We start from the raw sequence: 53,211 nt of genomic DNA on the forward strand, positions 1-53,211 counted from the left end.
CCCTCCTGGTATGTCGAGGCCCTGAGCTACATCAAGGCCAACCACGGCATCTCCGGCGATCCCGGCGTCATCGCCAACAACTACATCGACTACGCCATCAACGCTCTCGTCTGATTTCCGCTAGCGGTTATCAACAGCGTTGCTGACGACTGAGTCGCACGTCTCACACCTCAAGGAGGCCTTCTGGCCTCCTTTTTTTCGTTCTGACTCCCACCATGTCGCCACGGCCATGATCGCCGCCGCCGAGCCCATCGAACCGGCCCCCTCCGCCGGAGCTCCGATCGACGAGGCCGAGGCGCTGCGGCGCCTGCGCCAGAACGAGGACCAATCGGCCCAGTACTACGCAGCCTGGTGGCTGGGGCGCATGCGCAGCCGCAATCCCGAAGCGATCACCCTGCTTTGCCAGGCCCTTGGCCAGCGGCAGCCACGCCAAGCCGAAGCGGGAGTCGAACACAATGCGGTGGCCCGTAACGCGGCGCGGGCCCTGGGCAAGCTGGGCCAAGCCGAGGCCATTCCCCACCTGCTGCAGGCCCTCGACGATCCGGACGATGGGCTGCGCGAAGCCGCAGCCCGCTCCCTGGGAGAGCTGCGTGCCATGGAGGCAGTGCCGGTTCTCTGCACCAGGCTCGCCAGCGGACCCGACGTGGCGGGCGCTCCACAGACGGCCAGCAGCCGTCTGCAGGAACCCTGCGAGGCAATGCTGGAGGCCCTCGGCGAAATCGGCCTGGCCGAACCCCGGCTGCTGGCCGTGATCGAGTCGTTCGTGGCCCACGAGCGCCCTCTCATCCGTAGCGCCGCTTGCCGGGCACTGTTGCAGCTCACCGACGACAGCCACTGGGGCCAGCAGTTGCTGGCTCTGCTGGAACATCCCCAGCTGCAGGTGCGCCGCGCCGCCCTGATGGATCTGGGCGCCGCCGGCTGGCGCCCCGCGCTGGAGCCGATTCGCCGCACTCTCGCGGAAAACAGCCTCAAGCTGATGGCCCTGCGTGGGCTGGTGGAGAATCCGGCAGGCCCTCACGCCACCCGCCTTGACGAGGAAACCACCGCCCTGCTGGCTGTGATGGACGAACTGCTCTGAACGCACCATGCTTTCCCCCAATCCCATGGCAGCCGAGCCCACCGAGCTGATCAGGGCCCTGCGTCAGGCCGACAGCCCCATGGGTCTGCTGCTGGCCACCCGGCAGCTCGCCGAGGCCTGCCACCCCGGCGCAGCCCCGAGCCTGGTGGAGGTGCTGGGCTTCAACAATCCAGGCGCCGCCGTGGCGGCCGTCGACGGCCTGATCGCCCTGGGGGAGCAGGCGGTGGAGCCGTTGCTGGCCAACCTCGATGACCACAACTACGGCGCCAGGGCCTGGGCCGTGCGTGCCCTGGCCGGGATCGGCGATGTGCGTGGCCTGGAGCTGCTGGAGAGCGCTCTGGCCTGCGATATAGGTCCGAGCGTGCGGCGAGCCGCGGCCCGTGGCCTCGGTCAACTCCGTCTCGATGCCCTCCCCCGGAGCGAGCAGACCCGCCTGCGACAGCGGTGCCTCGACGCCCTTCTGGCCGGTGGCGGCGATGGTGAATGGGTGGTCCGCTACGCCGTGGCAGTGGGACTGGAGCAACTGCTGCTCGGCATGGACAGGGCAGAGCCGGGGCATCGCTCCGGTCTCAAGGCCCTGCAGGAGCTGGCCGGCGAGCCCGGGGACGACACTCCGGTGGTGCGACTGCGGGCCGGACTGGCCCTGAGCCGCCTCGCTGGCGGGGCGGGGGGCTGATGGAGCGCTCCCGTCTGTTGTTCGTCTGCCTGGGCAATATCTGCCGCTCCCCCGCTGCAGAAGGGGTATTCCTGCACCACCTGCAGCTGCGGGGTCTTGAACACTCCTTCAGTGTCGATTCGGCCGGCACAGGCAACTGGCATGCCGGTCAGCCGGCCGATGCCCGCATGCGAGCCGCGGCTGCCGGGCGCGGCATCCACCTGCCCAGCCGTGCCCGCCAGATCGTGGTCGCCGATCTTGATCAGTTCGATCACATCCTCACCATGGATGACGACAACCTGGCGGCGGTCCAGGCCATGACCCGGGGCCGGAGATCCAGGGCCCAGGTCAGGCCGATCACCCAGCACTGCCGCTTGCACAGGGTCCGTGAGGTGCCGGATCCCTACTACGGCGGCGCCGATGGCTTCCAGGGGGTGCTGGACCTGCTCGAAGATGCCTGCACGGGCCTGCTCGACGACCTGCTGGCCACCGGCACACCCTCGAAGCCATCGGAACGATGAGCCGACGACAGGCTGGAAGCCCACAGGGGCAGGCGGCGCCACTCAGGCTGCTGCGCCAGTCTCCGGTGCTGGCCAGGCCTCCTCGGGAATGCGCTCCCTGAACAGATCCACCAGGGTCGTGATCACCTCCTCGATGGCCAAGCCATCGGTGATCAGCTCCACCGCATCCTCGGCCTGGAGCAGGGGGGCCACCTCCCGAGTGGAATCCTGACGGTCCCGCTCGGTGATCAGTGCCTCCAGCTCCTCCAGAGACGGCACGGCGAACCCCCGCTGCTCCAGATCCTGGGCCCGCCGACGAGCCCGCTCCGCCACCGTGGCGGTCAGGAACACCTTGAGATCCGCGTCGGGGAAGACGGCCGTGCCGATATCGCGGCCCTCCGCCACCAGCCGGCCACGGGCGCCCAGGGCCCGCTGCTGCTGGGTGAGCGCCTCGCGCACGCAGCCGTGGGCCGCCACCTGGGACACCTGGGCGGTGACATCGGGATGGCGGATCGCCTCGCTCACGTCGTGGCCGTTGACGCGCACCTGTTGATCGCCGCCGGCCTCGAGGTCGAGGCTGAGCTCCAGCCCTTCCAGCAGCGGCTCCACCTCCGCCGCCACAGCTGGATTGGCCCCATGGCGCAGCACCCACCAGGTCACAGCCCTGTACATGGCTCCGGTATCGAGGTAGATGAGGCCGAGGCGACGGGCCAGGTCCCGGGTGACCGTGCTCTTGCCAGCCCCGGCAGGGCCATCGATGGCGACGATCGGAGGACGCTTCATGAGTAGGAGGTGATCGATCAGGCGGCTGGGGCCACAGCGGACGGCGGCCGCCAGCAGCAGCGGACCCTGGGGTAGGGCGGAAGCAACCAGCGGGCGCAGCCGCCTGGCTTCAACCATCTCCACATACTCCACCGCCAGATCGGCCTGTTCCAGCTCGGCCTGAACCAACCGCTCCAGCCGGGCGGGATCACTCTCCCCGCTCTGCCAGGCCCGCCGCCCCAGGGCCAGGGCAGCGGGCAGAGCGGCCGCCTGGCCTCGCTCCGTCTTCGAGAGATAGCGGTTGCGGGAGCTGGCCGCCAGACCATCGCTCTCCCGCCAGGTGGCGCATCCCTGGACCCGCAGTGGCAGGCCCAGATCCGCCACGATCCGCCGCAGAATCACCAGCTGCTGCCAGTCCTTCTCGCCGAGCAGCAGGCGATCGGGTCGCACCAGGGCCAGAAGCCTGACCACCACCGTGGCCACCCCTTCAAAATGGCCTGCTCGGGTGCGTGCACAGAGCCCCTGGAGCAGAGCGGGTGGAGGCAGGACCCGGGTCAGCTCGGCGTCGCCGCCGGGGAACAGCTCCTCGACAGCCGGAGCGAACAGGGCCGTGGCCCCTGCCGCGGCAGCGAGCGTGCCATCAGCAAGGGGATCCCGCGGGTAGCGCTCGAAATCCTCCCCGGGGCCGAACTGGAGCGGATTGACGAAGACGCTCACCAGAACCCGCGGTGGCGGCCCCGAGGAGGAGAGGGAAGCTGAAGCCCGCTCAATCAGGCTGCGGTGGCCCTGATGCAGAGCGCCCATGGTGGGCACGAAGTGAAGGGGCGTGGCGCCCCGCTCAGCGGCGGGCCTACACCAGCGCCGCAACTCATCACAGGTGTGCAGCAACTGCATGGAAGCACCAAACGAAAGCCCACCCGGCAGATTGCCGGATGGGCACTCAAGGAGATGGGGTCAAGGTCCTCAGGCCTTACTGAACCACTTCCAGACGGACCTGAGCGATGCCACTGGACACCAGGCCCAGGTTCTGGGCGGCTCCATGGGCCAGGTCGATGATGCGGTTGCCGTGGAAAGGACCGCGGTCGTTGATGCGCACGATCGCGCTGCGGCCATTCCAGAGGTTGGTGACCTTCACTTTCGTGCCGAAGGGGAGGGTGCGGTGAGCCGCCGTCATGGTGCCTGGGCGGAAGACCTCCCCATTGGCGGTGCGGTTGCCGAAGAAACCAGGGCCGTACCAGCTGGCCTCACCGGTGCCGGCCAGCTTGAAGCGGCGAGGAGTGGGGGCCGGAGCAGTGGGGGTGGAAGGAGCCTCCAAGGCCGGAGTCCCACCGTCCTGCTGGCGAATGGCGACGGGCTGGGAAGGCTGAACTGACTCCGAAGACTCAGGAGCTGGTGCAAGAACGGCCGGTCTGGCCATGGCAATGCGGGAATCAGACTCCGTGCGAGCCGAATTGGCGAGCACAGGAAGGGCAACTCCGCTACCAGAAAGCAGGAGGGCAAGGGCCCCCAGGGGGAATGTGCGACGCATAACAGTCGAAACCCACCACGAGTAGGCAACGGTCTTCGAATTGAAGGGTCGTTACTTGATGAATCGCGCTGACGATTGGAAAAGCTGAAAGCGCGAAATCAGTGGCGGAATCCCTGAAGAAAAATCACGACCCCGGAAACTTACAGGAAGTCCGAGGAAGTGCGATGAGGAGTTTGGGCGCAGGAATTGATCAGAAATAGTCATCGACGCCGAAATCCCTGTCAGCAACAGTGCACAGAAGCAACTGAAGGATCGATATTGATCAGCGAAGCCAATCAGAGCCATCAGCAGGGCTGATCGAATCTTGTGACAATCGGACAGGCGGTCCAGGCCGGGGCGCTGGCATCGGAGGATCAACGGCGATGAGGATCAGCCCAGCAGGAGCAACGCCATGGATTACCGCACGGCCGGAGTGGATGTGGCCGCCGGCAGGGCCTTTGTCGAGCGGATCCGCTCCAGTGTCGAGAGCACCCGCCGGCCAGAGGTGCTTGGTGGTCTGGGGGGATTCGGTGGGCTGTGCCGTCTGCCCGAGGGGTTGCGGCGCCCACTGCTTGTTGCCGGCAGCGACGGGGTGGGGACCAAGCTGGAGCTGGCCCAGGCCTACGGGCGTCACCACGCCGTGGGCATCGATCTGGTGGCGATGTGCGTCAACGACGTGATCACCAGTGGAGCCGAACCCCTTTTCTTCCTGGATTACATCGCCACCGGCAAGCTCGCGCCCGAGGCCATGGCCCTGGTTGTGGAAGGGATCGCCGACGGCTGCCGCCAGAGCGGCTGCGCCCTGCTGGGGGGCGAGACGGCGGAAATGCCGGGCTTCTATGGCCCTGGGCGCTACGACCTGGCCGGCTTCTGCGTGGCCGTGGTGGAGGAGGACGAACTGATCGATGGCCGGCAGGTGCAACCTGGCGACCGGATCCTGGCGGTGGCCAGCAGTGGGGTCCACAGCAATGGTTTCAGCCTGGTGAGGCGGGTTCTCGCGAGTAGCGGCACCACAGAGAGCACTCGACTGGGGGGCGAGGACCGGCCGGTGATCGAGGCGCTGCTGGAGCCCACACGTCTCTACGGCTCCCTGGTGAAGGCCCTGCGCCAGCAAGCGGTTCCCCTCCATGCGATGGCCCATATCACCGGCGGTGGGTTACCAGAAAACCTGCCACGCTGCCTGCCGAGCGGAACCCACGGCCGGATCGAGGCCAGCAGCTGGGAGCGGCCAGCACTGTTCCGCTGGCTGCAGAACGAAGGCGAGGTGCCGGAAGCCGATCTGTGGAACACGTTCAACCTGGGGGTCGGCTTCTGCCTGGTGTTGCCGGAACCTGCCGTCTCCCGGGCACTGGAGGTGTGCACGCTGCTGGGACATCAGGCCTGGCCCCTTGGGGTGGTGGAGGCCGGAGCCCCCGGCGCGGAGTCCCTGGGGGGTTTGCCGTACTGAACGTCCCTTCCCCGCTGCTGGCAGATTGCAGCAGGTTTCGCCGACCTTGATCGCTGGCGGCGCATCCGGTAATTCATACGTCCTTAACCATGCACAGCTCCAGCACTCGCATCACCCGACGGCGCAGCTCAGCGGGTCCCGAGCCGGCGGCACCACCGCGGCGGCTGAGCACTCCTCCCCAGGGACGAAGCGTGAGTCGGCCCACTTATCTCACCCTGCGCGACCACGGCAAGGTGTTCGTGGCCGACCTGCCCCGGCTCTCCGAGGGACAGCTCTCGCGTGTGGCCTCGGAAGCTCAGGAGGTGCTGGAGAGTCTTAACCGGCGCCTGGAAGAGCTGGAACAGCTGCCCAGCCTCCAGCCAGCTGAGCAGGAGACTCAGATCAGGGCCAGTACCAAAAGGGGAGTCACCGAGCGCTTCCTGCATGCCATCGAGGACGAGCAGAGCGAGCGCCGCAACAACCCGGCACTGCGCGCTGCGGCAGGGGAGTCGCTGGCAAGAGCCTTCCTGGAAATCTCCCGCCACCGCCTGCCCGGGGCCACGTTCGATTCCCTGCTGCAAGAGGCTCTCAGCGCCTGCGACGAGCACAAGTCTGAAGGGGACAGCGGAGACACGACTTCCGGATCAAGCTCCGGGACAGGCTCCAGTCCGGGAGTGAAAACCAGGACCACTGCAGCCCTGAGTGGTGCAACGGCAGAGGTGGTGAGGATCCCCAGGCCTGGCGCCCTTCCAGTGGTGCTCTCCCCCGACCCCACCAGCACCTCTGCAGCGACGGAATCCGCCTGATCCTCCATCCCGTCTGAGTCTTCAGTGGCTGTTCAATCACTGAGGAAGGGGTTGGCCGGCATCCGCACAGGCAGGGCCAGGGCCTGCCGATCAAGGGCGAGGCGCTCCTGCTCATCCATCTGCCAGGCCAGTGCCGCCGCAGCCGCTTCAGCTTGCCAGGGGGTCCGCAGGCCGGGGATCGGCATGGCCCCGTGGGCCCGGCACCAGTTAAGGGCCACCTCGGACACCTTGGCGCCGTGTTCAGCCGCGATGTCCCGCATCAGGGCCAGCAGCGGCTCGATCCTCGGCCGAAGCCGCCGGAACAGCAGCCCCCGGGGGCCCCTGAGTGTGCCCTGGCCGGCGCCGGGCCGGTCACACAGCAGACCCAGGGCCAGGGGGCTGTAGGCGATCAGATCCACGCCCAACTCCCGGCAACAGGCCACCAGCTCCCCGCCGGTCACCGCCTCAGGGGCCAGGAGTGACGCCTGAACCTGAAGGCTGACCAGGCGCACCCCCCGCTCGGCCAGCCTCCGCTGCACCTCCCGCAGACGCCGGGGGCCCATGTTCGAGACCCCCAGGCTCCCCACCTCACCAGCAATCACGCCATCCGCCAGCCCCTCCAGCAGTGGCCACTCCTGCCAGGGGGCGTAGCGGGCGGTGCTCCAGTGCAACTGCACCCGATCGAGTCGGCCACCCAGCCGCTGGCGGGAGGCCTGGAGAGCTCGGTCGTAGCCCCGGCGGCCCAGGCGCCAGGGGAAGGGGGCCAGCTTGGTCGCCACACACAGATCGTTGCGGAGCTGGGGGGGGCAGGGCCTGCAGGAACCCACCCAGCAACTGCTCACTGCGACCGGTGAAGCGGCCGGTGCCATAGGAGTCGGCCGTATCGAAGAAGTGAAGACCCAGTGCAACGGCCCGTTTGAACGTGGCCTCCAGGGCGAGGTCATGAAGATCAGGCCGATAGCCCCAGAGGAACTGATTGCCCCAGGCCCAGGTGCCCACGCCGATCAAAACGGACTGCGCCATGGGGTCTCCGGGCTGCGAGCGACCTCGCCATGATCGGAGGATGACGTCTCCATCGACCCAGAGCCCGTGGGCACCGCCTGTGCCACGGTCAGCAGCAGTGGCGCAGCAGGCCCCGGAGCTGGAGCCAAGCGAACCGGTGCTCTGCAACCACTGCGGCCGCACTGCCCGTAATGGCATCCGCTGCCAGGGCTACTGCGTGGCCGATTCGGAGTACTGAGGTCCACTTCCTTACCCCGTGCGCTCCTGGGGCCAGGCGGTTCCACAATGGAATCCCTGAGCGTGGGTTCCCCTTGGCCGTCGGCACCACTCCCAACCCATCCAAAAGCCTCTTCTGTGTGAGGCCAGGCATTCGCCACGCAGGCCTGCTGCTGGCCGGGGCTCTGGTCAGCCTGCTGATCCCCGGACCAGGCCTGCGGGCGGGTGAACAGCAGCCCACCGACTTCGGGCGGGTGCAACGCGCCACCCGCAGCTGCGAGCGCAACCTCGCCGCGGCCAGCCCTGGCCCGTGCTCGGAGTTGCGCTTTGAGCAGAACCAGCAGGGACTGCTGAACATCCGCTTTGTTGGCATAGGCAGCGGCGAGATCGCCACCAACCTCGTCACCTTCGTGGGGGTGGTCAAGCAGGGCGGCGCGGGTCTGAGCTGCCGCGAAGGACGCTGCCGCCTGGAGGGCCCCCTCAGCACCGAGATCACCAGCGTGAGTGAACTGGGCTTCGACCAACGGGGGCTGCCCACCAGCCTGCCAAGCGCCTGGCCCGCCGATGGCACCTGCACGGTTGAGAAGCACGACGTGCGCTGCGAAGCCAGAGCACTCTCAGGCGAGCGTTGGACGGCCACAGCCGAGCTGTGAACGAGCCATCTGGCAGCCCACCGGCAGTAGGGAGATCAGAGGCGGCACCCAGATTCGAACTGGGGGTAAAGGATTTGCAATCCTCTGCCTTACCACTTGGCCATGCCGCCATTTCGGGGGCGGACCCCCTTGCTGCGGATCGTATCAGCCGTCCACGGCAGCCCCTGTTGCTGCTGCTCAGCAATGGCCATGGGGAAGATCTGATCGGTCTGCGCATCCTGCGGGCGCTGCACCAACGGCGGCCGGAATTGCAGCTGTGTGTGCTGCCGCTGGTGGGGGAAGGTGAGACCTTCCGGGAGGCGGAGCAGGACGGCTGGCTGCGGCGGGTGGGCCCCCGCCAGCCGATGCCCAGCGGGGGCTTCAGCAACCAGAGCCTTTCGGCGCTTTTGCGCGACCTGGGGGCAGGGCTACCTGGCCTCAGCTGGCGCCAGTGGCAACTCGTGCGTCGCTGGGGTGACAGCGGCGAGCCGATCCTGGCGGTAGGGGATCTGCTGCCCCTGCTGCTGGCCTGGGCCAGCGGCGCGCCCTACGGCTTCCTGGGCACACCCAAAAGCGATTACACCTGGAGGAGCGGACCCGGCCGCAACCCCTTCGCCGACCGCTACCACCGCTGCAAAGGCAGCGAATGGGATCCGTGGGAGTGGGCCCTGATGGCGGATCACCGCGCCCGGCTGGTGGCGGTGCGCGATGGCCTGACAGCCCGGGGACTGAGGCGCAGGGGGGTGGCGGCGCTGGCACCGGGTAACCCGATGATGGATCAGCTTGTTGGGTTGCCCCTGCCCGAGCCACTGAGACAGCGGAGACGAATCGTGCTGCTCTGCGGTAGCCGTCTGCCGGAAGCCCTTGCCAACGCCAGGCAGCTGCTGGCAAGCCTGGCCTGCCTACCTGCACGAGAGCCGCAGGTGGTGCTCTGCCCCACCGGCTCCCGCCCCAGCCGCCAGGATCTGGAGCCGATCCTGGCTGCCCATGGCTACCGCGAGGTTGCCCTGCCGCAGGGTTGCGGCGGCGCGGCGGCCTGGCAACTCCAGCAGCGGCTTCTGCTGCTGGGGCCGGGCTGCTTTGAGCGCTGGGCCCGCTGGGGGGAGGTGGGCCTGGCCACCGCCGGCACCGCCACCGAACAACTGGTGGGGCTTGGGGTGCCCGTGCTCTCGCTGCCAGGGCCGGGACCGCAGTTCAAGCTCGGTTTCGCGCGACGACAAAGCCGACTCCTGGGGGGGGCGGTGCGGCCCTGCGGATCAGCGCAGGAGCTGGCCGTCGAACTGGAGCGGCTGCTTGGGGATGCCCAGCTGCGCCAGCACCTCGGCGCCATCGGCAGGCGGCGAATGGGGGACGCGGGAGGCAGCGAGCGGCTGGCAGCCCTGGTGGACCGACAGCTGCTGGCCCAGCCCCAGGGATGATGGGGTCTCACCTCACCCAGGCGCGCCCCCGATGCCAGCACCGATCGACCGGGCCTACGCCACCGTCACCGGTCAGCTGGCCACCCTCCTGGGAGTGAGCATTGCAGCGGCCCGGCGCCGGGTCGACCAGCAGGCTGCCCGGGAAGGAACCCGCTCGCCAGACGAGCGCATCACCATCGCCGAGCGCATGATCCAGGAGGCCCAGGGAGGGGCCAGGGCCCAGGGTCAGCTGCTGGATGCGCTTCTGGTCGCCGAGGACGACGAAAGCGGCTTCATGGTTGAGGACTGAACTCCTTGTCCTTCAACGTGACGGGGAGGCATGCTCGAACACCGAGCCGAAGCGGCTGCGGTCGAGCTCGGCGAAAACCGGCAGGCAGGCGAAGCAACGGCGGGCCAGATCGAGGCGCTCCTCCCGTACAAGGATGGTGGCCAAGGCATGGCGAGCGGCCAGCAGATAGCGCACGTCGTTGGCCGCATACACCAGCTGGGCTTCGCCGAGGTCCTCGACCCGGCCCCAGTCGCTGCTTTGCGACTGCTTGTCGAGTTCCACCCCCACCAACTCCTGCACCACCTCCTTGAGCCCGTGGCGGGAGCTGTAGGTGCGGGCCAGACGGCTGGCCACCTTGGTGCAGAACACCGGCGCCACGGTGATGCCGAGGCCTTCCCCCAGGGCTGCCAGATCGAAGCGGGCGAAGTGAAACACCTTCTCGATCGCCTGACTCTCCATCAGCTCGCGCAGACGCGGCGCCTGCTGCTGGCCCCGGGCGATGCGGATGCAGCAGACGTTGTCGAGGTGGTCAGCGATCTGCACCAGGCAGAGGCGATCGCGTCCATGGACCAGCCCCATCGCCTCGGTGTCGACCGCAAGGGCCGGAGCCTGGGCCAGCAGGCTGAGCCATTCAGCGTCGAGATCCCCCTCGAAGACCGCAAAGCGATGGGGGGTTGAGGAAAGGGCAGAGGGCATGAGCGCGGGAGCAACCAACGCCATCGTGCCGAAAGGGGGAGAATGAATCGCTTCCGCCCTGGATCGCCCGCGTGCCATGCCCCTGTCCCCCGCCCTGGGCTCCACCCTGCTGCTCACTCTGCTGCTGGCCATCGGCCTGGTTTTCTTCCTGAGGGCCGCCAGCAAGGACCGCACCACGGTGGTCGACGTGCAGTCGCCGCGGCCGGCCCTGGAGGTGCTCGACGGCCTCAGCCAATGGCTGAAGCAGCGGGGTTGGCAGGCGGAAGCAGGGGACCCCGAGCGGCGGGTACTGCGCTTCCGGGGCCAGGTGGGAGCCAGTGGCACCCTGGCACTGCTGCTCTCCCTGCTGGGAACGGTCGGGGCGGCCTGCCTGGGCCTGGTACTGCGCCAGCTGCTGCCGGTGCTGGGCTGGTGGCCCCTGCTGCTGGCCCTGCTCGGCCCGCTGGCGGGCCTGATCTACCGGCGGAGAGCCGCCCGTCAGGAACTGGTGGAACTGCGCCTGATCAGCGACGATGACGCTCCCCTCAGCCAGCTGCGGCTGCGGGCACACCGAGACGAGCTGATCGCCCTGGAACTTGAACTGGGGCCCCTGCTGCAACTGGCCAGTGACGGCACCCTGCTGAGTTCCCCCATCTGAACAACCCCAGAACGATGCGTCAGCTTCACCCGGCCCATACCTCACGCCGCCGCTGGGCACGTCCAAGCCCCCCCAGATGGGCCTTGCTCGCCCTGGCCCTGGTGCTGGTGCTGGGCAGCGCCGCCAAAGCCCCGGCCATGTTCTCCATCGATCCGCTCACCGGCCCGCGCGCACCGCTGAACAAGGACTGGATCGGCCGTCGGTCGCTGGCGGCCGGAACCCCGATTTTGGTGATGGCCGGTCACGCTGATTCCCAGGGCATGGCCGGCGCCGGCACCAGCGGTGAAGCGGTGGATCGCTTCGGAGCCCAGCCGATGGTGCCCGGCATCCGGGATGAGCTCTACTGGAACTGGCTCACCGCCGAGCGGGTGGTGTCGCTGGGACGCAAGCGCGGCCTGCCGATCAGCCTCTACATACCTCCGGAGCGCAGCATCGCCGATGGAGAAGATCCCCGCACCAACTGGAGCGTGGGCAAGGAGCACGTTCGCCGGGGGGGCTACGCCATGGAGATTCACTATGACGCCTATGGACCCGACGGCTTTGGCTCTGGACTGATCCCACCGCTGCACCAGCTCCCCAGCCTGCTCGATGAAAGCCTGGCTGCCGCCTTCGGGGCCTTTCCCTTTCAGTTCCGGGGCGGACTGGGCGCGCCGCGCCGGGGTATCGCCATCCTTGAGATCGGCAAGTTGGAAAGTCCGCTTGAGACGGCACTGAGGGATCCCAGCAGCCGGGATGCAGCGCTCAACGCCATCGCCGAGCGGGTTGTGCTGGCCCTGGAGCAAGGTCTCAGCCCCCGCTCCAGAAGCCTGCCGACCACCTCCTGGGCCAATCCGGCAACCCGCCCCTGAGCAACGAAGGGTCCGAGAAGGAGGGGGCGTGGTTCAGTCGTAAGCACCCCTGGCCCGGCAGAGCTCCTCCAGCGCAGCATCACCGAACCAGTCCTGGGGCTTGGTGAACACCTCCGTGACCAGGGCTTCACGACTGCCAGGCTCAGGGCCGTAGCCGTATTCCCAGCGCACCAGCGGTGGCAGCGACATCAGGATGGATTCGGTGCGTCCGTTGGTCTGCAGGCCGAAAATCGTGCCGCGGTCAAACACCAGGTTGAACTCCACGTAGCGGCCACGGCGGTAAAGCTGGAATTGGCGTTCCCGCTCCCCGTAGGCGGTGCCATGGCGCTTCTCCACGATCGGCACGTAGCTGGGCAGGAAGGCGTTACCGCAGGCGCTCGCCAGCTGGAACAGCTGCTCCCAGCTGCGGGGCACCGCTCCTGTGGCAGCCGCCACGGCCGCGGCCGGGCCGCTGGGGTCCTGACCCTTGTACAGCACTCCGGAGGGATCCTGGTAGTCGTAGAAGATGCCTCCCACCCCCCGGGTTTCGCCGCGATGCTTCAGGAAGAAGTATTCATCGCACCAGGGCTTGAACACCGGATACAGCGTGGGATCGACGCTGTCACAGCCTGCCTTGAGGATGCGGTGGAAGTGACGGGCATCCGCCAGGAAGGGGTAGTAGGGGGTGAGGTCGGCCCCACCGCCGAACCACCAAACCGGACCCGCCTCGAAGTAGCGGTAGTTGAGGTGAACCGTGGGCACATAGGGATTGCGGGGGTGGAGCACCATCGATGTGCCGGTGGCGAACCAGCGCTGGCCGGCGGCCTCAGGCCGCTGACTGAGGATTGAAGGGGGCAGCTGATCCCCCTCGACCTCGGAAAAATTCACCCCGCCCTGCTCGAAGATCCGGCCGGCCTTCATCACCCGCGAGCGGCCGCCGCCGCCCTCCGGCCGCTCCCAGCTCTCCTCCTGGAACACCCCTTCGCCATCGAGGGCCTGCAGACCGGCACAGATGCTGTCCTGGAGGCCCATCAGCAGGGCGCGAGCACGGGCACGGGAGTCGGCAGGCGGACGCTCAAGGGGTTGAGGCCCTCCCTGGGCCTTCTCCCCATCGGCCACGCCCGTCTGTCCCTGCTCCACCACTGACGATCGCGCCCCGCCGGACGTCCGAAACCCCTCCACCATTCCAGCCCGTCGAGCCGCCGCACAACCCTTCGAGAGCCTCTGTCATGGGGGCGGCCCCTAGGATCGATCCCAATGACGGCTCCTCTGGATGGCCACCGCTGAACAGGCTCTCGCCGCCCTTGAGCCCCTCTGTGACGCGGGCACCGGCCGCAGTCTGCTCGAAATGGGCTGGATTCAGCAGGTGCGTCCCCAGGGCAGCCGCGTGGTCTTCAGCCTGGCCTTGCCGGGTTACGCCACCAGCCAGCGGGAGCGAATCGCCGCCGAAGCCCGCGCGGCGCTGATGGCCCTTGAAAGCATCGATGATGTACAGATCGAGCTGGCTCAGCCCAGCGGTGGAGGGCGGCCCGAGGGATCACCGATCGGCGGCGCGGGCCACGGCCCCGGAGGCGGCGGCAACCTGCCCGAGCGCCAGGGCATCCCAGGCGTGGGCCGAATCATCGCCGTCAGCAGCGGCAAGGGCGGCGTGGGCAAGAGCACCGTGGCGGTGAACCTGGCCTGTGCCCTGGCCCAGAGCGGACTGAGGGTCGGCTTGCTGGATGCCGACATCTACGGCCCGAACGCCCCGACCATGCTGGGTGTGGCCGACCGCACCCCGGAGGTGCGCGGCAATGGCAACGAGCAGGTGCTGGTGCCGATCGAGACCTGCGGCATCGGCATGGTTTCGATGGGGCTGCTCATCCAGGAGAACCAACCGGTGGTGTGGCGGGGACCGATGCTCAATGGCATCATCCGCCAGTTCCTGTACCAGGCCGACTGGGGTGAACGCGACGTGCTGGTGGTGGACCTGCCGCCCGGCACAGGCGATGCCCAGCTCACCCTGGCCCAGGCGGTGCCGATGGCCGGCGTGGTGATCGTGACCACACCCCAGCGGGTCTCGCTGCAGGACGCCCGCCGCGGCCTGGCGATGTTCCTGCAGATGGGGGTCCCCGTGCTCGGCGTGGTCGAAAATATGAGCGTCTTCATCCCCCCCGACCGGCCCGAAGCCAGTTACGCCATCTTCGGCAGTGGCGGCGGGGCCACCCTGGCCGCCGAAGCTGACGTGCCCCTGCTGGCGGAGCTGCCTCTGGAGATGGCGGTGGTGGATGGGGGAGACAGGGGTCAGCCGGTGGTGATCGCCAGACCCGAGTCGGCCACAGCCCGCGCCTTCCAGGCCCTGGCTCAGCGGATCGCCAGCCTCAGTCTGGCCGCCGCCTGATCAAGATGGCCTTGCTGGGCACCCGGCGCAGCATGTTCTCGGCGGCGCGGCCAGCCCGTCGGCGGCCCCTTGAGGGAGTGGATCTGGTGCTGTGGGGCATTCCCCTGGCCATGGTCGCTGTGGCCGGCATCCTAATCGCCAGCACCCAGCGCCAGGCCCCCTATGCGGTCTGGTACCAGCACTGGATCATTGCGGCTGTGGGAATGGGCATCGCCCTGGTCTTGGCCCGGATTCCCCTGGAGCGCTACCAGCCGTTCCGCTGGCTGATCTACGGGGCCATGGTGGCCAGCCTTGTGGCTGTGCGCGTGGTGGGGGTCAGTGCCCTCGGAGCCCAGAGCTGGATCAACATCGCCGGCTTCCACGTGCAGCCTTCGGAGTTCGCCAAGGTGGCGGCGATCCTGCTGCTGGCCGGTGTGCTCGCGCGGCATCCGGTGGAGCGACCGGTGGACCTGATCAGGCCCTTGGCCATGATCAGCTTGCCCTGGCTGCTGGTGTTCGTGCAGCCCGATCTGGGCACCTCTCTGGTGTTCGGTGCAGTGCTGCTGGTGATGATGTTCTGGTCGGGGATGCCAGGCGCCTGGCTGCTGCTGCTGCTCTCGCCGCTGTTCACCGCGATTCTGGCGGGCACCATTCCCTGGGCCCTGGTGGCCTGGGTTCCGGCCATGGGGGTGCTCGCCTGGCGCTCCCTGCCCTGGAAGGCCCTGGCCGCTGCCCTCAGCCTGACGATTCAGGGGGTGATCGCCCTCGGCACCCCCTGGCTCTGGGCCCATGGTCTGAAAGAGCACCAGCGGGCCAGGCTCACCATGTTTCTCGATCCTTCCCAGGATCCGCTCGGCGGGGGTTATCACCTGCTGCAGAGCACGGTGGGGATCGGTTCAGGAGGGCTCTGGGGCACCGGGCTGATGCAGGGCCACCTCACCCTGTTGCGCTTCATCCCAGAGCAGCACACCGATTTCATCTTCAGCGCCCTGGGGGAGGAAACCGGCTTCATCGGCTCCACCCTTGTCGTGGTGGGCTTCGTCCTGCTGATGTGGCGTCTGCTCCAGATCGCCGGGCGGGCCCGCAGCGATTACGAATCCCTGGTGGTGGTGGGGATCGGCGTGATGCTGATGTTTCAGGTGGTGGTGAACATCAACATGACCATCGGGCTGGGCCCGATCACCGGCATTCCCCTGCCCTGGCTGAGCTACGGCCGTTCGGCGATGCTCGTGAATTTCATCGCGCTGGGGCTTTGCGCCTCGGTGTCTCGCCACGGCCGCCCGCCCCAGCGGCGATGGTGAGCCTGGCCGACCTGCGGGCAAGGCTGGCCCAGGGCGTCCCAGCGGGCCGCTGCGACGAAGACTCCGTGAGACGGCAGTGGTGGGGGGCCCTGGCCACCCTTCAGGATGATTTCCTGCCGCCACTGCAACCGCTGCGGGGGATCTGGCTGGCCTCGCCGCTGCCGGCGCTTTACGAGCCAGAGCTGTTGAAACCATTGCAAGGCTGGGTCTGGGCACCGCCGCAGATCACCGGCGACCTCAGCCCCTCAGGTCCCCTGCTGCCAGGAGTGGGCTCAGCCGGGACCAGCGATGCCCCTGGAGCGGCCAGCCCCTACGAACGTCTGGCCCTTGAGTCCGAAGACGGCACCGACCCCCTGCTGGTCCTGATCACGCCCAAGCTGCAGCTGGCCATGGCCCTGGAGGGCAGTCCACAGCAGCGGCAGCTGGTGCTGCGCTTCGATCCCACCACCCTCTCGGAAACTCTGGCTCTGGTCGACGAGCGACTGCGGACCACGGCCCCCCAGGCCGCCCTGCGCTTGCGCCAGGCCTTGCATGCGCTCGGTCCGCTGCGCAGCGAGGAGAACATGGCACTGCGATTCTGGCCGAGGCTGGCGGAACGGCTTGCGGCGATGGCGCCGAGCCTGACCCTGCAGCCACTGGTCCACGGCCGTGAGGACGACCGGGCGGAGAGCAGCGGTGAACTGGCTCTGCTCGAGGCCCTCACCCACGAGGTGCGCACTCCCCTGGCCACGATCCGCACCCTGATCCGCTCGTTGCTGCGGCGCGTTGACCTCCCAGCGGTGGTGCGTCAGCGGCTGGAGCAGATTGATGGGGAGTGCAGCGAACAGATCGACCGTTTCGGTCTGATCTTCCATGCGGCCGAACTGCAGCGCCAGCCGCGGCCCCGCCAGACCCTGGCCCGCACCGACCTGGCCAAGCTGCTGCAGGGCTTTGAGGAGCTCTGGCAACGGCAGCTGGGACGCCGGGGTCTGAAGCTGCAGCTGGAGATCAGCGCTCAGCTGCCGCCGGTGCTGAGCGACCCGAACAGGCTGGAGACGATGCTGGGTGGCCTGGTGGATCGCTTCATCCGCAGCCTGCCATCGGGCAGCACGGTGCTGATCCGGCTGCTGCCGGCAGGTTCACGCCTGAAGCTGCAACTGCGCTGCGCCGAGCCGCCCGGAGGAGACGCAGCGCTTCCCAGCACCCCTGAGGAAGACGCTGCCGCCGATGTGGGCCCCGTGCTGCGCTGGAATCCGCTCACGGGCAGCCTGCAGTTGAGCCGTCAGGCCACCCAGCGCCTGTTCCACAGTCTGGGGGGACGTTTCACGGAACGGGCCGGCCAAGGGCTGACCGTATTCTTTCCCGTGGCAGGCCACGCCAGCGACGCCGACGCGGACGTTTGTTGACGGGTGTGAAGAGAGCTGCTCCCCTGGGAAGACGCCCCAGATTGCAGTGCTAGCTTCCAGCCGACATGGTCCGCCGACTCACTGATGGGTCCGCCGACTCACCATCCCCAACAGCCATGACAGCAACGGCGCTGAGCGGTCAACTTCCCAAGTCCATCGGCAGCACGGGCGGTCTGCTCAACTCCGCCGAAACCGAGGAAAAGTACGCCATCACCTGGACCAGTGGCAAGGATCAGGTGTTCGAGCTTCCCACCGGTGGAGCTGCAGAGATGAACGAAGGCGAGAACATCATGTACTTCTCCCGCAAGGAGCAGTGCCTGGCCCTCGGCACACAGCTGCGCACCAAGTTCAAACCTCGGATCGAGGATTACAAGATCTATCGCATCTTCCCCGGTGGCGACACTGAATACCTGCACCCGAAAGATGGTGTTTTCCCCGAGAAAGTGAACGAAGGACGTCCGATTGTGGGCCATAACCCCCGCAGCATCGGCCAGAACCCCGATCCTTCAACCCTCAAGTTCTCTGGACGCAACACCTTCGATTCCTGAGTTCAGCTTCTGGGTTCCACCCGGAGCAAGGCTGGAGTCTTCTGCGGGAATCGGCTCCAGGGCGTGATTCCTCCAACCTTTAGAAAGGCGGGGCAGGGTGCCCCGTTTTTTTTGCCTGCCGGTTGCCGTGATGCCCTTTCCCGATCGCGACGCCTTCCTCGCCCAGGCGGAGGAGGGCAGCACCTTCATCCCGCTCTGGAAGCGCTGGCCCGCTGATCTGGAGACCCCGCTCACCACCTGGCTGAAGGTGGGGGCCGCCAGCAGCCATGGCGTGCTGCTGGAGTCGGTGGAGGGGGGCGAGCGGCTGGGACGCTGGAGCTTCGTGGTGGCCGATCCTGCCTGGACCCTCACGGTGCGCGGGGAGGACGGCGTGCAGTGCTGGCGTGATGGCCGTCGAGCCCAGTTGCAGGGCAACCCCTTCGAGCTACTGGCCAGATGCCTGGCCTCACTTCAGCCCAGCACCATTCCAGACCTGCCGCCTCTGGGGCAACTCTTCGGCTTCTGGGGCTACGAACTGATCCGCTGGATCGAGCCGAGCGTGCCCATCCACCCAAGCGACCCCGGGGGGCCGCCCGACGGTTGCTGGATGTTGGCTGACAGCCTGCTGGTGTTCGATCAGGTGAAGCGGCAGATCACGGCTGTGGCCTATGCCGACCTCAGCGGCGGTGGAGATCCCCTCAGCGCCTACGCCGAGGCCACAGCCCGGATCCAGTCGTTGGAGGAGCGCATGCACGGCCCGCTGCCGGTTGGGGTCACCCCCCTGCGCTGGGACCCTGAACCCAGCATGGAGCTGGAGACCCGCAGCAACCGCAGCCAGGCTGATTTCGAAGCGGCGGTCGTGGCGGCCCGGGAGCACATCGCCGCCGGTGACGTCTTCCAGCTGGTGCTCAGCCAGCGGCTGGAGACCCGCATCCAACGGGATCCCTTTGAGCTGTACCGCAGCCTGCGGATGGTGAATCCATCGCCATACATGGCCTTCTTCAACTTCGGCGGCTGGTATCTGATCGGCTCCAGTCCGGAGGTGATGGTGAAGGCCGAGCCCGTGGCCGGTGGCATACGGGCCTCCCTGCGCCCGATCGCCGGCACCCGCCCCCGTGGGACTGATGAAGCCCACGACCTGGCCCTGGAGCAGGAGCTGCTGGCCGATCCCAAGGAACGCGCCGAACACGTGATGCTGGTGGATCTGGGCCGCAACGACCTGGGCCGGGTCTGCCAGCCGGGCACGGTCGAAGTGACCGAGCTGATGGTGGTCGAGCGCTACTCCCACGTGATGCACATCGTCAGTCAGGTGGAGGGCCTGCTTGATGACTCACACGACGTCTGGGATCTGCTCAAGGCCTCCTTCCCGGCCGGCACGGTCAGCGGCGCCCCCAAGATCCGGGCGATGCAGCTGATCCACGACTACGAGCCCGATGCCCGTGGCCCCTATTCCGGTGTGTATGGGGCTGTGGATCTGGCCGGCGCCCTCAACACCGCCATCACGATCCGCACCATGGTGGTGCTCCCCGATGGCGAGGGGGGCTGGCGGGTGCAGGTGCAGGCCGGCGCGGGCCTGGTGGCTGACTCCCAGCCAGCCGCCGAATACCAGGAAACTCTCAACAAAGCCCGCGGTCTGCTCAAGGCCCTGGCCTGCCTGCAAGGGAGCGACAAATGACCGATCGCCTCCTGCTCAAAGGCTTCGAGGTGGAGCTGTTCACCGGCCGGGCCGATGGCACCGTGGTGGGGGTGGCGGAGCAGGCAGCGTCCCAGCTCCAGGATTTCGTCACCGAACCAGACCATCGCAATCTGGAGTACATCACCCCACCTGATTCCGACTACTCCCGCCAGCTGGAGATGCTGCTGGAGCCGAGACGGCGCCTTCGCCGCTGGCTGGGAGAACGGAGCCTGACCCTGCTCCCGGGCAGCACCCTGAGTCTGGGGGACAGTCGCCGCTTCGAGCGCTCCGACCCCTCGAATCCCTACCACGGCTACATCGAGGCCACCTACGGCACCAGGGTCGTGACCGCCAGCGTGCACATCAACCTCGGGGTCACTGAGATGGGGGCCCTGTTCGCCGGCTGCCGGCTGTTGCGCTGCGAGGGCGCCCTTCTGCTGGCCCTGAGCGCCAGTTCTCCGTTCCTCGATGGGGTCGCCACGGGCGCCCACTCCCAGCGCTGGCTGCAGTTCCCGCTCACCCCTCCCAGAGTGCCGTTGTTTCTCGATCATCAGCACTACATCCAATGGATGGAGACCCAGCTGGCGACGGGAGCCATGCGCAACGTGCGCCATCTCTGGACATCCGTGCGGCCCAACGGGGAGAACCGGCCCCACGACCTCAACCGGCTTGAAATCAGGATCTGCGACCTGATCAGCCATCCACGCCAGCTTCTGGCCGTGACGGTGTTCGCGGAATTGCGCCTGCTGCAGCTCCTGGAAGACCCGCAGAGTCATGATCCCCTGCGGGCCAGCCGGCTGGGGCAGGATCAGCTTGCCGAGCTGGCCGACCGCAACGACCGCTCCGCCGCCCGCCAGAGCCTGCGGGCCATGCTCAGCGACTGGCGTACGGGGGAGGAGATCGAGGCCGGTGCCTGGATTCAGCGGGAGCTGGAGCAGGTGGCACCTCTCGCCGCCAGGCTCGGCCTGACCCCCTGGCTGGAGCCGATCCACGCCATCCTGAGCCACGGAAATGAAGCGATGCGCTGGTTGGAGCTGCACGCCGCCGGAGTGCCGCTGCGCGAGATCCTCGCCGAAGGAGCCACGGCCATGCAGCTGGCTGAAGTGGAACCAGCACCACGCAACACAGCGGCTTCTCACCCTTTGGGATGATCATGGAGCCTTCCTCGCCTGCGCCGGCCCCCATGCGGCAGCCCCTGTCCGCCCCATCCGCCGTACTGGCCCAGGCCGCCCAGGCAGTTTCCACGGCTCCAGCCCCCCGTGTCACCCGGCTGCTCGGAGAGCGGCTTGAGCTGGTGGAGGATCTCTGGCAAACGGTCCTGCTCAGCGAGTGTCCGCCCGATCAGGCCGAGCGGCTGCTGCGACTCAAGCGGCTGAGCGACCCCTCAGAAGCTGCCGACGGCACGGTCGACACCACGGCCTCCATCGTGCAGCTGATCCGGGAAATGGACCTCTCGGAGGCGATCGCCGCGGCCCGCGCCTTTTCGCTCTACTTCCAACTGGTGAACATCCTCGAGCAGCACATCGAGGAAGACAGTTACCTGGCCAGCCTGCAGGAGGCTTCCACTCCCTCCAGACCCGACCCCTTCGCCCCACCTCTGGCCAGCCAGACCGATCCGGCCACCTTCCGGGAGCTGTTCACCCGCCTGCGGGGACTGAACGTTCCCCCTGCCCAGATCGAAAACCTGCTGCGGGAACTCGACATCCGGCTGGTGTTCACGGCCCACCCCACGGAGATCGTGCGCCACACCGTGCGCCACAAACAGCGGAGGGTGGCGGCCCTGATCCACCGCCTGCAGCAGGACAGCCCATCAGAACTGCATGACGAGCGCAGCCTGCGGCTGCAGCTGGAAGAGGAGATCAGGCTGTGGTGGCGCACCGACGAGCTGCACCAGTTCAAGCCTTCTGTGCTCGATGAGGTCGATTACGCCCTCCACTACTTCCAGCAGGTTCTCTTTGACGCGATGCCGCTGCTGCGCCAGCGAATCCTCAATGCCCTCGCCGCCAGTTACCCGGATGTGGAGGCCCCACGTGACGCCTTCTGCACCTTCGGTTCCTGGGTGGGCTCCGACCGCGATGGCAACCCTTCCGTCACTCCCGACATCACCTGGCGTACCGCCTGCTATCAGCGTCAGCTGATGATCGAGCGCTACATCACGGCGGTGCAGGGCCTGCGCGACCAGCTCAGCATCTCGATGCAGTGGTCCCAGGTGAGCGCCCCCCTGCTGGAGTCCCTGGAGATGGACCGGCTGCGGTTCCCGGAGATCTACGAGGAGCGGGCCGCCCGCTATCGGCTCGAGCCCTACCGCCTCAAGCTCAGCTACATCGTCGAACGGTTGCGCCTCACCCACCAGCGCAACAAGCAGCTGGCAGAAGCCGGATGGGAATCCCCCTGCGACAGCGCCGGGCCGGCGGTGTTGAGCACGGGCACCGGGCCCATGGCAGCTGCCCCGCCCGAACTGCACTACGGCTCGGTGAACGAGCTTCGCCAAGACCTGGAGCTGCTGCGCGACAGCCTCGAAACCACAGGCCTCAGCTGTGAACCACTGCAGACCCTGCTCAGCCAGGTCCACATCTTCGCCTTCAGTCTGGCCAGCCTCGACATCCGCCAGGAGAGCACCCGACACAGCGATGCCCTTGACGAACTGACCCGCTACCTGCAGCTTCCCATTCCTTACGGGGAGATGGAGGAGGAACAGCGGGTTGAGTGGCTGCTGCAGGAATTGCAGACTCGCCGCCCCCTGCTCCCGCCCGCGACCCGATGGAGTCCGGCCACCGACGAAACCTTTGCGGTGTTCCGCATGCTGCAGCGGCTGCAGCAGGAATTCGGCCCCCGCATCTGCCGCACCTACGTCATCTCGATGGCCCACACGGTCTCCGACCTGCTGGAGGTGCTGCTGCTGGCCAAGGAGGCCGGTCTGGTGGACCCCAAGGCGGTGCAGACCCAGTTACTGGTGGTGCCCCTGTTCGAAACGGTGGAGGATCTACAGCGGGCTCCGGCGGTGATGCAACGCGTCTTCTCGGAGCCCTTCTACAGGGCGCTGCTGGCCAGCAGCGCCGAATCCGACAAGCCCCTACAGGAGGTGATGCTCGGCTACTCCGACAGCAACAAGGATTCGGGCTTCCTCTCCAGCAACTGGGAAATTCACAAGGCCCAGATCGCTCTGCAGCGACTGGCTTCAGAGCACGAAGTGGCTCTGTGCATCTTCCACGGCCGGGGCGGCTCGGTGGGACGAGGCGGTGGCCCGGCTTACCAGGCGATCCTGGCCCAGCCCAGTGGCACCCTCAACGGCCGCATCAAGATCACCGAGCAGGGTGAGGTGCTGGCCTCGAAGTACTCCTTACCGGAGCTTGCGCTCTACAACCTCGAAACGGTGACCACCGCGGTGCTGCAGAACAGCCTGGTGAGCACCAACGTCGATGACACCCCCACCACGAACGAACTGATGGGCCGCCTGGCAGCACGCTCCCGGGTGCACTACCGGCGCCTGGTGCATGAAAACCCCGATCTTGTGGCCTTCTTCCAGCAGGTCACACCGATCGAGGAGATCAGCAAACTGCAGATCTCCAGCCGCCCAACCCGCCGCAAGAGTGGAGCCAAGGATCTCTCCAGCCTGCGGGCGATCCCCTGGGTGTTCGGCTGGACCCAGAGCCGCTTCCTTCTGCCCAGCTGGTTCGGTGTGGGGGCAGCCCTGCAGGAGGAACTCGACGAAGATCCCGGCCAGCTGGAGTTGCTGCGTCTGCTCTACCAGCGCTGGCCCTTCTTCCGCATGCTGATCTCCAAGGTGGAGATGACCCTCTCGAAGGTGGATCTCGACCTGGCTCATCATTATGTGCAGGCACTCGGTCGCCCCAGCCACCGCGAAGCCTTCGAGGAGATCTTCCAGGTGATCGCGGCCGAGTTCGAACTCACCCGGGATCTGGTACTGATGATCTCCGGTCACGGCCGCCTGCTGGATGGGGATCCAGCCCTGCAGCTCTCGGTCGACCTGCGCAACCAGACGATCGTGCCCCTCGGCTACCTGCAGGTGGCCCTATTGCGGCGACTGCGCGACCAGAACCGGCAGCCGCCAATGAGCGAAGCCAGCAGCGGCGATGGCCAGGATGGCCGCACCTACAGCCGCAGCGAACTGCTGCGCGGCGCCCTGCTCACCATCAACGGCATCGCCGCGGGCATGCGCAACACCGGTTGAAGCGCGCTTGATTCCCTTCCGCAGCCAACCGCCCGCCCCACGACTGCCCGAGGGCTACCGAACGGAGGCCGAGCCCCCCCAGCCCGGGGAGTTGAACAGCTTGCTGATGGCCTGCGGCGAGTCGCAGCGTGATGAGCAGCGGCTGGCCCTGGTGCTGGAGCGCAGCGCCTGGCAACTCTGTGTGCGGGATCCGCAGGGGCGGTTGGTGGGCTTCGTGCGGGCCACCAGCGATCAGGCCCTCAATGCCAACCTCTGGGATCTCTCGGCCTGGCCGGCGGATCCCCATCGGTCCACGGTGCTGGCGGTGCTGGTGCACGGCTCCCTCAGCCGCCTGCGCCGCGAACTGAGTGGTTGCAGTATTTCGGTGGCAGCTCCACCGGAGGCTCTCTCAGCCCTTCAACAGCACGGCTTCATGGTCGACCCAGGTGGTATCCGCGCCATGGGTCTCGTGCTCACCACAGCCGAGGGGGACACCCAGGGAGCCGAATGAAACGAGCATGGAGGGACTCGAACCCCCGACATTCAGAACCGGAATCTGACGCTCTATCCAACTGAGCTACATGCCCGAGCGGGGAGGTCATCCCTTTCCCGGTGGTCGTAGCTTACCCGCACGCCGCTCCTGACCCATTCGGCTGCATCGCCTGGAGCTGCTCGATTTTCGTAACTACGACCAGCTCTCCCTTGAGCTCTGCCAGCCACGTCTGCTGGTCATCGGCGCCAACGGGGAGGGCAAGTCGAATCTGCTTGAGGCGGTGGAGCTGCTCGGCAGCCTGCGCTCCCATCGCAGCGGACACGACCGCGACCTGATCCGCCATGGCCAGAGCCGGGCGCTGGTGCGCGGCTGGTGCGGCGATGGCGACACCCCTGGAGCACCAGAGCCAGCACCTGGGCTGAATCAACTTGAGCTCGAACTGGAGGTGAGGCGCCAGGGTGGGCGCCAGGCCCGCCGCAATGGCAAGGTCCTGGAGCGCCAGCTTGATCTGGTGGGCCCCCTGCGCTGCGTGGGCTTCAGTGCCCTCGACCTGGAGCTGGTGCGGGGGGAGCCCGCCCTGCGGCGCCAGTGGCTCGATCGGGTGGTGCTGCAACTGGAGCCGGTCTACGGGGAGCTGCTGGCTCGCTATGGCCGATTGCTGCGCCAGCGCAGCCAGTTACTGCGCCGCGGCCTGAGCCAGGGGGAGCAGCAGCTGCACTCGCTCCTCGACGCCTTCGATCAGCAGATGGCCCTGATCGGCACACGCCTGCACCGCCGCCGCCGCCGCGCCCTGGCTCGCCTGCAACCCCTGGCCGCAGCCTGGCAGGCCCAGCTCAGTGGCGGACGCGAGCGTCTTGAGTTGCGCTATCAGGCTGGCAGCCAGCTGGAGGGGGAGGAAGCGGAAGTCCCCTGGCGGGAGGCTCTGCTGGAGCAACTGCGGCGGCAGCGCCCGGAGGAACGCCGACTGGGAGCCTGCCAGGTGGGCCCCCACCGCGATGAGGTGGCGATGCTGCTGGGGGAGGAACCTGCCCGCCGGTTCGGATCCGCCGGCCAGCAGCGCACCCTGGTGCTGGCCCTGAAACTGGCGGAACTGGAGCTGGTGCAGCAGCTCTGGGGTGAGCCGCCCCTGCTGCTGCTCGACGATGTGCTGGCAGAACTCGACCCGAGGCGCCAGGAGTTGCTTCTGGAGGTGGTGGGCACAGGACACCAGTGCCTGGTGAGCGCCACCCACCTGACGTCGTTCAGCGCCAACTGGCAGGGGGGCGACTCCCAGGTGGTGCAGATCTGCCGGGGGAAGATTGTCGATTCGGCCGGGCAACCGTAAGAAACCTGAAGGGATGCGTAGGATGGTCTCTTGCTTGCGCGCATTCGATGACCCAGAGCCTGCCCTGCCTCCACCCCAACCCGGGATGGAGTGGAGCCCAAAGCACCCAGAGCTTTCAAAGCCAACCCCCCACGACCAGCGACATGGTGGGGAAACATTGCATCCTTGAGCTTTACAACTGCGATTCAAAAAAGCTCAACGACGAAGCTTTTCTCAGAGACGCCATCACGACTGCAGCGAAACGTGCCGGCGCCACTTTGCTCAATCTGATCACCCACCGCTTCGAACCGCAGGGTGTCACAGGTCTGGCCCTGCTGGCTGAATCTCACATCTCAATCCACACCTGGCCTGAGTCGGGCTATGCAGCGGTGGACGTGTTCACCTGCGGTGACCACACCATGCCCGAGCGTGCCTGTCAGGTGCTGGCCGATGAGCTTGAGGCGGCCAGCCGCAACCTCAAGAGTTTCCGCCGGGAAACTCCCGACTCAATCAGCGAGCAGATCAGGGAACCCCTGGATCTGGCTGCCTGAGGCCGGTTGAAGCCAGTGGCCTCGGGGCTGCTGGCTTCAGGCTCGCCTCACGGTTGAGCTTGCCGCTGATCAATCCCTCAAGATCCAGGCTGACAGCGGCGAAACCAAAGGATCTGAACGCCTCTACCAGCTCCTGGCGCGGCAACCAGCTGAGCAGACCGTCAAGTTGGTCGGCGGGAACCTCCACACGCGCAGTCGCCCCCTGACAGCGCACCCGCAGCTGCTCAACTCCGCGCTGGCGCAGCCAGTCTTCGGCAGCTGCAACACGCTCCAGGCGCGAGGCCGTGACCGGCTCGCCGTAGGGAAAACGGGAGGCCAGGCAGGGTTGGGCCGGCTTGTCCCACCAGGGGAAGCCCAGGGCCCTGGAAATCTGACGCACGGCTGCCTTGTCGAGGCCGTGCTCGGCCAGGGGCGAGCGCACACCACGCTCGCGGGCAGCACGGATGCCTGGCCGATGATCGCCGAGATCGTCGCGGTTCACCCCATCCAGCACCTGGATGGCGCCGCCCGAGAGAGAAGCCAGCAGGCCATGCAGCTCGCGCTTGCAGGCGTAGCAGCGGTCGGTGGGATTGCTGCTGTAGGCGGGATCCTCCAGTTCACCGGTGGCCACTTCCCGATGCCGGATTCCCATCCAGGCCGCCTGGGAGCGGGCTTCCCGCAACAGATGGGGCGCCAGGGCCGGCGAGACCCCCGTAGCCGCCTCGGCGGCAGCGCCGAGTTGCTCGGCGGCGATCGCCGCCACCAGGGCACTGTCGACACCACCGGAGTAGGCCACCAGCACCTCGCCCAGCTCTCTGACGCTCTGACGCAGCTGGCCGAGGGCCTTCTCCAGCGGCAGTGGCAGAAATTCCACCAGCGGATGGAGGGCCGGGGAGGTCATCGCCTCGTTCAGGGGTCGTTAGGATCCAACCGTAGAAGGCCAGGCCATGGCACCGACCTCCAGCGCGGCCTCCGGTGCGTCGTCCCGCGCAATCGGCATCCGCACGGCCTCAGGCAGCCACGAGCGCAGCCATGGCCAGTTGCACGTCTACGACGGCGACGGCAAGGGCAAGAGCCAGGCTGCCCTTGGAGTGGTCCTGCGGACCATCGGCCTTGGGATCTGCGAGCGCAAGCGGACCAGGGTGCTGCTGCTGCGCTTCCTCAAGGGCCCCGGTCGCGCCTACGACGAAGACGCGGCGATTGAAGCCCTGCAGCAGGGCTTCCCCCACCTGATCGATCAGGTGCGCACTGGCCGCGGCGACTATTTCAGCGCCCAGGAGGCCACCCGCTTCGATCGCCAGGAGGCCCAGCGCGGCTGGGACATCGCCCGGGGTGCCATCGCCAGCGCCCTCTATTCGGTGGTGGTGCTGGATGAACTCAGCCCGGTGCTCGACCTCGGCCTGCTCGAGGTGGACGAGGTGGTGCGCACCCTGGCGGCCAAGCCAGCGGGCATGGAGGTGATCGTCACCGGCCGGGGCGCGCCGCGGTCACTGGTGCAGCTCGCCGACCTGCACTCCGAAATGCGGGCTCACCGGCGCGAGGCCAACGACAGCGCCGGCATCGCCGGCATCGAGATCTACACCGGCGAAGGCAAGGGAAAATCCACCAGTGCCCTGGGCAAGGCCCTGCAGGCGATCGGCCGGGGCATCAGCCAGGACAAGAGCCATCGTGTGCTCATCCTGCAGTGGCTCAAGGGCGGCAGCGGTTACACCGAAGACGCGGCAATCGCGGCCCTCCGCGAAAGCTACCCACACCTGGTGGATCATCTCCGCTCCGGCCGCGATGCCATCGTCTGGAGGGGCCAACAGCAGCCCATTGATTATGTGGAGGCGGAGCGTGCCTGGGAAATCGCCCGGGCGGCCATCTCCAGTGGGCTCTACAAGACCGTGATCCTCGATGAGCTCAATCCCACCGTTGATCTGGAGCTGCTGCCGGTCGAACCGATCATGCAGACCCTGCTGCGCAAACCAGCGGAAACGGAGGTGATCATCACGGGACGCTGCAAAAATCCTCCCGCCTATTTCGATCTGGCCAGCGTGCACTCCGAGATGGTCTGCCACAAGCACTACGCCGAGCGGGGCGTCGACCTCAAGCGCGGGGTGGACTACTGAGCGGGCTGACCATTCAGCCCGCAGCGTGGGATGGGGCCCCAGACACTCAGTAGATCGGAACGGCAGGGTCCACCTGCTCACTCCACGCCTGAATGCCACCACTCACGTTCACCCCTTCGATGCCATGGCGCCCCAGCGCCAGCAGGGCCTTGGCGCTGCGACCACCAAGCTTGCAGTGCACATAGAGACGTTTGCCCTGGGCCAGCCGGCGCACATCCTCGATCGCCTCACCACTCTCGATCCGGTCGAGGGGCACCAGCACCGAGCCGGGGATCACGGCAATGTCGGCTTCAGGGGCGTTGCGCACATCCAGCAGCAGGATGTCCTCCAGCTGACCGTCGATCACGGTCTTGAGTTCGGCCACGGTGATGCTGGGCACACTGCCGGCCTCCTCCTGGCCCGGCGCCGTGCCGCCCACACCGCAGAACTCCTGATAGTCGATCAGCCGGTCGATCACCGGCCGCTCCGGATTGGGACGCAGCTTCAGCTCGCGGAACTTCATGGCCAAGGCATCGAAGAGCAGCAGCCGGCCGCTGAGGGTGGTGCCGATGCCGGTGATGATCTTCACGGCCTCGGTGGCCTGGATCACGCCGATGATGCCGGGCAGCACGCCCACCACCCCGCCCTCGGCGCAGGAGGGCACCATGCCCGGTGGCGGCGGTTCAGGGAAGAGATCGCGGTAGTTGGGACTTTCGGCATCCAGGTTGAACACCGTGGCCTGGCCCTCGAAACGGAAAATCGAGCCATACACATTGGGCTTGCCCAGCAACACGCAGGCGTCGTTGACCAGGTAGCGCGTGGGGAAGTTGTCGGTGCCGTCGCAGACCAGGTCGTAGGGCTCGATGATCTCGAGCGCGTTCTCGCTGGTGAGCGCCGTCTCGTAGAGATCCACCTGGCAGTGGGGGTTGATCTCGAGGATGCGCGCCTTTGCCGATTCGATCTTGGGCTTGCCCACCCAGCTGGTGCCATGGATCACCTGGCGTTGAAGGTTGGAGTGATCCACCACGTCGAAGTCGACGATGCCCAGGCGGCCCACGCCGGCGGCGGCCAGGTAGAGCAGAAGTGGGGATCCCAGCCCCCCGGTGCCCACGCAGAGCACGGAGGCGGCCTTGAGGCGCTTCTGCCCCGCCATGCCCACTTCCGGAAGGATCAGATGGCGGGAAAAACGGGCCACCTCGTCGGGACTGAGCTGGACGCCGCTGATGTCGGGGGGAAGCATGGGCAAGAAGGCCGTGGGCCGCAGAAGGGACCGCGTGCGGCGGCCCTCTCCCTACTCTCCCAAATCCTCGCCCCCCGCTGATGGCCTGACAGCCGGTAGGACCAGCGCCAGTTCCCGCGCAGCCGGCAGGGAGGACGAATCACCGGGCAAGTCCGCGATCCACCAGGCGCGTAGTTCCCCTGAGGCGCCGAGGATCAGCATCAAGGCCGGAGCGAAGGCCCAGGCGCAATCGGTGGGGGAGGGAATCGCCGCCGAGCTGGGATGGCTGTGGGCCGTGCCCAGCACTTGCCAGCCGCGCTGCCGTCCCCACTTCTGGGCCATCAACTGCTCGCGGGGGTCGATGGCGAAACGCTCACAGCGCTGCTCGCTCTGCGGCCAAACGTTCAGGCAAGGCCAGATGAGCCGAAGACTGGCGACGGCAGGGGCTCCCGGGCCTGCGCCAGCGGGGTGACCCAGCAGCAAGGCGCAGCCCTCCTGGGGGGCCACGGCAGCCAGCACGGCCCGCAGAACGGTCAGCTGATGCGAATCAACCACAAGCCGCTCTGGCCAGTCGCTGCCCATACCGATACCTTGAGCCCTTGACTCTCACACCATCGCCACTCCATTGATGAGCGACGCAACCACCGAACAGGAGCCGACGACCAGCGAGGCCGGCACGTCATGGGCGGAGAGCGAAGCTGGTGCCAACTTCAGCGAGCGCTACGGCGAGATCCTCTCCAAGGTCAACCAGACCCTGGATCAGGTGGACTGGTCGCAGATCAGCCGGATCGGCAAGGGTGTAGGCATCCTGCTGGCGGTGATCGTGGCTCAGGTGCTGATCAAAGGAGTGCTCGACACCATCAACCTGCTGCCGGTGGTGCCAGGCCTGCTTGAGCTCCTCGGCCTGGTGGTGGTTGGCCAATGGAGCTGGAAGAACCTCAGCACCAGCGAGAAGCGCTCTGGCGTGGTGTCCCGCTTCCAGACTCTGCGCCAGGAATACCTGGGCTGAAGCGGCCACCGCCAGAACCCGACTACCAGGAACCCAGCGATCCGTCCAAAAGCCCGGCGATCAGGGATTGGGCCTGTCCCCAGTAGCCACCACCGAACAGGTTCGCGTGGTTCAGCAAGTGGTAGAGGTTGTAAATACGGCACCTCAGGGAATGGCCAGCGGGCCTGGGCCATTCCCCGTCGTAGCCGCTGAAGAAAACCGGCGGGAATCCTCCGAAGAGTTGGGCCATGGCGAGGTCCACTTCCCGGTCCCCCCAGTAGACGGCGGGATCAAACAAGGCCACCCCGGGTGAGCTCGGGGTGATTGAACTGGGGGACATCCGGGCAGCATTACCTCCCCACAGGTCGCCATGCACCAGGCAGGGAACGGCTCCATGGCCATTCAGCCACTGTGGCGTGAGCTCCAGCAGCCTCCGGCTTCCCCTCAGCAACCGGCCCGAGCGCTCGGCGAGCTTCAACTGCGGGCCCAGGCGCTGCTCGGTGAAAAAGTTTCCCCAGTCCTGGCTCCAGCGATTGCGCTGAGTGGCGCTGCCGATGAAGTTGTCTCGCGGCCAACCGAAGCCGGGCGAGCCGGAGGCGGAACTGCGGCGATGCAACCGTGCCAGTGCAGCCCCGGCGGACTCCCAGGCCAGGTCGGCCTCGGTCACACCGACTCCGGGAACTCCCAAGCCAGGTCCATCAGAGGTCAGATCCAACCAGTCCATCACCAGCAGGGCCTGGGAGCCCGCCAGGGCACAGTGCATGGGCCTGGGCACCACCAGCTCAGCTCCGGCTGCCGCGGCCAGAGCCAGCAGACCCTCCATCTCCGCCTCCAGTACGGGCAGCTGACTGGCCAGGTTCGTTTTGGCAAACAGCCGGCCGCCACCGGCGAGCTCCAGGGCCCAGGCGCGGTGGCTGCAGCCGCCACCCACGGGCCGGCAGCGCTCCACCTCCTGGCCGAGGGTCTCCTCCAGCCAGCTCACCCAGGGTTCGCGCATCGCAGGCCAGGCCACGCCTGCCAGCATGCCCGCCGTCCCTGCCGCCCAGCACTTGGCCGTCAGTCCCTCCCCCGCGGATTCCCCAGCCACGGATTCCTCCTCCAGGGACGCACCGCTGTTGGATGTGACGGTCATCGGCGGCGGCATCGCCGGGCTGACCGCTGCCGCGCTGCTGGCCCGGGAGGGACTCTCGGTGCGGCTGCTGGAGGCCCACAGCCAGACTGGGGGCTGTGCAGGCACCTTTCGCCGCGGTGGATATGTCTTTGATGTGGGGGCCACCCAGGTTGCGGGGCTTGAACCTGGCGGCATCCACGAGCGCTTGTTCCACCATCTGGGGGTTGAGGCGCCTGCTGCCAGTCCGCTCGACCCAGGCTGTGTGGTGGATCTCTGTGACGGCCAGCCGCCCATCCAGCTGTGGCGGGATCCCGAGCGCTGGCGCCAGGAGCGCCAGCGGCAGTTCCCCGGCAGTGAGCGCTTCTGGAGCCTGTGCGCAGTCCTGCATGAGGCCAACTGGTCATTCGCCCGGCGCGATCCGGTGCTGCCACCCCGCAGCCTCTGGGACCTGGGGCAGTTGCTGGGGGCACTGAGACCAGCGAATCTCGCCTGCGGGACCCTGACCCTCGCCAGTGTGTCCGACCTGCTGTGCCTGAGCGGATGCGGCAGCGATCAGCGCCTGCGGCGCTTCCTTGACCTGCAACTGCGCCTTTACTCCCAGGAACCGGCCGAGGGCACCGCTGCCCTCTACGGCGCCAGCGTGCTGTCCATGGCCCAGGCACCGTTGGGCCTGTGGCACCTCCAGGGCTCGATGCAGGCCCTGAGTGAAAGGCTCGAAACCGCCCTGGCGGTCCAGGGCGGCGAATTACTCCTGAGCCATCGGGTGACGAGCCTGAAAGCGGCGGGGCCCAAAGTCTGGTGCGTGCGGGGGACGGAGGCAGGCGGGCGCCCTTTCACGAGCTGCAGCGGTGATGTGGTGGTGGCACTGCCCCCCCAGTCCCTGGCTGATCTGCTGGGGGAGGCGATGCCTGCGGCCTACCGCCAGCGCATCAGCAGCTTCCCCGACCCCAGCGGGGCACTGGTGTTCTATGGCGCCGTCGAGCGGGCCCTGCTGCCAGCGGAGTGTCCAGCCCATCTGCAGATCGACTGCAGCGATCCCGGTTCGTTGTTCGTTTCGGTGAGCCGTGAGGGGGATGGGCGGGCGCCGGCGGGGCAGGCCACGGTGATTGCCAGCGTGTTCACCCCGGCACGCCACTGGATGGATATGGAGAGAGAGGCCTATGCGGAAGCCAAGGGTCAGGCCATGGCCCAGATCCAGGCCGGCCTGGAGCGGAACCTGGGGCTGGACGCCACGGCCTGGCGCCACGGGGAACTGGCAACGCCCCGGGGATTTGCCCGCTGGACCGGGCGGCCCTTCGGCTTCGTGGGCGGGCTGGGACAGCACCCATCCCGCTTCGGACCCTTCGGTCTGGCCAGTCGCACCCCACTGCCGGGGCTCTGGCTGTGCGGCGACAGCATCCACCCGGGCGAGGGCACCGCAGGAGTGACCCTCTCGGCGTTGATGGCCAGCAGACAACTGCTGCAGGCTCGGGGCAGAAGCCTGGCACTGCCCTGAACTCCAGCAGCCATGGCCCCAGGCCAGGTGGTCAGAGAAACTCAGGCCGCAGGTCCCGGCAGGCCTCCAGTTCCCGCCCCAGTCCGTCCCAGTCGTGCTGCTTGAGCAGACCTTCAAGGCCTTCGAGGGCCTGGCGGTAGTACCCAAGCGCCTCGGCCAAGGCGGCGCGGTTGCTCCGCGCCATCAAGATGCCCAGCTCCGGATTGCCGCCGCCCACCCGGGTCGTGTCGGCGAAGCCGCTGGAGGCCAGGGCACGCACCAGCTGGGGCAAAGCCGCCTGGGGCGACGCCTCTGCCCCATGCTCTGCCGCCCGCAGCAGGGCGGCGCTCACCAGCACCGGCAGGTGGGAGATCAGGGCCACGGCCTGGTCGTGGTCATGGGCTTCGCACTCCAGCCACTGGGCCCCGAGGGCAACGGCCATGGCGCGAACGTGCTCCAGCGCTCCGGGGTCGGTCTGAAGCGTTGGGGTAGCCACCCAGGGCCGGCCGCGAAAGAGGTTCGGCAGACCCGCCTCCACCCCGGCCGCGATCGTCCCGGCCATCGGGTGGGTAGCAACGAAGTGGGGAACGAGCGGCTCCCAGGCCGCCAGCACCGGTGCCTTCACCGAGGCCAGATCGGCGATCACCGCCCCCTCCGGCAGGGCCGCCAGCAGATCAGGCGAGGGCTCCAGCAACTGATCGAGCGGCAGAGCCAGCAGCACCATCGCGCAGCCCTTGAGCACCGCCGGATCCGTACTCACCTGGCTGGCCAGGCCACGCTGCCGTGCTCGCTCCGCCGTGGCCGGGCGATGAACCAGGCCGCGCACCTCAACGCCCAGTGCCATCAGGTCAAGGCCGATCGAGCCGCCGATCAGGCCCAAGCCCACCACTCCCACCGGTCGTTCATGCCAGAGGGTTGTCATCGCTGGTACGGCCCACTGGCTCCACCTTCCTACGATTCCGCGATGTTGGAAGCCCGCGCCCACCAGCAGCTCAAGCAGCTCCTGCGCCAGGAGGGCGGCATCCGCTGGCCGCACCACCTGACCATGAGCCGACTGGTGGCGCGCAGCCTGCGGCGAGCTGATCACACACTGGTGCGCCTGGCCCCGGGCAGCGACCCCGACTGGCTGGTGGGCCTGCTGGTACCCCTGGCCCTGGGGGAAGCCGCGATCGCCCTGGTGGTCAGCGACCCCCTGCGCCGACGCCTGCAGCAGGTGGAAATGCCCAGGCTGAAGACCGTGGGCCTGCAACTGCCCTGCTGGGAAGGATCCGCGGGCGCCCCCGGGGTGGCTCCCCTCTGGCTCATGAACCACGCTGAGCTGGAGCTGGCCTGGCGCCAGGGCCAGCTAGCGGAGCGGCAACTGGTCGTACCGGAGGCCGAGCGGCTGCACCAGCACTTGCGCCTGGCCCTGGACCGTCCGATCGACAACGGCGACTGGGAGCGGCTGCGTCGGGTTCTGCCCAGCGCCGAACCCAGCCTGCTGGCGCTGCATGAGCGCATGAGCCGTCGAATCTTTGCCCATCCCCCCACACCCTCGGGCCTGGTCCCGATCAGTCCCGAGGAGGAAGCTCCTCTGAGGCACCTGCTGGCGCTGCTGGGGCCCCTACCGGAGGCCTGGCAGCTCTGGCGGTCCGCTGTTGGGCCCGGCTGGACCAGCTGGGCCAGCGTCGACCGGCAGCTGCTGCAGTGGCGTCTGCACCGCCAGCCGCTCGAACCTCTGGAGGCCATGGAGGGCCTGCTCCACAATCGCGGCGTCGTGCTGGTGGGCCAGTTCGGGCGGAGTGCCGCTCTGACCGGCATCAATCCCCAGGTGAATGTGAACCTCTCGGATCCACCCCTCTCCGATCCGCTGCCGCTCTATGCCCCCCTGGGCCAACCCTTCCCCAACAGCCCGCACTTCGGCACCCATCTGCTCGATCACTGCCGGCGACTGGTGTTGGGCCAGAGCGGCCTGACGATCGTGCTGGTGGATGAGCATACCCAGCGGCTCAGCCTCGCCAGCGCCCTGGCGGCGGAGTTCGGCCGCCGGGTGGGACATGAAACCACCGCGCCCGAGAGCAACGGAGTGATCTGCTGCGGCTGGCAGTGGTGGCTGGACCACCAGGGGCGGCTGCCGCTGCCGCGCCAGGTGATCGTCGGGCCACTGCCGATCGCCAGCCTCGAAGACCCACTCACGGCAGCGCGGGTCAACCGGCTGCGCCAGGCTGGCCGCGATTGGTTCCGGGAACTGCTGCTGCCGGAGGCCATGACCCGTCTCCAGCTGGCGCTGGCGGGGCTGCGCCGGGGCGGCGGGCGGCTGGCGGTGCTGGATGGACGCTTGCGCAGCCGCAGCTGGGGGCACCAAGTGCTCAGCGCCCTGGAGCCATGGGTGGCACTGAACAGATTGTTGCCGCTCTGAACACGACCCGATCAAGTGACCCCAGCGATGCCCGTAGCCTGGTGCCAGCCAGGATGTCACCGGGAAGCATGGGAGAGGCCAAACGCCGCTCGGAACAGGGTTTACCGCCCCGCGGGCCGCAGAAGAACCCCAGCTCTGCCAAGGACACCTCCCCGCGGCTGGCCCCTTGGCTGCCATTGACCCGCCGCCAGGCCGACCGCTTCGTTCAGGTCTCCACCCAGGGGGCCTGGGTGGGCATTGCAGCCCTGGTGCTGTTCTGGGTCACAGTCCGCTTCATCGGACCATCCGTCGGCTGGTGGACCCTCTCGGATTGATCGGGTGCGCCTTTGCCCACACCAGGCTCCAGCCGTGGCAGAAAGTGGAAGAAAACCTTAGGATCACCCCAATTCCTGAGCTGACCGATGTTTCCCCGCCTCGCTGAGCAATACCGCTCCGTAGTGCTCGACCTGGTGATGAGCCTGCAGGCCCTGGCCAGCAGCCTGCAGCGCAAAGGCCTGGTGGCCACCTGCTACGTCTGCGGTGATGGCCGAGATGGCCATGGTGCGTCGTTCGTGGCCGACCTCGGAGACGCTCACATGGTGCGCTTTCTGGTCTCCGATTTCGGGATCAGCTGGGTGGAATCTCGCAACGGCTGCGAACTGGTGAAGCTCGAAGGCGCCGAGGCCATCCAGGAACTGCAGCGGGTTGCCACCTTCCTGCAGGACGCTCAACCCTCCGCCCCAACGCCTGCGGCCACCGGGCAAGATCCCGAGGCCAGCAGGCTTGAGGCTCCCCTGATCTGAGCTGTGCTTGTGCTGTGCTGCGCCTCCCTGATCTCAGCTGACAGCAGGCTCCAGAGCATCAGCAGCGTGCTCCATCACTGATTCGGTGGATTCCGAGGCAGACGAAGCGGTCGAGCTGGTGGCGGCGAGCTTGGCGGCCGCCGCTGCCAGTGGCTTGAGCGAATTAGCGGTCACATCAGCACCCTCGGTGAGCTTCCGCCGGACCTCGGCCTCGATCTGCTCCTTCTGCTCCGGATTCTGCTCCAACCAGGTGATGGTGTTGTCGCGGCCCTGACCGATGTTGTCACCGCCGTAGCTGTACCAGGCACCCTTGCGGATCACCACACCGGTTTCCTCGGCCAGGTCAAGCACACAGCCCAGGGTGCTGATGCCACGGCCGAAGAGAATGTCGAACTCGGCGATTCGGAACGGGGGCGCCACCTTGTTCTTGGCCACCTTCACCTTGGCGCGGATGCCGTATTCCTCCGTGCCGCGCTTGAGGGTCTGGATACGACGGATATCAAGCCGCACCGAGGCATAGAACTTGAGGGCGTTGCCGCCGGTGGTGGTTTCAGGGTTGCCGTAGGTGACGCCGATCTTCTGGCGCAGCTGGTTGAGAAAGATCACCGTGCAACCCGACTTGCCGATGTTGCCGGTGATCTTGCGCATCGCCTGGCTCATCAGGCGGGCCTGGCTGCCGACGGCAAGATCACCCATTTCCCCCTCAATCTCAGCCCGCGGAGTGAGCGCAGCCACCGAGTCGACAACAACGATATCGACGGCGGCGGAGCGCACCAGTTGATCGACGATCTCCAGTGCCATTTCACCCGTATCGGGCTGGGACACCAGCAGATTTTCGATATCAACGCCCAGGGCAGCGGCATAGACCGGGTCGAGCGCATGCTCCGCATCCACAAAAGCGGCTACCCCGCCACGGCGCTGCGCTTCGGCGATGGCATGGAGGGTGAGGGTGGTCTTGCCGGAACTCTCCGGCCCATAGACCTCCACCACCCGGCCCTTGGGATACCCGCCGCCCAGGGCCAGATCGAGAGTGAGGGCACCGGTGGACATCGTTTCCACCCGCATCCGGGAGGCATCCCCCAGGCGCATGATCGAGCCCTTGCCGAAGTTGCGCTCGATCTGGCCGAGGACCAGGTTGAGGGCCTTGTCGCGCTCAGCTGCGCCGGCCGCTGACGCGCTTGAGGAGCGGGGCTGGGCCGACCTGAGGTCGGTGCTCTTGGGGTCGACAGGCATGGTCAGAAGAAAGCGAAGGAACGGGCCGGAAAGGGACGGACCCTGGGGGATGTCGCCGTGCGGCCTCACAGCTACAGGTGCCACCAAAGCCGATGGATGTATCAAGGCGGTGGCAAAACAGCGACAGCAGGCCCCTGACGCCGGGCAACTCAAATTAGTACAGGCGTACGCTAGCGGATCAGGGCCACGTCGCCAAGGGGGCCGCGAAGGCCGCCGGCTCCAGCACCGCCAGCCCCTCGGGCAGACCAATCAGATCGTGGGGCCCCAGGTAACCCCAGCTCACCAGGAAGCAGCGCACCGCCTCCAGTCCAGCGGTGGCGCGCACCGCCTCGAGCGTGGGCCGGCGGTCCTCGATGAACCAGAGCGGCCGCTGCAGCGTGCGCAGGCGCAGCAGCACCTCGGGCTTGCTGCCGTCCTCGTGGCCGAAGGTGTACAGGGGAACGAGGTCCTGGGCCGCCAGCAGCTCCCGGGCGAAGGCGCCGCCCTTGGTGGTGAGCACGGCCCAGTCGGCCGCCTCCGCCGCCAGGGCCCGCAGCCGCTGCGGCACTCCGGGGTAGGGCCGGTGCAGCGCCAGCCAATGACTACGATCGGCCGCAATGGCCTGCCGGCGCACCTCTTCGAGGGTGGTCTGCAAGGTCTCGGGGCTCCAGCCCCAGTGGGCCAGCGCTGGAGCCAGGGCCTGGTCATAGCCCGCACCCGGGGCAGTGAGGGCGCTGGAGCTGCGGGACAGCTCCGCGGCCACCAGGACCATCTCCCAGCCCTTGTGGATCAGCGGGCGTAGCCGGGCGAAGGCAACGGGAGCCTGCTCGGGGAGGGTGAGATCCGGCCGCAGCCTCAGGGCCGCCTTGCGAGCTGCCCACCAGTACTCCGCCATGCCGTCGACGAGGACCCCATCGAAATCGAACACCAGCAGCGGGCCGGGGGTCACGCAGGGATCTCTCAGAACTGGGCCGCTAGGATTCGAACCTAGGAATGGCGGGACCAAAACCCGCTGCCTTACCACTTGGCGACGGCCCAAAGCTCCAGTGGCGGCCTTCCAATCCAGTCGACCCATGGGGATGGATCCGGGTTGGTCGGGCGCTTGACCGGTTGCCCTGTTAGTTACCCACAGCGGGCCGTCCTTCGTCAATCTCTGAATGCCGGCGGCGTACGTGCCGACCAGAGCCCGGCCGTTTCATGGAGGGAAGACCCGCAGCCGCCGCAGGTCGCCGCTGCCGAATTCGGCACTGCGCAGGCCGTACCCATTCACCTGATCGGCCTGGATGAGGCGCACTGAAGGACTTCGGGGCAACAGCTCCACCGGCCGGCCATGGGGAAGCACCACCTGCTCCACCGCCAGACGGCATTCCTCCATGGCGCCATGGGCGTCATCAGGGGCGCTGGCAGGGCTCGTCGATGCTGCCGCCCCGTCTCCGCCGCGACGGCGCAACAGCCTCTCCACACCGCGTTGGATCTGGGGAATGGTGTCGGCCTTGATCACCAGGATCGGCACATGCCGCTCAAGGGCCTGGCTGCGTATCTGGGGTTCGCGACCCAGCTGCTGGCGCAGGCTGAGCACCGCATCGGCATCCTCCACCTGGCTGACGCGCTGCACGGGCAACTGACGGCTGCGCACCACCTGCTCGAGCAACTGGGGGCTGACCCCGCAGCAGTAGAGGCGCAGGGGAGGGGCGGCAGGGGAGGGTGGTGCCGAGCGGCGATGGGGCGGGAGCAGCTCCGGATCGGGCAGGGGCACCGGTGCCAGGGCTGGGCTTGGGGCTGCGCGGTCCCCAGCCAGAAGGGGGCCACGCCGCGGCATCCGGGGGGGAGAGCGAAGACCGGGATCGGGATCATTGAGGCGCAGCAGGCCGTCGCTGCCCAGCTCACGAACCTGGGGACGGACCGGCTGCCCACGCAGCTGCTGATCAACGGTGCGGGCCACGTCGCGGTGCACCAGCCAGCGGCTGCGGCTGTGCATCTCCACCGCCAGGGGGAAGGTGGGGTCAGCGCAGCGCTCGAGCACCGTCTTCTGGGAACCACGCCGGCGGGCCTCCTCATCCCCCAAGGTGACCGACTGAATGCCCCCGATCAGATCGGCCAGGGTGGGGTTCTTGATCAGGTTGGCCAGCTCGTTGCCGTGGGCAGTAGCCACCAGCATCACGCCGCGCTCGGCAATGGTGCGGGCAGCCTGGGCCTCGAGTTCTGTGCCGATCTCATCGATCACGATCACCTCGGGCATGTGGTTTTCCACCGCCTCGATCATCACCTGATGCTGGTGCTCAGGCCTCGCCACCTGCATGCGTCTGGCCCGGCCGATGGCGGGATGGGGAATGTCTCCGTCGCCGGCGATCTCATTGCTGGTGTCGATCACCACCACCCGCCGCTCCAGGTCGTCGGCCAGCACCCGGGCGATCTCCCGCAGGGCCGTGGTCTTGCCCACACCGGGCCGTCCCATCAGCAGCAGCGACTGGCCGCTGTCGAGCAGGTCGCGCACCATCGCCACCGTGCCGAACACCGCCCGGCCCACCCGGCAGGTGAGCCCGACCACCTCCCCACCGCGGTTGCGGATCGCACTAATTCGATGCAGGGTGCGCTCGATACCGGCCCGGTTGTCGCCACCGAAGGACCCGAGCCGCTGCACCACCGCCGCCAGATCGGCCCGCTCGATCGGCCGCTGATCCAGCAGCTGGGCTCGGCCCGGATAGCGAGCTTCGGGTGCACGGCCCAGGTCGAGCACCACCTCCAGCAACTGATCACGGCTGGTGGGGCTCGCCAGCGCTTCAGCGACACGCTCGGGCAACACCTCCAGCAGGCGGTCGAGATCGTCGGTGATCCGCTGCGGGGTGATTGGCCGGGCAGCCGCGGCAATGGCAGCAACGCTTGGACTGGGCATGGACACGGCCCATCTGAATCGACGTTCTAGCCATCGGCGGCCAGCCAGGGGGAGACAAGCTCCTGCGCCAGCTCCAGGGCCTGGGGCCAGAGGGCCGGCTCATCGAGCAGACGCCGGCCACGGCGCTCCGCCTCCAGCACCAGCGGGGAGAGCAGCCGACGGGCCAGACCACCGAAGGCCACCCCGGCGGCGGCAGTCCGGGCGGCCTGAGAGCCGCCGCTGCGCTGGCGCAGCAGCGGCAGGCTGCGGCCATTGGTTCCGCCCGCGAGCTGGAGAGGCCCCGGGGGCGCCAGCCGGCGCAGGGCGAGCAGCAGGTTGACGGCGGCATGGGCCGTGCCATCGCCCACATCGCCACTCATCGGGCGGCCATCGAGTTGCCAGAGGGGCCGAAAGCGATGGCGGCGCAGAAGGACGAACCGCTGCCAGAGCTCCCTGGCCAGGGTCGCCGGGCTGGCGGCGGGGGGGGCACCAGCGGCAGCCGCACCGGCCTCAAGGCCACAACTCACGGCCAGGCGCCGCAAGGGCAGGCCAGAGGCCGCCACCTGCTCCAGGCGCCGGGCGAAGGCCTCTTCCCGGCCCAGGCAGGTGTGGATCTCCACCGCATCCGGGCGCAGGCGAGCCAGAAGCTCCGGCACTGCTGATGCTTCGAGCCCATGACTCTGGGCCTCGATCAGTCCGTGGGGGCAGGCGGGCAAGCAGCGGCCACAGCCGTAGCAGCGCTCCCTGGTCACACCGGCCCCGGTCGGGATCGCGTCTGCCGGGCAGACACGGGCGCAGGGCCTGGGGCAGTCGGTCGGGCAACGGCTGGGATCGAACCATGCCTTGCGGAAGTGGGGATCGTCGCCGTCGCTGAGGCTGAGCATCAGCCACGGGGTACCCAGCTCAGGACGCTGCTCTCGGGCCCAGCGCAGGCCCCGGCGGGCGGCGGCCACCACGGCTTCATCAGCGGCCACGTCAATGCAGTGAACCCCAGCAAGGGCATAGAGCCCGCAGAGGTCTTCGATGGAAGCGAGATCCTGATTGCTGGCCCCGCAGATCAACTTGACCCAGCGACCGCAGGCCAGAGCCTGCTCAGGCGGCAACCATCTCCTCCAGGGGCGTCCAGCGCAGACTGCGGGAGCCGCCCAGCTCCGCCACGATCTTCAGCCGGGGCTCGCGCCGGGTCAGCGCACAGAGCGACTGCAGCTCCGCCGAGGAGAGCACTTGAGCCTCCAGCAACCACAACACCATGGGCTTGATGCCCTCCAGCAATGCCCCCAACTGGGGCATCACTCGCTGTACCTCGCCCACCGCGGCCCCGCGGCCCACGCTGTGATGGCCGAGGTGGGGTGGCCGAACCCCATGACTCTGGAACAGGAAGACCTCTGGGTCGCCCAGGCCCCGGGCCGAGGTGATCTGAGCGCCGTAGCCGGCTGCGCGCAGGCGGCGCAGCAGTCGGGTCTCAGCACCTCCTTCCAGGGGTGCATAAAGGGCGAGGGCGCCGGCCTTCTCCAGGTCCTGACGGAAACGGCGACCTGAGAGCAGCAGAGGCATGGGGCAGCTTCAGAACTGTTGGCGGAAGTCTGACAGGGGAGAGAAGGCTCTGGCTTGGGGCAATAGAGTATGGTGTTCGCTTGTGCATCTGATCTGCGCCCGACCGCTAGCCGGGCCTCCGGATCTGTGCGCGAGATCGTCGCTGGCGACGATCTCTTCTGGCCAGTGCGGCCAGGCTTGCCGGTTAGCTCCGTGCAATGCCCAACCGCCGGGATACTGCCGCCTTGCCCAGCAGGTGCGGACAAGTCCCAGCCAACTGTTTCGCCAACCGCTAGCCCACCAGAAACCGCCCCGGATCTCCCGCTTCCCAGCGGCTCCGGATCCAGGCTTCTGGCCAAGCGCGACTGCACGATTCAGTACCAAGTGGTTCGCACCTGTGCGCGCCACTGTCCTGCTGGCGTTTCTCCCTCATATGTCCTTCGGCATCCTTGGGAAGAAACTGGGCATGTCTCAGTTTTTCGACCCCAACGGCAAATCCATCCCGGTCACCGTGATCGAGGCTGGTCCTTGCCGCATCACCCAACTCAAAACTCCTGCCACCGACGGCTACAGCGCCGCTCAGATCGGTTTTGGTGAGATCCGCGAGAAGCTCGTCAACAAGCCTGCGGCCGGTCACCTGGCCAAGTCAGGCGACGAGTTGCTGCGTCACCTGCAGGAATACCGGCTGGAGTCCCTTGACGGCCTCGAGCTCGGCGCCTCCATCACTGTCGAGGCCTTCGAAGCCGGACAGAAAGTGGACGTCAGCGGCGACACGGTCGGCCGGGGCTTTTCCGGTTACCAGAAACGCCATGGCTTCAGTCGTGGCCCGATGAGCCACGGCTCCAAGAACCATCGCGAACCCGGATCCACCGGCGCCGGCACCACGCCGGGTCGGGTCTATCCGGGCAAACGCATGGCGGGCCGCTATGGCGGCAAGCAGATCACCACCCGCGGCCTCACCATCCTCAAGGTGGACTATGAGCGCAACCTGCTGGTGGTGAAGGGTTCGGTGCCCGGCAAGCCCGGCGCCCTGCTCAGCATCCGTCCCGCCCTGCGGGTCGGCGCCAAGGCCGCGAACTGAGGAGAAATCAGATGGTGAATTGTGTTATCCGCGACTGGCAGGGCAAGGAGGCCGGCGAGGCCAGCCTTGATCTGAAAGTCGCCAAGAAATCATCCGCAGCCGACCTGGTGCACAGGGCGGTGGTTAGGCAGCTGGCCAATGCCCGACAGGGCACCGCCAGCACCCTCACCAGGGCGGAGGTCCGTGGTGGTGGCCGAAAGCCTTACAAGCAGAAGGGCACGGGCCGGGCCAGACAGGGCTCGATTCGCACCCCACTGCGCCCTGGTGGTGGTGTGATCTTCGGGCCCAAGCCCCGTAGCTACACCCTGGCGATGAACCGCAAGGAACGTCGTCTGGCCCTGCGCACGGCACTGATCAGCCGCGCCGCAGACATCCTGGTGGTCAAAGGCTTCGCTGCCGATCTTGAGGTTCCCAAAACCAAGGAGATCGTGGCGGCCCTGGAGCGCTGGCAGGTGCCGGCAGGCAGCAAGGTGCTGCTCGTGATCGATGCCCCCAGCGACGTGGTTCGCCGCTCGGTGCGCAACCTTGAGAAGGTGAAGCTGATCGCCGCTGATCAGCTCAACGTGTTCGACCTGCTCCACGCCAATGTGCTGGTGTTGAGCGAAGAGGCACTGGCGAAGATTCAGGAGATCTACGGCGATGACTGAACGTTTCAATGGCCGGCTGGCGGATGTGATCCGCAAGCCGCTGATCACCGAAAAAGCCACCCGTGCCCTGGAACTCAACCAGTACACGTTCGAGGTGGATCCCCGGGCCGCCAAGCCCGACATCAAGGCTGCCGTCGAACATCTCTTTGATGTGCATGTGGTCGGGGTGAGCACCATGAATCCCCCTCGCCGCAGCCGGCGTGTCGGGCGCTTCGCCGGCAAGCGTGCGCAGGTGAAGAAAGCCGTGGTGCGCCTCGCCGCAGGCGATGCCATCCAGTTGTTCCCAGAGGCCTGAGGGGTCTGAATCGTTATGGCAATCCGCAACTACCGCCCCTACACCCCCGGCACCCGAGGCCGTTCCTCCAGCGACTTCAGCGAAGTCACTGAGCGCCGTCCCGAGCGTTCGCTGGTGGTGGCAAAACACCGCCAGAAAGGTCGCAACAACCGCGGTGTGATCACCTGTCGCCATCGGGGTGGCGGCCATAAGCGCCTCTACCGCCTTGTTGACTTCCGCCGTGACAAAACCGGCGTGGTCGCCCGGGTGGCCGCCATCCACTACGACCCTCACCGCAATGCGCGGCTGGCGCTGCTCTTCTACACCGACGGTGAGAAGCGCTACATCCTTGCTCCCGCTGGACTATCAGTGGGCCAGACGGTCGTATCGGGCCCCGAGGCCCCGATCGAAGTGGGCAACGCCCTGCCGCTCTCGGCCATTCCACTCGGATCCAGCGTCCACAACGTCGAGCTCTATGCCGGACGTGGCGGTCAGATGGTCCGTACCGCCGGTGCCAGCGCCCAGGTGATGGCAAAGGAAGGCGACTACGTCGCCCTCAAGCTGCCTTCCACCGAGGTTCGGCTGGTTCGTCGTGAGTGCTTCGCCACCCTTGGCGAAGTGGGCAACGCTGAAGTGCGCAACACCAGCCTCGGCAAGGCCGGTCGCACCCGCTGGCTCGGCCGCCGTCCCCAGGTGCGCGGCAGTGTGATGAACCCGTGCGATCACCCCCACGGTGGTGGTGAAGGCCGGGCTCCGATCGGCCGCTCCGGTCCTGTCACACCCTGGGGCAAACCCGCCCTGGGCCTGAAAACCCGCAAACGCAACAAGCCCAGCAATCGGTTTGTGCTGCGGAAGCGTCGCCGCACCTCCAAGCGGAGCCGTGGCGGACGGGATTCCTGATGCTCAACACCGCACTGCTGTCTGCCTGATTCGCTATGGGACGTTCACTCAAAAAAGGCCCTTTCGTCGCCGACCATCTGCTGCGCAAGGTCGAAGCGCAGAACAGCGCTGGCGACAAGACCGTGATCAAGACCTGGTCACGGGCCTCCACGATCCTGCCGATGATGATCGGCCACACCATTGCCGTCCACAACGGCAAAAGCCATGTGCCGGTCTACGTGACCGAGCAGATGGTGGGCCACAAGCTGGGGGAATTCGCCCCCACCCGCACCTTCCGGGGCCACATCAAAGATAAAAAAGGTGCCCGTTAAGGAGCGAATCACCATGGCCAACACCACCACCCCCAGTCAAGAAGCCCGCGCCCACGGCCGCTACATCCGCGGATCCGTGTCCAAGGTGCGCCGGGTGCTCGATCAGATCCGCGGTCGCACCTACCGCGAAGCGCTGATTCTGCTCGAGTTCATGCCCTATCGCTCCACCGGACCGATCACCAAGGTGCTCCGTTCCGCCGTGGCCAACGCCGAGCACAACATGGGGCTCGATCCGGCCTCGCTCGTGATCAGCACCGCCATCGCCGATATGGGTCCCTCCCTGAAGCGCTTCCGGCCACGGGCCCAGGGCCGTGCTTACGCCATCAAAAAGCAAACCTGCCACATCAGCATTGCTGTGGCTCCTTCCGCCTGACCCCCGAGGACACCGCCCGATGGGACACAAGATCCATCCAACCGGCCTGCGCCTGGGGATCACCCAGGACCACCGCTCCCGTTGGTACGCCCCCAGCAAGACCTACCCGATCCTCCTCCAGGAGGATGACCGGATCCGCTGCTTCATTCATAAGAAGTACGCCTCAGCCGGTATCAGCGATGTGCTGATCGCCCGCAAGGCCGATCAGCTGGAGGTCGAGCTCAAGACAGCCCGGCCTGGTGTGCTGGTGGGACGCCAGGGCAGCGGCATCGAAGAACTGCGCGCCGGCATCCAGAAGACCGTCGGTGATCGCAACCGCCAGGTGCGCATCAACGTGGTGGAAGTGGAGCGGGTTGACGCCGATGCCTTCCTGCTGGCCGAATACATCGCCCAGCAACTGGAGAAGCGGGTGGCGTTCCGCCGAGTCATGCGCATGACCGTGCAGCGTGCCCAACGGGCAGGCGTGCTCGGCCTCAAGATCCAGGTGAGCGGACGCCTCAACGGCGCCGAAATCGCCAGGACCGAATGGACCCGGGAAGGCCGGGTCCCGCTGCATACCCTCCGCGCCGACATCGACTACGCCACCAAGGTGGCCTCCACCACCTATGGGGTGCTGGGAATCAAGGTGTGGGTGTTCAAAGGAGAAGTGCTTCCTGGTCAACAGGAAAAACTCCCCGTCGGGGCAGCACCACGGCGCCGCGCCAATCGCCGGCCCCAACAGTTCGAAGACCGCTCCAACGAGGAGTGAGCAGGAAGCCTGAACCATGCTGAGTCCACGTCGCGTCAAATTCCGCAAACAGCAGCGAGGCCGCATGTGCGGTGTCGCCAGCCGGGGCAACACCATTGCCTTCGGTCAGTTTGCGCTGCAGGCCCAGGAATGCGGGTGGATCACCTCCCGACAGATTGAGGCCAGCCGCCGGGCCATGACCCGCTACGTCAAGCGGGGGGGAAAGATCTGGATCCGGATCTTCCCTGACAAGCCCGTCACCATGCGCCCAGCCGAAACCCGAATGGGTTCTGGTAAGGGCAACCCCGAGTTCTGGGTGGCTGTCATCAAGCCAGGTCGCATTCTCTTTGAAATGGGCGGTCCCGAAATCACCGAAGCCATTGCCAAGGAGGCCATGCGCCTGGCTCAGTACAAGCTCCCCATCAAGACCAAGTTCCTGGCCCTTGACGAGCAGGCGAGCGCGGTCGAACCGGAGACCACCGTTCCTGTGGAGTCCTGAACCCATGGCCCGTCCTGACATCGCCGAGGTGCGCAAGCTCACCGACGCCGAAATCAGCGAACAGATCAATGGCTGCCGCCGCGATCTCTTCGATCTGCGCTTCCAGCAGGCCACCCGCCGTCTGGAACAACCCCACCGCTTCAAGGAAAGCCGCATCAAGCTGGCCCACCTGCTGACGGTGCAGAAGGAGCGTCAGAGCTCCGCCCCCTCCGCCTCCTGATCCCCCCACACCACCCATGGCACTCAAGGAAAGGGTCGGCGTCGTCGTCAGCGACAAGATGGACAAAACTGTGGTGGTGGCGGTTGAAAACCGCTTCCCCCATCCCATCTACCAGAAGACCGTCAGCCGCACCACCCGTTACAAAGCCCACGACGAGGACAATCGTTGTCGCGTGGGGGATCGGGTCCGCATCACCGAAACTCGCCCCCTCAGCCGTACCAAGCGCTGGGCAGTAGCCGAAGTTTTCACCACATCCGGCGCGAGCTGAGAAGATCCCACCATGATTCAGCAGGAAACTTATCTCAACGTCGCTGACAACAGCGGTGCGAAGCGTATCCAGTGCATTCGGGTGCTGGGCACCAATCGTCGCTATGCCCACGTGGGCGATGTGATCGTGGCCGCCGTCAAGGATGCCATGCCCAACATGGGCGTCAAAAAGTCGGATGTGGTCAAGGCCGTGGTGGTTCGCACCAGGGCCACCCTGCGCCGGGACACCGGCAACGCGATTCGCTTCGACGACAATGCCGCCGTGATCCTGGGCACCGACAACAACCCCAAAGGCACCCGGGTGTTCGGACCCGTGGCCCGGGAACTGCGGGAGCGCAACTTCACCAAAATCGTGTCTCTCGCCCCGGAGGTGATCTGAGATGGCCACAGCCACCCCAAAACCAAGGCCCGTTCACAGGGTCAAGATGCGCATCCGCAAGGGTGACACCGTCAAGGTGATTGCCGGCAAGGACAAGGGCAAGACCGGTGAGGTCCTGCGCACCCTTCCCGATGAGAACCGTGTGGTCGTGCAGGGCATCAACCTGCGCACCCGCCACATGAAGCCCACTCAAGAAGGCGAATCAGGCCGCATCCTCACCGAGGAGGCCTCCATCCACGCGTCCAACGTGATGGTGTTTTCAACCGCCAACAACGTCCCCAGCCGGGTGGAGCTCGTCGTCGATGCCGACGGCACCAAGAAGCGCCGACTCAAGAAGACGGGTGAAGTTCTTGCCTGAGTGCAAGGACGACCGCTCCCACCGCTGAACGCAACCCCGTCCGCTTTCTGACAAAGCCCAGAAGCGCATTCCCCTACCCCCGCCATGTCACTCAAACAGCGCTATCGGGAGACGATCCAGCCCAAGTTGCTAAAGGATCTGACCCTCTCGAACATCCATGAAGTCCCCAAGGTGGTGAAGGTCACCGTCAACAGGGGGCTTGGCGAAGCCGCCCAGAACGCCAAGGCTCTTGAAGCCTCGATCAGCGAGCTGGCCACGATCACCGGACAGAAGGTGGTGGTGACGCGCGCAAAGAAAGCCATCGCCGGCTTCAAGATTCGCCAGGGCATGCCGATCGGCGTGGTTGTCACCCTGCGGGGAGATCGGATGTATGCCTTCCTGGAGCGCCTGATCAACCTGGCCCTGCCGCGCATCCGCGACTTTCGCGGGGTCAGCCCCAAGAGCTTCGACGGACGGGGCAATTACACCCTGGGGGTGCGGGAGCAGATCATCTTCCCCGAAATTTCCTACGACAAGATCGACGCCATTCGTGGCATGGACATCACCATCGTGACCAGCGCCCGCAACGACGAAGAGGGCCGGGCCCTCCTCCGCGAGATGGGAATGCCGTTCCGCAGCAACTGAGCCCTCCTCGGATCCCAACCATGGCCAATCACGACCCGATTTCCGACATGCTCACCCGCATCCGCAATGCGAGTGAAAAGAAGCACCAGACCACCAAGGTGCCCGCTTCACGCCTTTCCCACAGCATCGCCAAGGTGCTGCAGCATGAAGGTTTCATCGCCCAGATCAGCGAGGAGGGAGAAGGCGTCGAACGCTTCCTCGTTCTCGAGCTGAAGTACAGCGGAAAGCATCGTCAGCCCACCATCCGCTCGGTACAGCGGGTCAGCAAGCCTGGCCTGCGCATCTACAAGAACACCCGTCAGCTTCCCAAGGTCCTCGGCGGCCTCGGCGTGGCGATCATCTCCACGTCAAAAGGGGTGATGAGCGACCGTGATGCCCGCAAGCAGGGCGTTGGCGGTGAAGTGCTTTGCTACATCTATTGATCTGGGAGTTGATCCATGTCACGTATTGGTAAAGCGCCGATCCCCATCCCCGACAAGGTGAACGTCACCTTGGCTGGTCTGGCGGTCACGGTAAAAGGCCCCAAGGGTGAGCTCAGCCGCACCCTCCCCGACGGTGTGGCGGTCAGCCAGCAGGAGAACACCCTGGTGGTCACCCCTTCCAACGGAAGCCGCCGCTCCCGGGAGCGTCACGGCCTCTGCCGCACCCTCGTCGCCAACATGGTCGAGGGTGTCAGTCAGGGCTTCACCCGCAAGCTCGAGATCATCGGCGTGGGCTACCGCGCCCAGGTCCAGGGCCGCAAGCTTGTGGTCAGCGCCGGCTACAGCCACCCTGTGGAGGTCAACCCCCCCGAAGGCGTGAGCTTCACGGTCGAAGGCACCACCCAGGTGATGGTGTCCGGGGCCGACAAGGAGCTGGTAGGCAACGAAGCCGCCAAGATCCGAGCCATCCGGCCGCCTGAGCCCTACAAGGGCAAGGGCATCAAGTACGCGGGCGAGCGCATCCTGCGCAAGGCCGGCAAGACCGGTAAGAAATGAGGCCTGCCTGAGCGTTCCCACCCTGTACTGCCATGTCCACCCTTTCCAGAAAACAGCAGACCCAGAAGCGTCATCGCCGTCTGCGTCGCCATCTCAACGGAACCTCCGACCGTCCGCGGTTGGCCGTGTTCCGCTCCAACAATCACATCTACGCCCAGGTCATCGACGACGCTGCCCAGGCCACCCTCTGTGCGGCATCGACACTCGACAAGGATCTGCGCAGCAGCCTCGAGTCCAGCGCCTCCTGTGACGCCTCCGTCGCCGTAGGTCAGCTGCTGGCCACCCGTGCCATCGCCAAGGGCATCCAGCAGGTGGTCTTCGACCGCGGTGGCAATCTGTACCACGGCCGGGTCAAGGCCCTCGCCGATGCCGCCCGGGAAGCGGGCCTTCAGTTCTGAACCGCCTCCAACCATGACCGAAACCAACGAACAGACCAGATCCAGCGACGTGCCCTCCGCGGCCGTCGGCGTTCCTGCCGCCACTGAAGGACAGCAGGAGCGTCGCGGCGGCGGCAACCGCGGCGGCGGCGGCGGTGGTGATCGCCGTGGCGGCGGTGGCGGCGGACGCCGAGGCGACAACCGCCGCGGCCAGGAGCGCGACTCCGAATGGCAGGAGCGGGTGGTGCAGATCCGCCGGGTCTCCAAGACCGTCAAAGGCGGCAAGAAGATGAGCTTCCGCGCCATCGTCGTGGTCGGCAATGAGCGCGGCCAGGTCGGTGTGGGCGTTGGCAAGGCCGGTGATGTGATCGGCGCCGTGCGCAAGGGCGTTGCCGATGGGAAGAAGCATCTGGTGAAGGTGCCCCTGACCCGCACCAGCTCGATCCCCACCGACGGCCGTGGTGTCGACGGCGCCGCCAGCATCCTGATGCGCCCCGCGGCCCCAGGTACCGGTGTGATCGCGGGGGGCTCGATCCGCACGGTGCTCGAGCTGGCTGGGATCAAGAACGTCCTGGCCAAGCGCCTCGGCAGCAAAACTCCCCTCAACAACGCCCGCGCCACCATCCAGGCGCTGCAGTCTCTGCGCACCCACAAAGAGACGGCCAAGGAAAGGGGCATCTCCCTCGAGCAGATCTACTCCTGAGCCCCATGACCCTCTCTCTCAGCACCCTCACTCCCCAGACCGGTGCCCGTCGCCGCAAACTGCGCAAAGGCCGGGGCATCGCCGCCGGCCAGGGCGCCAGCTGCGGTTTCGGCATGCGCGGCCAGAAGTCCCGCTCGGGCCGTCCGACCCGCCCCGGCTTCGAGGGCGGTCAGATGCCCCTTTACCGGCGCCTCCCCAAGCTCAAGCATTTCCCGCTTGTGAACCCCAAGCACTTCACCGTGCTGAACGTGGGCAAACTTGCCGATCTGGAGGCTGGCACCATAGTTACCCTCGATTCCCTGGAGGCCGCTGGCCTGGTCACAAGCCCCAAGCACCCTCTGAAGATCCTCGGCAGTGGTGAACTGAGCGTCAAGCTCACGGTCGAAGCCACCGCCTTCACAGCCTCGGCTCGCGCCAAGATCGAGGCAGCCGGTGGGACCTGCGAGCTGATCCACTGATCGGCCAATACCCGACCCCTGATCGTCAGGGGTCCGCCAGGCAACCAGCCGTCTGCCGCCGTTGATCGGATAGGCAGGCGGCTTTGCCATCGTTGCCCCTGTTCCGCCAGTCCGTCCCTCGTCCCTTCTCGCCATGCTCGTCAGCCGGGGCCGCAACCCCAGTGCCGCGGAAATCATCACCCAGGTGATCCAGTCCAAGGGACTGAGGGATCGGGTTCTCACCACCCTGGGCCTGTTGTTGCTCGTGCGACTGGGGATCTACATCCCCGTGCCGGGCATCGATCGCGTGGCCTTCCAGCAGTTCATCCAGCAGGGCGGCCAGCTGCTCGGCTTCCTCGACATCTTCACCGGCGGTGGCATCTCCACCCTGGGAGTGTTCGCTCTGGGAATCCTGCCGTTCATCAACGCCTCGATCATCCTGCAGCTGCTGACCGCGGCCCTGCCCCAGCTGGAAGACCTCCAGAAGAACGAAGGTGAGGCCGGCCGGCGCAAGATCGCCCAGATCACCCGCTATGTGGCCCTGGGTTGGGGCCTGCTGCAGAGCATCGTATTCGCGCTGATCCTGCGCCAGTACGCCCTACCTGGCATTCCCGTGCCGGTGTTCGTGATCCAGACCACCCTGGCTCTGGTCACCGGCTCGATGGTGGTGATGTGGATCAGCGAGGTGATCACCGAACGGGGGATCGGCCAGGGCGCCTCGCTGGTGATCTTCGTGAACATCGTGGCCACACTTCCAAGGGCGCTCGGCTCCACGGTGAAGCTGGCTGAGAGTGGCGATCGGGCCACCATCGGGGGAATCGTGATCCTGGTGCTGATCTTCCTGGTCACGATCGTTGGCATCATCTTCGTGCAGGAGGGCAGCCGTCGCATCCCGATCGTGAGCGCCAAGCGCCAGGTGGGTCAGGCCAGTCTCGCCAGCCGCCAGAGCTACCTGCCGCTGAAGCTCAACCCCGGCGGGGTGATGCCGATCATCTTCGCCTCAGCGGTGGTCTTCCTGCCCTTGACGATTGCCAACATCACCAGGGCCCCCTGGCTGATCCAGCTGGCCGGCTATCTCAATCCCAACAGCAGCACCCCGTGGCTCTACGCCCTGGTTTTCTTCGCGCTGATCTGTGGCTTTTCTCTTTTCTACGCCTCGCTCACGATCAATCCGATCGATATCGCCACCAACCTCAAGCGGGGGGGGGTAGCCATTCCCGGTGTGCGGCCCGGCTCGGCCACAGCCCAGTACCTGAGCGGCGTGCAGAACCGGCTCACCCTGCTGGGGGGGCTTTTCCTCGGAGCGGTGGCGATCATTCCCTCCGCGGTTGAAGGGGCCACCCAGGTGCGCACCTTCCAGGGTCTGGGGGCCACCTCCCTGCTGATCCTGGTTGGCGTCGCCATCGACACCGCCAAGCAGGTTCAGACCTACGTGATCTCTCAGCGCTACGAAGGACTGGTGCGGGAGTGATCCACCCCAGCCCAAAGCCACCTTTCCATTCCAGTCACCCCTCCCGCCATGTCCAACCGCCTTCTTTTCCTCGGCCCCCCAGGAGCCGGCAAAGGCACCCAGGCCCAACTGCTGGCAGCTGAACGCGATCTTCTCCATCTATCCACAGGCGAGCTATTGCGGGCCGAAGTTGAGGCAGGCACGGAGCTGGGTGCGGAAGCCCAGGCCGTGATGGCTCGGGGCGAACTGGTGAGCGACGCCCTGGTGCTGGCGATCGTGCGGGACCGCCTGATCAGCCATGACGGAGGCTGGCTGCTCGATGGCTTCCCCCGCAACCTGGCCCAGGCAGAAGCACTCAGTGAGCTGCTCGAGGAGTTGCACCAGCCGATCGAGTGTGTCGTGCTTCTTCAGCTCGACGACGGCATCCTGCTGCAGAGGCTGCTCAGCCGCGGGCGTGACGACGACAACGAAGCGGTGATCAGCAACCGCCTGGAGGTCTACCGCGAGCAGACAGCACCACTGATCGCCTTCTACCGACAGCTGGGCCTGATCCGGGAAGTGGAAGCGGAGGGATCTGTGGAAACGGTAGCTAAACGGGTAGTGGATGGACTTGGTTGACTCATGTGATAAGGTAGCTGTTTGCAAAATGGAGAGCCACCGCCCATGAAGGTGCGTGCCTCAGTCAAGAAGATGTGCGACAAGTGCCGCGTGATTCGTCGCCACGGCCGGGTGATGGTCATCTGCACCAATCCCAAGCACAAGCAACGCCAGGGCT

The 53,211-nt window shown here is 66.9% G+C and carries 62 protein-coding genes, 3 tRNA genes and 2 pseudogenes (1 of these 67 only partly in view); 49 read left to right on the forward strand and 18 right to left on the reverse strand.

Annotation, left to right across the window (positions count from 1 at the left end):
* From KBY93_RS00005 to KBY93_RS00020, 4 genes and pseudogenes are all read left to right on the forward strand, one after another.
* Positions 1-114: pseudogene (locus KBY93_RS00005) on the forward strand (phycocyanin subunit alpha); the annotation flags it as partial.
* Between the two features lie 115 nt (positions 115-229).
* Entirely contained in the window at positions 230-1,078 is an 849-nt protein-coding gene (locus KBY93_RS00010) for a HEAT repeat domain-containing protein (protein ID WP_255092177.1), read from the forward strand.
* Positions 1,079-1,103: 25 nt separating this feature from the next.
* Positions 1,104-1,754: a HEAT repeat domain-containing protein gene (locus KBY93_RS00015; protein WP_255092178.1), complete on the forward strand. Its 651-nt coding sequence runs from the start codon at positions 1,104-1,106 to the stop codon at positions 1,752-1,754.
* A complete protein-coding gene (locus KBY93_RS00020) occupies positions 1,754-2,254 on the forward strand; it encodes a low molecular weight protein-tyrosine-phosphatase (RefSeq protein WP_255092179.1) in 501 nt (166 codons plus the stop codon). The genes KBY93_RS00015 and KBY93_RS00020 overlap by 1 nt, the downstream gene beginning before the upstream one ends.
* A 42-nt stretch (positions 2,255-2,296) precedes the next feature.
* On the opposite strand, the gene KBY93_RS00025 is transcribed toward KBY93_RS00020, so the two are convergent.
* Together KBY93_RS00025 and KBY93_RS00030 are read right to left on the reverse strand one after the other, a co-directional pair.
* Positions 2,297-3,889 carry a bifunctional pantoate--beta-alanine ligase/(d)CMP kinase gene (locus KBY93_RS00025; protein WP_255092180.1) on the reverse strand — a complete coding sequence of 531 codons (1,593 nt, stop codon included), beginning with the start codon at positions 3,887-3,889 and terminating at the stop codon, positions 2,297-2,299.
* A 76-nt stretch (positions 3,890-3,965) separates the two neighbouring features.
* Complete coding sequence (locus KBY93_RS00030) at positions 3,966-4,523, reverse strand: septal ring lytic transglycosylase RlpA family protein (protein ID WP_255092181.1); 558 nt, start codon at positions 4,521-4,523, stop codon at positions 3,966-3,968.
* 391 nt (positions 4,524-4,914) lie between these two features.
* Between KBY93_RS00030 and purM the strand changes: the two genes are divergently transcribed.
* Together purM and KBY93_RS00040 are read left to right on the forward strand one after the other, a co-directional pair.
* Positions 4,915-5,949: a phosphoribosylformylglycinamidine cyclo-ligase gene (gene purM, locus KBY93_RS00035; RefSeq protein WP_255092182.1), complete on the forward strand. Its 1,035-nt coding sequence runs from the start codon at positions 4,915-4,917 to the stop codon at positions 5,947-5,949.
* Positions 5,950-6,038: 89 nt separating this feature from the next.
* Positions 6,039-6,734: a hypothetical protein gene (locus tag KBY93_RS00040; RefSeq protein WP_255092183.1), complete on the forward strand. Its 696-nt coding sequence runs from the start codon at positions 6,039-6,041 to the stop codon at positions 6,732-6,734.
* Positions 6,735-6,766: 32 nt separating this feature from the next.
* Here KBY93_RS00040 and KBY93_RS00045 read toward each other — a convergent pair.
* Positions 6,767-7,736: pseudogene (locus tag KBY93_RS00045) on the reverse strand (aldo/keto reductase).
* 40 nt (positions 7,737-7,776) lie between these two features.
* Between KBY93_RS00045 and KBY93_RS00050 the strand changes: the two are divergent.
* Complete coding sequence (locus tag KBY93_RS00050; RefSeq protein ID WP_255092184.1) at positions 7,777-7,953, forward strand: hypothetical protein; 177 nt, start codon at positions 7,777-7,779, stop codon at positions 7,951-7,953.
* A gap of 73 nt (positions 7,954-8,026) precedes the next feature.
* Complete coding sequence (locus tag KBY93_RS00055) at positions 8,027-8,584, forward strand: hypothetical protein (protein ID WP_255092185.1); 558 nt, start codon at positions 8,027-8,029, stop codon at positions 8,582-8,584.
* 39 nt (positions 8,585-8,623) lie between these two features.
* Here the strand turns inward: KBY93_RS00055 and KBY93_RS00060 are convergent.
* Positions 8,624-8,694 (reverse strand) — tRNA-Cys (locus KBY93_RS00060).
* A 57-nt stretch (positions 8,695-8,751) separates the two neighbouring features.
* On the opposite strand from KBY93_RS00060, the gene KBY93_RS00065 reads away from it, so the two are divergent.
* Both KBY93_RS00065 and KBY93_RS00070 read left to right on the forward strand, forming a co-directional pair.
* Positions 8,752-9,981, forward strand: a complete 1,230-nt coding sequence (locus tag KBY93_RS00065) for a lipid-A-disaccharide synthase-related protein (RefSeq protein ID WP_255092186.1) — start codon at positions 8,752-8,754, stop codon at positions 9,979-9,981.
* A 31-nt stretch (positions 9,982-10,012) separates the two neighbouring features.
* The gene (locus tag KBY93_RS00070) at positions 10,013-10,270 is read left to right on the forward strand and encodes a hypothetical protein (RefSeq protein WP_094555073.1); all 258 of its coding nucleotides are present in this window, start codon (positions 10,013-10,015) and stop codon (positions 10,268-10,270) included.
* Between the two features lie 12 nt (positions 10,271-10,282).
* Here KBY93_RS00070 and KBY93_RS00075 read toward each other — a convergent pair whose 3' ends face one another.
* On the reverse strand, positions 10,283-10,945 hold the full coding sequence (locus tag KBY93_RS00075; RefSeq protein ID WP_255092187.1) for a ribonuclease D: 663 nt from the start codon (positions 10,943-10,945) through the stop codon (positions 10,283-10,285).
* A gap of 76 nt (positions 10,946-11,021) precedes the next feature.
* Between KBY93_RS00075 and KBY93_RS00080 the strand changes: the two genes are divergently transcribed.
* Complete coding sequence (locus KBY93_RS00080; RefSeq protein WP_255092188.1) at positions 11,022-11,582, forward strand: cofactor assembly of complex C subunit B; 561 nt, start codon at positions 11,022-11,024, stop codon at positions 11,580-11,582.
* Positions 11,583-11,665: 83 nt separating this feature from the next.
* Entirely contained in the window at positions 11,666-12,430 is a 765-nt protein-coding gene (locus KBY93_RS00085) for a dehydrogenase (RefSeq protein ID WP_255092189.1), read from the forward strand.
* A 33-nt stretch (positions 12,431-12,463) separates the two neighbouring features.
* Here KBY93_RS00085 and hemF read toward each other — a convergent pair whose 3' ends face one another.
* Positions 12,464-13,549 (reverse strand): oxygen-dependent coproporphyrinogen oxidase, encoded by a 1,086-nt coding sequence (hemF, locus tag KBY93_RS00090; RefSeq protein WP_315856369.1) that lies wholly within the window; start codon positions 13,547-13,549, stop codon positions 12,464-12,466.
* Positions 13,550-13,682: 133 nt separating this feature from the next.
* Between hemF and KBY93_RS00095 the strand changes: the two genes are divergently transcribed.
* From KBY93_RS00095 to KBY93_RS00130, 8 genes are all read left to right on the forward strand, one after another.
* Positions 13,683-14,789: an Mrp/NBP35 family ATP-binding protein gene (locus tag KBY93_RS00095; protein WP_094555075.1), complete on the forward strand. Its 1,107-nt coding sequence runs from the start codon at positions 13,683-13,685 to the stop codon at positions 14,787-14,789.
* A gap of 5 nt (positions 14,790-14,794) precedes the next feature.
* Positions 14,795-16,069, forward strand: a complete 1,275-nt coding sequence (gene rodA, locus KBY93_RS00100) for a rod shape-determining protein RodA (RefSeq protein WP_255092190.1) — start codon at positions 14,795-14,797, stop codon at positions 16,067-16,069.
* Positions 16,063-17,454 carry a HAMP domain-containing sensor histidine kinase gene (locus tag KBY93_RS00105; RefSeq protein ID WP_255092191.1) on the forward strand — a complete coding sequence of 464 codons (1,392 nt, stop codon included), beginning with the start codon at positions 16,063-16,065 and terminating at the stop codon, positions 17,452-17,454. Before rodA ends, KBY93_RS00105 begins: the two co-directional genes overlap by 7 nt.
* A 116-nt stretch (positions 17,455-17,570) precedes the next feature.
* On the forward strand, positions 17,571-18,002 hold the full coding sequence (locus tag KBY93_RS00110; RefSeq protein ID WP_197162178.1) for a photosystem I reaction center subunit II PsaD: 432 nt from the start codon (positions 17,571-17,573) through the stop codon (positions 18,000-18,002).
* Positions 18,003-18,132: 130 nt separating this feature from the next.
* Positions 18,133-19,656: an anthranilate synthase component I family protein gene (locus tag KBY93_RS00115; RefSeq protein WP_255092192.1), complete on the forward strand. Its 1,524-nt coding sequence runs from the start codon at positions 18,133-18,135 to the stop codon at positions 19,654-19,656.
* Positions 19,653-20,807, forward strand: a complete 1,155-nt coding sequence (gshA, locus tag KBY93_RS00120; RefSeq protein ID WP_255092193.1) for a glutamate--cysteine ligase — start codon at positions 19,653-19,655, stop codon at positions 20,805-20,807. Before KBY93_RS00115 ends, gshA begins: the two co-directional genes overlap by 4 nt.
* 32 nt (positions 20,808-20,839) lie before the next feature.
* On the forward strand, positions 20,840-23,848 hold the full coding sequence (ppc, locus tag KBY93_RS00125) for a phosphoenolpyruvate carboxylase (RefSeq protein WP_255092194.1): 3,009 nt from the start codon (positions 20,840-20,842) through the stop codon (positions 23,846-23,848).
* Positions 23,849-23,855: 7 nt separating this feature from the next.
* Positions 23,856-24,338, forward strand: coding sequence for an N-acetyltransferase (locus KBY93_RS00130; RefSeq protein WP_255092195.1), 483 nt, complete (start codon positions 23,856-23,858; stop codon positions 24,336-24,338).
* Positions 24,339-24,340: 2 nt separating this feature from the next.
* Here KBY93_RS00130 and KBY93_RS00135 read toward each other — a convergent pair.
* Positions 24,341-24,414, reverse strand: a tRNA-Arg gene (locus tag KBY93_RS00135).
* 81 nt (positions 24,415-24,495) lie between these two features.
* On the opposite strand from KBY93_RS00135, the gene recF reads away from it, so the two are divergent.
* Entirely contained in the window at positions 24,496-25,644 is a 1,149-nt protein-coding gene (gene recF / locus KBY93_RS00140) for a DNA replication/repair protein RecF (RefSeq protein WP_399222294.1), read from the forward strand.
* 47 nt (positions 25,645-25,691) lie between these two features.
* Positions 25,692-26,174, forward strand: a complete 483-nt coding sequence (speD, locus tag KBY93_RS00145) for an adenosylmethionine decarboxylase (protein WP_255092196.1) — start codon at positions 25,692-25,694, stop codon at positions 26,172-26,174.
* Here the strand turns inward: speD and larE are convergent.
* On the reverse strand, positions 26,146-27,054 hold the full coding sequence (gene larE, locus KBY93_RS00150) for an ATP-dependent sacrificial sulfur transferase LarE (protein ID WP_255092197.1): 909 nt from the start codon (positions 27,052-27,054) through the stop codon (positions 26,146-26,148). The genes speD and larE overlap by 29 nt on opposite strands.
* A 46-nt stretch (positions 27,055-27,100) precedes the next feature.
* Here larE and KBY93_RS00155 point away from each other — a divergent pair, with 46 nt between their 5' ends.
* A complete protein-coding gene (locus tag KBY93_RS00155; protein WP_255092198.1) occupies positions 27,101-28,264 on the forward strand; it encodes a cob(I)yrinic acid a,c-diamide adenosyltransferase in 1,164 nt (387 codons plus the stop codon).
* A 46-nt stretch (positions 28,265-28,310) separates the two neighbouring features.
* On the opposite strand, the gene moeB is transcribed toward KBY93_RS00155, so the two are convergent.
* On the reverse strand, positions 28,311-29,483 hold the full coding sequence (gene moeB, locus KBY93_RS00160; RefSeq protein ID WP_255092412.1) for a molybdopterin-synthase adenylyltransferase MoeB: 1,173 nt from the start codon (positions 29,481-29,483) through the stop codon (positions 28,311-28,313).
* Between the two features lie 51 nt (positions 29,484-29,534).
* Complete coding sequence (locus KBY93_RS00165; RefSeq protein ID WP_255092199.1) at positions 29,535-30,044, reverse strand: M67 family metallopeptidase; 510 nt, start codon at positions 30,042-30,044, stop codon at positions 29,535-29,537.
* Between the two features lie 46 nt (positions 30,045-30,090).
* Here KBY93_RS00165 and KBY93_RS00170 point away from each other — a divergent pair, with 46 nt between their 5' ends.
* Positions 30,091-30,471, forward strand: coding sequence for a CAAD domain-containing protein (locus KBY93_RS00170; protein ID WP_255092200.1), 381 nt, complete (start codon positions 30,091-30,093; stop codon positions 30,469-30,471).
* A gap of 22 nt (positions 30,472-30,493) precedes the next feature.
* Here KBY93_RS00170 and KBY93_RS00175 read toward each other — a convergent pair whose 3' ends face one another.
* Entirely contained in the window at positions 30,494-31,582 is a 1,089-nt protein-coding gene (locus KBY93_RS00175) for a fructosamine kinase family protein (protein ID WP_255092201.1), read from the reverse strand.
* Here KBY93_RS00175 and crtD point away from each other — a divergent pair.
* The gene (gene crtD / locus KBY93_RS00180) at positions 31,473-33,056 is read left to right on the forward strand and encodes a C-3',4' desaturase CrtD (RefSeq protein ID WP_255092202.1); all 1,584 of its coding nucleotides are present in this window, start codon (positions 31,473-31,475) and stop codon (positions 33,054-33,056) included. The two genes, KBY93_RS00175 and crtD, sit on opposite strands and share 110 nt — an antisense overlap.
* Positions 33,057-33,087: 31 nt before the next feature.
* Here crtD and KBY93_RS00185 read toward each other — a convergent pair whose 3' ends face one another.
* Entirely contained in the window at positions 33,088-33,957 is an 870-nt protein-coding gene (locus tag KBY93_RS00185; protein WP_255092203.1) for a prephenate/arogenate dehydrogenase, read from the reverse strand.
* A 42-nt stretch (positions 33,958-33,999) separates the two neighbouring features.
* Between KBY93_RS00185 and KBY93_RS00190 the strand changes: the two genes are divergently transcribed.
* The 3 genes from KBY93_RS00190 (at position 34,000) to KBY93_RS00200 (ending at position 36,215) form a co-directional block, all read left to right on the forward strand.
* The gene (locus KBY93_RS00190) at positions 34,000-35,433 is read left to right on the forward strand and encodes a helicase (RefSeq protein ID WP_255092204.1); all 1,434 of its coding nucleotides are present in this window, start codon (positions 34,000-34,002) and stop codon (positions 35,431-35,433) included.
* Positions 35,434-35,501: 68 nt separating this feature from the next.
* Positions 35,502-35,747, forward strand: a complete 246-nt coding sequence (locus tag KBY93_RS00195) for a DUF2839 domain-containing protein (RefSeq protein WP_255092413.1) — start codon at positions 35,502-35,504, stop codon at positions 35,745-35,747.
* An 87-nt stretch (positions 35,748-35,834) separates the two neighbouring features.
* Positions 35,835-36,215: a DUF1815 family protein gene (locus tag KBY93_RS00200; RefSeq protein WP_255092205.1), complete on the forward strand. Its 381-nt coding sequence runs from the start codon at positions 35,835-35,837 to the stop codon at positions 36,213-36,215.
* A gap of 33 nt (positions 36,216-36,248) precedes the next feature.
* Here KBY93_RS00200 and recA read toward each other — a convergent pair whose 3' ends face one another.
* The 6 genes from recA to KBY93_RS00230 all read right to left on the reverse strand — a co-directional run bounded on the left by recA (position 36,249) and on the right by KBY93_RS00230 (position 41,853).
* Positions 36,249-37,448 (reverse strand): recombinase RecA, encoded by a 1,200-nt coding sequence (recA, locus tag KBY93_RS00205; RefSeq protein ID WP_255092206.1) that lies wholly within the window; start codon positions 37,446-37,448, stop codon positions 36,249-36,251.
* 178 nt (positions 37,449-37,626) lie between these two features.
* Positions 37,627-38,376 carry an HAD family hydrolase gene (locus KBY93_RS00210; protein ID WP_255092207.1) on the reverse strand — a complete coding sequence of 250 codons (750 nt, stop codon included), beginning with the start codon at positions 38,374-38,376 and terminating at the stop codon, positions 37,627-37,629.
* Positions 38,377-38,393: 17 nt separating this feature from the next.
* Positions 38,394-38,465 (reverse strand) — tRNA-Gln (locus tag KBY93_RS00215).
* 157 nt (positions 38,466-38,622) lie between these two features.
* A complete protein-coding gene (locus KBY93_RS00220) occupies positions 38,623-40,320 on the reverse strand; it encodes an AAA family ATPase (RefSeq protein ID WP_255092208.1) in 1,698 nt (565 codons plus the stop codon).
* A gap of 26 nt (positions 40,321-40,346) precedes the next feature.
* Positions 40,347-41,402 carry an LdpA C-terminal domain-containing domain gene (locus KBY93_RS00225; RefSeq protein ID WP_255092209.1) on the reverse strand — a complete coding sequence of 352 codons (1,056 nt, stop codon included), beginning with the start codon at positions 41,400-41,402 and terminating at the stop codon, positions 40,347-40,349.
* Complete coding sequence (locus KBY93_RS00230; RefSeq protein WP_255092210.1) at positions 41,392-41,853, reverse strand: NAD(P)H-quinone oxidoreductase subunit N; 462 nt, start codon at positions 41,851-41,853, stop codon at positions 41,392-41,394. Before KBY93_RS00230 ends, KBY93_RS00225 begins: the two co-directional genes overlap by 11 nt.
* A gap of 412 nt (positions 41,854-42,265) precedes the next feature.
* On the opposite strand from KBY93_RS00230, the gene rplC reads away from it, so the two are divergent.
* The 21 genes from rplC to rpmJ all read left to right on the forward strand — a co-directional run.
* Positions 42,266-42,913, forward strand: a complete 648-nt coding sequence (gene rplC, locus KBY93_RS00235; RefSeq protein WP_255092211.1) for a 50S ribosomal protein L3 — start codon at positions 42,266-42,268, stop codon at positions 42,911-42,913.
* A gap of 11 nt (positions 42,914-42,924) precedes the next feature.
* A complete protein-coding gene (gene rplD / locus KBY93_RS00240; RefSeq protein WP_255092212.1) occupies positions 42,925-43,560 on the forward strand; it encodes a 50S ribosomal protein L4 in 636 nt (211 codons plus the stop codon).
* Positions 43,553-43,855, forward strand: coding sequence for a 50S ribosomal protein L23 (locus KBY93_RS00245; protein WP_255092213.1), 303 nt, complete (start codon positions 43,553-43,555; stop codon positions 43,853-43,855). Before rplD ends, KBY93_RS00245 begins: the two co-directional genes overlap by 8 nt.
* 15 nt (positions 43,856-43,870) lie before the next feature.
* Complete coding sequence (rplB, locus tag KBY93_RS00250; RefSeq protein WP_255092214.1) at positions 43,871-44,734, forward strand: 50S ribosomal protein L2; 864 nt, start codon at positions 43,871-43,873, stop codon at positions 44,732-44,734.
* A gap of 35 nt (positions 44,735-44,769) precedes the next feature.
* Positions 44,770-45,045 carry a 30S ribosomal protein S19 gene (gene rpsS / locus KBY93_RS00255; protein ID WP_006173352.1) on the forward strand — a complete coding sequence of 92 codons (276 nt, stop codon included), beginning with the start codon at positions 44,770-44,772 and terminating at the stop codon, positions 45,043-45,045.
* A 13-nt stretch (positions 45,046-45,058) separates the two neighbouring features.
* A complete protein-coding gene (rplV, locus tag KBY93_RS00260) occupies positions 45,059-45,418 on the forward strand; it encodes a 50S ribosomal protein L22 (protein WP_255092215.1) in 360 nt (119 codons plus the stop codon).
* A gap of 19 nt (positions 45,419-45,437) precedes the next feature.
* The gene (gene rpsC, locus KBY93_RS00265; RefSeq protein ID WP_255092216.1) at positions 45,438-46,166 is read left to right on the forward strand and encodes a 30S ribosomal protein S3; all 729 of its coding nucleotides are present in this window, start codon (positions 45,438-45,440) and stop codon (positions 46,164-46,166) included.
* A 16-nt stretch (positions 46,167-46,182) separates the two neighbouring features.
* Positions 46,183-46,644, forward strand: a complete 462-nt coding sequence (rplP, locus tag KBY93_RS00270; protein WP_255092217.1) for a 50S ribosomal protein L16 — start codon at positions 46,183-46,185, stop codon at positions 46,642-46,644.
* Positions 46,645-46,648: 4 nt separating this feature from the next.
* Entirely contained in the window at positions 46,649-46,864 is a 216-nt protein-coding gene (rpmC, locus tag KBY93_RS00275) for a 50S ribosomal protein L29 (RefSeq protein WP_094555103.1), read from the forward strand.
* 16 nt (positions 46,865-46,880) lie between these two features.
* On the forward strand, positions 46,881-47,132 hold the full coding sequence (rpsQ, locus tag KBY93_RS00280) for a 30S ribosomal protein S17 (protein WP_006173347.1): 252 nt from the start codon (positions 46,881-46,883) through the stop codon (positions 47,130-47,132).
* A gap of 12 nt (positions 47,133-47,144) precedes the next feature.
* Complete coding sequence (rplN, locus tag KBY93_RS00285; protein WP_094555104.1) at positions 47,145-47,510, forward strand: 50S ribosomal protein L14; 366 nt, start codon at positions 47,145-47,147, stop codon at positions 47,508-47,510.
* A 1-nt stretch (position 47,511) separates the two neighbouring features.
* Complete coding sequence (gene rplX, locus KBY93_RS00290; protein ID WP_255092218.1) at positions 47,512-47,868, forward strand: 50S ribosomal protein L24; 357 nt, start codon at positions 47,512-47,514, stop codon at positions 47,866-47,868.
* Between the two features lie 84 nt (positions 47,869-47,952).
* Positions 47,953-48,492 carry a 50S ribosomal protein L5 gene (gene rplE / locus KBY93_RS00295; protein WP_255092219.1) on the forward strand — a complete coding sequence of 180 codons (540 nt, stop codon included), beginning with the start codon at positions 47,953-47,955 and terminating at the stop codon, positions 48,490-48,492.
* Between the two features lie 20 nt (positions 48,493-48,512).
* Positions 48,513-48,914, forward strand: coding sequence for a 30S ribosomal protein S8 (rpsH, locus tag KBY93_RS00300; protein WP_006173343.1), 402 nt, complete (start codon positions 48,513-48,515; stop codon positions 48,912-48,914).
* Between the two features lie 15 nt (positions 48,915-48,929).
* The gene (rplF, locus tag KBY93_RS00305; RefSeq protein WP_255092220.1) at positions 48,930-49,469 is read left to right on the forward strand and encodes a 50S ribosomal protein L6; all 540 of its coding nucleotides are present in this window, start codon (positions 48,930-48,932) and stop codon (positions 49,467-49,469) included.
* Positions 49,470-49,501: 32 nt separating this feature from the next.
* Positions 49,502-49,867, forward strand: a complete 366-nt coding sequence (gene rplR, locus KBY93_RS00310) for a 50S ribosomal protein L18 (RefSeq protein WP_255092221.1) — start codon at positions 49,502-49,504, stop codon at positions 49,865-49,867.
* A 13-nt stretch (positions 49,868-49,880) separates the two neighbouring features.
* Positions 49,881-50,549 carry a 30S ribosomal protein S5 gene (gene rpsE, locus KBY93_RS00315; RefSeq protein WP_255092222.1) on the forward strand — a complete coding sequence of 223 codons (669 nt, stop codon included), beginning with the start codon at positions 49,881-49,883 and terminating at the stop codon, positions 50,547-50,549.
* A 5-nt stretch (positions 50,550-50,554) separates the two neighbouring features.
* Complete coding sequence (gene rplO, locus KBY93_RS00320; protein ID WP_255092223.1) at positions 50,555-51,007, forward strand: 50S ribosomal protein L15; 453 nt, start codon at positions 50,555-50,557, stop codon at positions 51,005-51,007.
* Between the two features lie 133 nt (positions 51,008-51,140).
* Positions 51,141-52,457 carry a preprotein translocase subunit SecY gene (gene secY / locus KBY93_RS00325; protein WP_255092224.1) on the forward strand — a complete coding sequence of 439 codons (1,317 nt, stop codon included), beginning with the start codon at positions 51,141-51,143 and terminating at the stop codon, positions 52,455-52,457.
* Between the two features lie 48 nt (positions 52,458-52,505).
* Positions 52,506-53,054: an adenylate kinase gene (locus KBY93_RS00330; RefSeq protein ID WP_255092225.1), complete on the forward strand. Its 549-nt coding sequence runs from the start codon at positions 52,506-52,508 to the stop codon at positions 53,052-53,054.
* A 45-nt stretch (positions 53,055-53,099) separates the two neighbouring features.
* Positions 53,100-53,211 carry the 5' portion of a 50S ribosomal protein L36 gene (rpmJ, locus tag KBY93_RS00335; RefSeq protein ID WP_006173336.1) on the forward strand. It continues 2 nt past the right edge of the window, so only the first 112 of its 114 coding nucleotides appear in the window; it begins with the start codon at positions 53,100-53,102; the stop codon is cut by the window's right edge — 1 of its three bases falls inside, at position 53,211.

Source organism: Synechococcus sp. J7-Johnson, from assembly GCF_024345795.1.
GTDB lineage: Bacteria > Cyanobacteriota > Cyanobacteriia > PCC-6307 > Cyanobiaceae > Regnicoccus_A.

Bases quoted from the DNA above. Each gene is read 5' to 3' on its own strand.
- KBY93_RS00040 (WP_255092183.1), top strand. From the start codon at position 6,039: ATGCACAGCTCCAGCACTCGCATCACCCGACGGCGCAGCTCAGCGGGT.
- KBY93_RS00110 (WP_197162178.1), top strand. From the start codon at position 17,571: ATGACAGCAACGGCGCTGAGCGGTCAACTTCCCAAGTCCATCGGCAGC.
- KBY93_RS00230 (WP_255092210.1), bottom strand. From the start codon at position 41,853: ATGCCTCTGCTGCTCTCAGGTCGCCGTTTCCGTCAGGACCTGGAGAAG.
- purM (WP_255092182.1), top strand. From the start codon at position 4,915: ATGGATTACCGCACGGCCGGAGTGGATGTGGCCGCCGGCAGGGCCTTT.
- rplF (WP_255092220.1), top strand. From the start codon at position 48,930: ATGTCACGTATTGGTAAAGCGCCGATCCCCATCCCCGACAAGGTGAAC.
- KBY93_RS00170 (WP_255092200.1), top strand. From the start codon at position 30,091: ATGAGCGACGCAACCACCGAACAGGAGCCGACGACCAGCGAGGCCGGC.
- rpmC (WP_094555103.1), top strand. From the start codon at position 46,649: ATGGCCCGTCCTGACATCGCCGAGGTGCGCAAGCTCACCGACGCCGAA.
- KBY93_RS00115 (WP_255092192.1), top strand. From the start codon at position 18,133: ATGCCCTTTCCCGATCGCGACGCCTTCCTCGCCCAGGCGGAGGAGGGC.
- KBY93_RS00220 (WP_255092208.1), bottom strand. From the start codon at position 40,320: ATGCCCAGTCCAAGCGTTGCTGCCATTGCCGCGGCTGCCCGGCCAATC.
- rplX (WP_255092218.1), top strand. From the start codon at position 47,512: ATGGCCACAGCCACCCCAAAACCAAGGCCCGTTCACAGGGTCAAGATG.
- KBY93_RS00025 (WP_255092180.1), bottom strand. From the start codon at position 3,889: ATGCAGTTGCTGCACACCTGTGATGAGTTGCGGCGCTGGTGTAGGCCC.
- speD (WP_255092196.1), top strand. From the start codon at position 25,692: ATGACCCAGAGCCTGCCCTGCCTCCACCCCAACCCGGGATGGAGTGGA.
- KBY93_RS00200 (WP_255092205.1), top strand. From the start codon at position 35,835: ATGTTTCCCCGCCTCGCTGAGCAATACCGCTCCGTAGTGCTCGACCTG.
- recA (WP_255092206.1), bottom strand. From the start codon at position 37,448: ATGCCTGTCGACCCCAAGAGCACCGACCTCAGGTCGGCCCAGCCCCGC.
- larE (WP_255092197.1), bottom strand. From the start codon at position 27,054: ATGACCTCCCCGGCCCTCCATCCGCTGGTGGAATTTCTGCCACTGCCG.
- KBY93_RS00185 (WP_255092203.1), bottom strand. From the start codon at position 33,957: ATGACAACCCTCTGGCATGAACGACCGGTGGGAGTGGTGGGCTTGGGC.
- moeB (WP_255092412.1), bottom strand. From the start codon at position 29,483: ATGCTTCCCCCCGACATCAGCGGCGTCCAGCTCAGTCCCGACGAGGTG.
- KBY93_RS00010 (WP_255092177.1), top strand. From the start codon at position 230: ATGATCGCCGCCGCCGAGCCCATCGAACCGGCCCCCTCCGCCGGAGCT.
- KBY93_RS00050 (WP_255092184.1), top strand. From the start codon at position 7,777: ATGACGTCTCCATCGACCCAGAGCCCGTGGGCACCGCCTGTGCCACGG.
- gshA (WP_255092193.1), top strand. From the start codon at position 19,653: ATGACCGATCGCCTCCTGCTCAAAGGCTTCGAGGTGGAGCTGTTCACC.
- KBY93_RS00165 (WP_255092199.1), bottom strand. From the start codon at position 30,044: ATGGGCAGCGACTGGCCAGAGCGGCTTGTGGTTGATTCGCATCAGCTG.
- KBY93_RS00245 (WP_255092213.1), top strand. From the start codon at position 43,553: ATGACTGAACGTTTCAATGGCCGGCTGGCGGATGTGATCCGCAAGCCG.
- KBY93_RS00330 (WP_255092225.1), top strand. From the start codon at position 52,506: ATGTCCAACCGCCTTCTTTTCCTCGGCCCCCCAGGAGCCGGCAAAGGC.
- rplR (WP_255092221.1), top strand. From the start codon at position 49,502: ATGTCCACCCTTTCCAGAAAACAGCAGACCCAGAAGCGTCATCGCCGT.
- crtD (WP_255092202.1), top strand. From the start codon at position 31,473: ATGCCCGCCGTCCCTGCCGCCCAGCACTTGGCCGTCAGTCCCTCCCCC.
- rpsH (WP_006173343.1), top strand. From the start codon at position 48,513: ATGGCCAATCACGACCCGATTTCCGACATGCTCACCCGCATCCGCAAT.
- KBY93_RS00020 (WP_255092179.1), top strand. From the start codon at position 1,754: ATGGAGCGCTCCCGTCTGTTGTTCGTCTGCCTGGGCAATATCTGCCGC.
- KBY93_RS00075 (WP_255092187.1), bottom strand. From the start codon at position 10,945: ATGCCCTCTGCCCTTTCCTCAACCCCCCATCGCTTTGCGGTCTTCGAG.
- rpsQ (WP_006173347.1), top strand. From the start codon at position 46,881: ATGGCACTCAAGGAAAGGGTCGGCGTCGTCGTCAGCGACAAGATGGAC.
- ppc (WP_255092194.1), top strand. From the start codon at position 20,840: ATGCGGCAGCCCCTGTCCGCCCCATCCGCCGTACTGGCCCAGGCCGCC.
- KBY93_RS00175 (WP_255092201.1), bottom strand. From the start codon at position 31,582: ATGACCGTCACATCCAACAGCGGTGCGTCCCTGGAGGAGGAATCCGTG.
- KBY93_RS00190 (WP_255092204.1), top strand. From the start codon at position 34,000: ATGTTGGAAGCCCGCGCCCACCAGCAGCTCAAGCAGCTCCTGCGCCAG.
- rplD (WP_255092212.1), top strand. From the start codon at position 42,925: ATGGTGAATTGTGTTATCCGCGACTGGCAGGGCAAGGAGGCCGGCGAG.
- rodA (WP_255092190.1), top strand. From the start codon at position 14,795: ATGGCCTTGCTGGGCACCCGGCGCAGCATGTTCTCGGCGGCGCGGCCA.
- rplB (WP_255092214.1), top strand. From the start codon at position 43,871: ATGGCAATCCGCAACTACCGCCCCTACACCCCCGGCACCCGAGGCCGT.
- KBY93_RS00030 (WP_255092181.1), bottom strand. From the start codon at position 4,523: ATGCGTCGCACATTCCCCCTGGGGGCCCTTGCCCTCCTGCTTTCTGGT.
- rplV (WP_255092215.1), top strand. From the start codon at position 45,059: ATGGCCAACACCACCACCCCCAGTCAAGAAGCCCGCGCCCACGGCCGC.
- rplO (WP_255092223.1), top strand. From the start codon at position 50,555: ATGACCCTCTCTCTCAGCACCCTCACTCCCCAGACCGGTGCCCGTCGC.
- rplP (WP_255092217.1), top strand. From the start codon at position 46,183: ATGCTGAGTCCACGTCGCGTCAAATTCCGCAAACAGCAGCGAGGCCGC.
- rpsS (WP_006173352.1), top strand. From the start codon at position 44,770: ATGGGACGTTCACTCAAAAAAGGCCCTTTCGTCGCCGACCATCTGCTG.
- rplE (WP_255092219.1), top strand. From the start codon at position 47,953: ATGTCACTCAAACAGCGCTATCGGGAGACGATCCAGCCCAAGTTGCTA.
- rplC (WP_255092211.1), top strand. From the start codon at position 42,266: ATGTCCTTCGGCATCCTTGGGAAGAAACTGGGCATGTCTCAGTTTTTC.
- KBY93_RS00080 (WP_255092188.1), top strand. From the start codon at position 11,022: ATGCCCCTGTCCCCCGCCCTGGGCTCCACCCTGCTGCTCACTCTGCTG.
- KBY93_RS00095 (WP_094555075.1), top strand. From the start codon at position 13,683: ATGGCCACCGCTGAACAGGCTCTCGCCGCCCTTGAGCCCCTCTGTGAC.
- rpsE (WP_255092222.1), top strand. From the start codon at position 49,881: ATGACCGAAACCAACGAACAGACCAGATCCAGCGACGTGCCCTCCGCG.
- KBY93_RS00105 (WP_255092191.1), top strand. From the start codon at position 16,063: ATGGTGAGCCTGGCCGACCTGCGGGCAAGGCTGGCCCAGGGCGTCCCA.
- KBY93_RS00015 (WP_255092178.1), top strand. From the start codon at position 1,104: ATGGCAGCCGAGCCCACCGAGCTGATCAGGGCCCTGCGTCAGGCCGAC.
- rplN (WP_094555104.1), top strand. From the start codon at position 47,145: ATGATTCAGCAGGAAACTTATCTCAACGTCGCTGACAACAGCGGTGCG.
- secY (WP_255092224.1), top strand. From the start codon at position 51,141: ATGCTCGTCAGCCGGGGCCGCAACCCCAGTGCCGCGGAAATCATCACC.
- KBY93_RS00070 (WP_094555073.1), top strand. From the start codon at position 10,013: ATGCCAGCACCGATCGACCGGGCCTACGCCACCGTCACCGGTCAGCTG.
- rpsC (WP_255092216.1), top strand. From the start codon at position 45,438: ATGGGACACAAGATCCATCCAACCGGCCTGCGCCTGGGGATCACCCAG.
- KBY93_RS00155 (WP_255092198.1), top strand. From the start codon at position 27,101: ATGGCACCGACCTCCAGCGCGGCCTCCGGTGCGTCGTCCCGCGCAATC.
- KBY93_RS00195 (WP_255092413.1), top strand. From the start codon at position 35,502: ATGGGAGAGGCCAAACGCCGCTCGGAACAGGGTTTACCGCCCCGCGGG.